Here is a 56,419-nt window from a genome sequence, read left to right on the forward strand (position 1 = left end):
GGCGCATCGCGCAACGCGCTGTATGCACGCGCGCTCGTGCTGAAGGACGGCTGACGGGCGAGCGCGGGCGGCACCCGCCGCCCGGCCCGCGAAAATGCAAAAGGGCTGCCCGAAGGCAGCCCTTTTGCATGGGCGGACGAGCCGCCGCGTTACTTCGACGACAGCGACGCGAACATTTCGTCGCGGGCCTCGCGCGCTTCCTGCGGCGACAGCCCTTCGATCTTCACGCGGCCCGTGCCGGCATGTACGAGGCCGATCATCTTGGCGGCCGCATACGACAGATCGAGCACGCGGCCGCGCTTGTACGGCCCGCGATCGTTGACCTTCACGACGACCCACTTGCCGGTCGATGCGTTCGTCACCCTGATGTACGAGGACAGCGGCAGCGTGCGGTGCGCGGCAGTCAGCGCGTTCATGTTGAAGCGCTCACCGTTCGCGGTGCGGCGGCCGTGGAAATCCCGGCCATACCACGACGCCCGACCCGTCTGGCGGAAGTCGGACACGTCCTTGCCGTCGATCGGCTCGGCGTCCGCCAGCGACGACTTCTTCGCGTCCTTGCTGTCGGCAGCCGGCATCGATGCCAGCGCGGAATCGAAATTCAGTTGCTTGTCGTCGTCCGCCTTGGCGGCCGCGGCCGTCTTGTTGACCGCGTTCTTCTGGTTGGCGCTGCCGGTGGTCTGGCTGGGTGGCACCGCACAGCCCGTCAGCGCAAAAAATAATGCGATGGTCCCGAATCGAGTCGGAAAACGAAAATTCATCGACGTGTCGCCTTCTGGTTCGGGCCGCACGCTACAACGCTGCTCAACAACGCAGATACGCGGCCCGGACGGCAAATGCGTGCACGCCCCGCTCGGATGCGAGCAGGCGGCTAGCATGGGCGCGGCTTTCGTCTCTGCCGCAACCGTCCTGATTAGTTTTCACGTCTGGCGCAACCTGTCCCCGGCAGCCTGACCAGACCCCACATGCCGCCATCGAACATGGCTTCACGTTCGCGCGCGTCGAAACGACCGACTCACAGGAACGGCGGCACAGGCCTCATCCGGCGGCGCGGCAGCAGGGCCGCTGGCGGGCGCGCAGCACCCGGCCGGACAAGACGTGAGCACCGAATATTCGGTGCTGGATACACCGCCGGACTCCCCGGCGGCTGATGCTTGACGGTGCTTCCGACGTCCCTTTTTAACGGGGCCGAAACACCAGCGAATTGCGTGAAACTCACGCTCAATGGGGCGCATTATACATAAACCAAAAGGTCGCCCCGAAAAGCACCCCCTTCGGACCATTGATTCTCACTATGGCCGTAACAATCGACATGCTCCGGGAATGCCCGTAGCCGTGCGCTGGGGCGTGCGTCGCTCGACCGACAAGCGGCCCGCGCGACCGGTACAATCGCTCCTTTTAGCCGCCGGTGCCTCCATGAAAGTCACGCTCATTCCGGTCACGCCGTTCCAGCAGAACTGCTCGCTGCTCGTCTGCGAAAAGACCGGCCGTGCCGCCGTCGTCGATCCGGGCGGCGATCTCGAACGGATCGAACAGGAGATCGCGCGGCAGAACGTGCAGGTCGAGAAGGTGCTGCTTACGCACGGCCACGTCGATCACTGCGCGGGGGCGAAGGCGCTTGCGACGCACTACGGCGTGCCGATCGTGGGGCCGCAGGAAGACGAGCGCTTCTGGATCGAGCAACTGCCGATGCAGAGCCAGCGCTTCGGCTTCCCGGCCGCCGAAGCCTTCGAGCCGGACCACTGGCTGAACGACGGCGACACCGTGCAGTTCGGCGACGAGACGCTCGAGGTCTATCACTGCCCGGGCCACACGCCCGGCCACGTCGTGTTCTTCAGCCGCGCGCATCGCGTCGCGATCGTCGGCGACGTGCTGTTCGCCGGCTCGATCGGCCGCACCGATTTCCCGCGCGGCAACCATGCGGACCTCGTGCGCTCGATCAAAGAGAAGCTGTGGCCGCTCGGCGACGACGTCACGTTCGTGCCGGGCCACGGCCCGGTGTCGACGTTCGGCGACGAGCGTCGCACGAATCCGTTCGTGTCCGACAAGGTGTTCGGATGAACCAGACCGCCATCCCCGAAATCTACGTCAGCACCGACGTCGAGGCCGACGGCCCGATTCCCGGCCCGCACTCGATGCTGAGCTTCGCGTCGGCCGCCTATACCGAAGACAAGCAGTTGATCGCGACGTTCTCGGCGAACCTCGAGACGCTGCCTGGCGCCCAGGCCCATCCGGTGCAGGAAGCGTGGTGGAAGACGGAACCGCAGGCGTGGGCCGCGTGCCGGCGCGACCTGCAGGCGCCCGAGGCCGCGCTCGTCGCGTACGTCGAGTGGGTCGAGGCGCTGCCCGGCAAGCCGGTGTTCGTCGCGATGCCGGCCGGCTTCGATTTCACGTTCATGTTCTGGTACATGATGCGCTTCGCCGGACGCTGCCCGTTCTCGTGGTCGGCGCTCGACATCAAGACGCTCGCGTTCGCGATGACGGGCCTGCCGTACCGCAAGGCGATCAAGCCGCGCTTTCCGAAGCACTGGTTCGACGACCATCCGCACACGCACGTCGCGCTCGACGACGCGATCGAGCAAGGCGCGCTGTTCTGCAACATGCTCGCCGACCTGCGCCGTCAGCAGGCAGCGCTCGCGGGCCTCGCGGTGGCCGACACCGACCGGTCGGAACAGGCAGGGGCGGGACAAAACCCAACGGATCCGCGCGCAAATTAGCGAATCTCGCTCACCGGCACGCTGCCAGATTGCCTTTCCTTCCCCGGCCCTCTAACATTCAGCGTGTTGTAGCTGCCGCATGGAGGCGCAGGTGACGCTCGATTCCTTTTCGCAAAAAATCCTTCGCCTGTTGCAGCTCGACGCGCGCCGCTCCGTGCAGGAAATCTCCGACCAGGTCGGCCTGTCGAGCACGCCGTGCTGGCGCCGCATCAAGGACATGGAACAGTCCGGCGTGATCCAGCGCTACACCGCGCTGCTCGATCGCGAGAAGCTCGGCCTGCACGTGTGCGCGCTCGCGCACGTGCACCTGACCCGCCACAACGAAGGCGGCGTCGAGCAGTTCGAACGCGAGATCGCGACCTGCCCGGAAGTCACCGAGTGTTACAGCACGACCGGGGAAGCCGACTACATCCTCAAGATCGTCGCGCCCGACATCAAGGCGTACGACGTGTTCCTGCACGAACGGATCTTCAAGATCCCGGCCGTGTCGCAGGTGCGCACGAGCGTCGTGCTGCGCGAAATCAAGTTCGACACGCAACTGCCGCTGTAACGCACGCCCCGCGTTCGACGGCGCCGCTCACGCCTGCGCAGGCAGCCCGCGCGTGAAGCCGATCCGGCGCGCACCGAACTGGCGCTTCAGCGTGTCGACATCGAGCCGGCCGGCCAGCGCCGCGTCGGTCTCGCCTGCGCCGGCGTCCAGCGTCACGTCGATCTCGAGCCCCGTGCTCAGGTAGTGCAGGTTGATCGCGGCCGGATGCAGCCCGCGCTGCGCGAGCGCGGCCTCGAGCCGCGCCGTGATCTCGTCGCGCGGCGGCAGCGCGAGCGCCGGACGGCGCGCCGCATCGTTCTCCGGATCGACATGGATCAGCGCGTCGAGCACGCGCGGATCGCTCAGCACGCGCGCACGCGCGGTTTCCGCGATGTAGTGCCCTTCGGACACGGAGATCATCGGATCGACGAGGATATGCGCGTCGACGAGCGCCGCATCGCCCATCTTGCGCGTGCGCAGGTCGTGCACGTCGCGCACGCCCGGCGTCGCCGCGAGCAGCGCGCGGATCTCGGCCGACGCGGTGGTGTCGAGTGCGCGATCCGACAGGTCCTGCAGGGCGTCATAGCCGAACGTCCAGCCCATCCGGGCGACCATGAAGCCGACGATCGCGGCGGCGATCGGGTCGAGCAGCCGCACGCCGGCGAGGCTGCCGACGATGCCGATCGCGACGACGAGCGACGACGCGGCGTCCGAGCGCGCATGCCATGCGTTCGCGACGAGCATCGCCGAGCGCACGCGCCGCGCCTCGCGCAGCATGTAGCGGAACAGCGCCTCTTTCGACACGAGCACGGTCAGCGCGACGATCAGCGCGGAAAAATGGACGGCCGGGATGTTCTCGAGGTTCACGAGACGGTTGCCGGCGCGCCAGAGCATGCCGATGCCGACCGCGATCAGGATCGCGCCGAGGAACAGCGACGCGACGGTCTCGTAACGGCTGTGTCCGTAATTGTGATCGGCATCCGGCGATGCACCACTATGCCGATTCGCAACCAGTACGACAAAATCCGAGATCAAATCGGAAATCGAATGGATGCCGTCGGCAATCAATGCCTGCGAATGCGCGACCACACCCACGACGATCTGAAACGTCGCGAGCACGACATTCAGCACGATACTGACGAAGGTGCTCTTGCGTGCGACCGCATGCTTATCCGCGCTTTGCGCGTCGCCAGAAAACGTGGACATGAAATACGAGATATCGGTTGGGATACGGAATTCTATCAAACGAACCCCGCGAGGCATTCCGATAACCTCAAATTTTCCATTTAAATCAATCGCTTATGCGAACGGGTCGCATTTTCATTCACGCGCCGTTTCTGACATTTTCATGACAACGCGCATAGGCATCGACGCCGGAATACGAAAAAGCCGCGCTCCTCGACGGATACGCGGCTCTTTTTGAAGCGACGACTTAAACAATCGTTTAAATCGCGAACTGTTCGCGGTTCTTGCCGGCGATCCAGCGCGGCGGCTTGCCGCGGCCCGACCACGTCGCGCCCGTTTCCGGATCGCGGTACTTGGCTGCCACGCCTGCGCGCGGGCGACCGACCTTGCCGGCTTTCGCGCGGCTGAGGCCGAGGTCGGCGAGCGAAAAGCCGTAGTCGGCAATTTTCTGCTTCACGTCATTCAGCACTTCGGCGTATTCGCGCGACTTCGCTTCTTCGATTTGCTTCTCCAGCTTCTCCCGCTGAGCCAGCAGGTCCTTGTAAGAAGACATAGTTTCCCTTTCTATATGACCAATGGCACCGGTCTGCAGCCGGCTCACCATTCATTGAGTATTGGTGCCTCGGATTTTCGAAGGCAGAGATTAGCACAAAAAAGATTTGATAGAAGCGCGATTCATGAAAATCCTGAGACCAATTGTAATTCACGCATGTCATTCCGACCGGCCACGGCCTTATCTCAAATTTTCATGCGCTTGCATAGAGATTAGGACATTACCGATCCGGTAATAGGCCTATCAGTCTACGCAATTACCCTGCATGCGGAAAAATCAAAGCTTTCATCAGGTGACAAGTTGGCATAAATCGTATGGCGCGATTCGCTAAACGGACAAAACGGCATCCGCGGCGTCACGTCACATCGCGCGCGCAGGCCATCAATCGCTCGCGCAACGCGCCGGCGTCGCCCGGCAGCGGGTCGAACGGCGTGCGCACGCGGCGGCCGTCGCAGCGCCAGTCGGCGCCGTGGCGGTCGACACCGAGCAGGTCGAGCCCGTCGCGGCGCGCGTCGCTCGAGTCGTACGCGTCCCACAACGCCCGTTCGTCGTCGAACCCGAGCGGCGGCAGCGTATCGAGCCCGGCGCCCTCCACCCAGCCCATTCGGCCGAACCCGCCGATATAGCGCAGCCGCTCGATGTCGAGCGCCCAGAAAGTGAAATCGCCGAGCGCGAGATAGCGCGCCGCGTCGGGTTCGTAGCGCGTGTAGCGCGCGACGACGTGCGGATCGTCGCCGAGCGGCACGAAGCGGCCGAGCAGCGTCGCGCGCTCGGCGTTCAGCACGTCGCCGTCGGGCGCGTCGACGACGAGGAAGCCCGCGCGCGGATCGGCCGCGAGGTTGCGCGTGTGTTCGGCGAGGCCGCTCACGAGAATCACGGGCCGATGATTCGCATCGGGTGCAAACGGCACGACCGTCGGATAAGGAAAACCTTGCGGCTCGCGCGCGTGGGTCGCGAGCGTGCCGAGCGCGCAGCGATGCAGCAGGTGCAGGGCAAGGGCGGGATCGATGTTCACGGTGACTCCTGCGGTCGGAAGGCCTGGGCGGCGGCAAGGATGGCGAAGGCGCCCGGCACGGGCAAGCTTCGGGCACGCCGCCTGCGCTTCGATGTTACCTGTGGCGGCGTCCCGCCGGGCATCGGCCGGATGGCGGACGCGACCCGCGCGAACGGCGTCGCGGCGATCGCGATCGGCCGGACGGCCAGCGCGCCGGCAAGTCCGTAAGCGGTTCGATAGAATCGGACGAATCCGACGGGCGCGACGCGCCCGCGCATCGTCCATTCAAGAGCGTTCCGTGTCCGAATCCTCCTCCCGATCCTCGTCCAACTTCACCGCACCGCCCGACGCGCACCGCGTGCTGGCTTTGCCGGTTCGCCAGCGCGCACGCACGGCCACGATGGCGCTGTTCTTCGTCGCCGGCATGATGTACGCGTCGTGGGGCGTGCATGTGCCGACCGTGCGCGACAAGTTCGCGTTGAGCCCCGGGCTGCTGTCGATCGCGCTGTTCGCGGTCGCGGGCGGCTCGATCGCCGCGATGCTGACGATCGCGCGCTGGATCGCGCGCGTCGGCTCGCGCACCGCATGCCTCGCGGGCGGGCTCGTGATGTCCGCGTGCGCGGCGCTGATCCTCGTCGTGCCCGACTACTGGATGCTGCTCGTCGTGCTCGCGCTGTTCGGCTTCTCGATGGCCACGCTCGACGTCGCGATGAACGCCGAGGCGAGCGCGGTCGAGATCGCGCTCGGCAAGCCGATCATGTCGTCGCTGCACGGGATGTTCAGCATCGGCGGGATGTCGGGGGCGGCGATCGGCGGCGCGCTGCTGTCCGCCGGCATGGCACCGGCCGTGCATCTCGCGCTCGCAGCCGCCATCAACGCGGCGGTGCTGCTGGCCGCGAGCCCGGCCGTGCTGCCGCACGTCCCGCATCACGAACACGCGCACGGCGGCGGCAACCGCTGGCGCTCGCCCGCGCTGTGGATGCTCGGCGGCATCGCGCTGATCGCGCTGATCGCCGAAGGCGCGATGTACGACTGGGCGACGGTCTACATGCGCGACGTCGTCGCGGCGAGCCCCGCGCTCGCGAGCGCCGCGTATGCGGCATTCTCCGGCGGGATGGCGATCGCGCGTTTCGCGGGCGACGCCGTGCGCGCGCGGTTCGGCGCGCCGCAGCTCGTGTTTGCGAGCGCGTCGCTCGCGTGCGCCGGGATGGTCGGTGCGCTGCTGTTGCCGAATCCGATCGCCGTGCTGACAGGCTTCACGCTGATGGGCCTCGGCCTCGCGAACATGATGCCCGTGCTGTTCGCCGCCGCCGCGCGCGTGAAAGGCATCCATGCGGCCGAAGGTCTCGCGCACGTGGCCGGGCTCGCGTATTTCGGGCTGCTGTTCGGTCCGGTCGTGATCGGCGCGGTCGCGCAAACCGCGAACCTGACGGTCGGCCTGTCGGTCGTCGCGCTGTGCGCGGCGCTCGTCGCGGCCGTCGCGCCGAAGGTGCTTGCGCACCTGAAGATCTGACCCGCGGCGCCCCCCGCCTGCCGCGGGCCACCAAAAAGAAAGCGCGCCCGCGTTGCCGCAGGCGCGCTTTCACCCCTTCTGTCGGCCGCTTGTCGGCTTACATCTTCACTTCGTCGAGCAGCGTCTTCTTGCCGCTCTTGTAGTTGTACAGCGAGATCACGCCGTGCTGCAGGTCGCCCTTCGAATCAAAGGTCGTCTTGCCGATCACGCCCGTGTAGTTCGTCGCCGGCATTGCCGCGAGGATCTTCGCCGGATCCGTCGAGTTCGAGCGCTTCATCGCGTCGACGATGATGTACACGGCGTCATACGTGAACGGTGCGTAGATCTGGATCGGCTGGCCGAAGCGCTTCTCGTACTTCGCCTTGAACGCGGCACCGCCCGGCATCTTCTCGAGCGAAGCACCCGCTTCCGAGCACACGACGTTGTCGGTCGCGTCGCCGGCCAGGTCGGCCAGCTTCTCCGTGCACACGCCGTCGCCCGCGAAGATCTTCGCGCGCAGGCCGAGCTGCTTCGCCTGCTTCGCGAACGGGCCGCCGGTGGCGTCCATGCCGCCGTACATGATCGCGTCGGGATTCTCGCCCTTGATCTTGGTCAGAATCGCGCGGAAGTCGACCGCCTTGTCGTTGGTCGCGTCGTGCGACATCACCTTCAGGCCGAGCGCCTTCGCCTTCTTCTCGAACTCGTTCGCGAGACCCTGGCCGTAGGCAGTCGAATCGTCGACCACCGCAACGCTCTTGATGCCCTTCGAGTGCGCGTAGTTCGCGAGTGCCGGGCCCTGCTGCGCATCGGTCGCCACCACGCGATACGTGGTCTTGAAGCCTTGCTGCGTGTAAGCCGGGTTGGTCGCCGACGGCGAGATCTGCACGATGCCCGCATCGCTGTAGATCTTCGAGGCCGGGATCGACGTGCCCGAGTTCAGGTGGCCGACCACCGCGACGACCTTGTCGTCGACGAGCTTCTGCGCAACCTGCGTGGCCTGGCGCGGGTCGGCCGCGTCATCCTGCGCATCGAGTTGCAGCGTGATTTTCTGGCCGCCGATCGTGAGACCCTTGGCGTTGATCTCCTCGACTGCGAGACGTGCACCGTTTTCGTTGTCCTTGCCCAGGTGTGCAATGCCGCCCGTCAACGGCGCGACGTGGCCGATCTTGACGACTTGATCGGCGGCTGCGTTGCCCGCAGCTGCAGCACACAGCATCGCAGCTGCGGTGATCGGCAACAGCTTTTGCATCTTGATATTCATGTAAGTCTCCAGTTTCGGTCCCAATAAACGCCATCGCCCGGTGCCCCGCTGCCATCCCTGTGTTTGCAATCACTGGACGATTCGCCGGTTGCATCGTTCATGCACTTGGCCTCAAGCACGTGGAAACAGCCGCTTTTAGCAGCCGCCCGCCCGTACTTGCGCGCAAGTGTAGGTGATCAAATTAATTTGTGGGACTTTTTTGGGGTAGTGGTAACACTACCGATATGGCCGCTTTGGAATGACTACTCGAATATCGCTGCAAGCCCCGCCAGATAAGGGTTTCCGCTAATTCCGGACAACCTCGCCGAAAGGTTGATTTAAAGCATTCCCGCGTCATTTCGATTCGGTATTTTGTGCGCGGCATCGTTGAATGAAACGCGCGTGACAACACGCGCGTTTCTGGCGCGAGACGCGCGCCGGCATGAATCCATCATGCGGCTGTCGAGCCGTTCATGCGGTTATCGCGCGCCATTCGGCGTCGAGCGCGTCGACGAGTTGCGACGTCGTCAGCCCGGCGTCGCGCCGCCGCGCGAGCGGCGCGCCCTGCCCGGCCCACAGCGACAGATAGTCGCCGTCGTTCGCGCGCGCGGCGGCCTGGCGCAGCGGCTGCGTCAGCGCGTTCTGCACCGGATACGGCGCGGCATCGGCCACGCGTTCGCCGAGCCGCGCCATCAGCATGTTGCGCAGTCCGCGCGCATGGCGCCCGGTGATCGCGCGCGTGACCTGCGTCGACGTGTCGGCGCTCGCGAGCAGCCGCGCCTTCCAGTCCGCCGCGATCGCGCTTTCCGCACAGGCGAGGAATGCGGTGCCGAGTTGCGCGCCCTGCGCGCCGAGCGCGAGCGCGGCGGCGATCCCGCGGCCGTCCATGATGCCGCCCGCGGCGAGCACCGGCAGGCCGGTTGCATCGACGAGCTGCGGCACCAGCGCGAGCGTGCCGATCAGCGCATCGTCGGCCGAGCCGATGAAGGTGCCGCGATGGCCGCCTGCTTCGGCGCCCTGCGCGGACAGCGCGTCGGCGCCGGCCGCCTGCCACGCGCGCCCTTCGGCGACGTGTGTGGCGGTGCCGATCACGTAGGTGCCGGCCGCCTTCAACCGCGCGACGTCGGCCGCGTCGAGCACGCCGAACGTGAAGCTCGCGACCGGCACGCGCAGCGCGACGAGCGCATCGAGCTGCGCGCGGAAGTCGGGCGCGTAGCGCGCGGGCGCGGTGCCGGGCGGCAGCCCGAGCGTCGCGTTCAGCGGATCGATCGCGGCGAGCGCGCGCGCGACGGTCGCCGCGTCGGGCGCGGTCTCGGGCAACACGAACAGGTTCACGGCGAACGGCCGCGCGGTCGCTGCACGAATCGCGGCGACTTCGGTCGCGAGACGGTCCGGCTCGAACGCGCCTGCGCCGAGGCTGCCGAGCGCGCCGGCATTGGACGCGGCCGCAACCATCCCGGCCGTGGTCGCGCCGACCATCGGCGCCTGCACGAGCGGCAGGCGCAGGCCGAAGCGTTCGGAAAACGGGGTGGAAAATGCACGGGCGGACATGGCAGATCCTTCGATGACGATGTGCGAAAGCGCTTTGTAAAGGCCGACACGTCGACTCTATCGAAGCGGTGCACCGCCGAAAAATGAATAATCGAGATCGAAACGATCGCTGCGCGAGAAGCAGGTGCGGGACGCGGGCTCGACAAGCGCACACCCGGCAGGCGCGCCGCTTGCGCGCACTGCAGTGTCACAGGATTGGTGGCACACTAGGCCGCCCCTTTTCACCCGCGGTGCGCGTGTCGCGCGCCCGTTCGCCAGGAGTTCAAACGTGACTGCCCAATGGATCGACATCCCGACCGGTAACGACAGCTTCGGCGGCTATCTCGCGCTGCCCAAGCGCGGCAAGGGCCCTGCCGTCATCATCATCCAGGAGATCTTCGGCGTGAACTCGCACATCCGCGCAGTCGCCGATCAGTACGCGGCCGACGGCTTCGTCGCGCTCGCACCGGACGTGTTCTGGCGCACGCAGCCGCGCGTCGAGCTGACCTACGAAGGCGCCGATCGCGACAAAGGCATCGAACTGATGAAGAAGACCGACGTCGGCCTCGCGGTCGCGGACATCGGCGCGGCGGCCGACGCGCTGCGCGCCCGCCCGGAAGTCGCCGGCAAGATCGCCGCGATCGGCTACTGCTTCGGCGGCCAGCTCGCGTACCGCGCGGCCGCGGCCGGCAACGTCGATGCGGCGGTCGCCTATTACGGCGGCGGCATCCAGAATGCGCTCGACCTCGCCGGCAAGGTCACGCAGCCGATTCTGTTCCACTACGCGGAGAACGACCACGGCATCCCGCTCGACGCCGTCGAGCAGGTGAAGGCCGCGTTCGCGGGCCGCCACAACGCGTCGTTCCACCTGTACCCGGGCGCGGAGCACGGCTTCAACTGCACGGACCGCGCGTCTTACAACCAGCGCGCGTCGGCCCTCGCGCACGGCCGCACGCTGACGTTCCTCGCCGAGCACCTGTAAAGGCAGCCGGTGGCGGGCCCGGTGCGCCGGGCCCGCGTTATCCTCCTTTCATCGCCACAGGTCACAACGGGGGTGACAGCGATGCACTCGGACTATCTCGCGCATGACGCGATCGGCCTCGCCGCACTCGTGCGCGAGCGCAAGACGAGCCCGCGCGAACTGCTCGACGCCGCGATCGGCCAGGCCGAAGCGGTGAACGGCGCGGTCAACGCGATCGTGCTGCAGGACTACGACGCCGCACGCAAGCGCGCGGCGTCGGCCGTCGACACCGGCACCGACGCGCCGTTCGCCGGCGTCCCGTATCTGGTCAAGGATCTCGGCGCGGCGGTCGCCGGGCTGCCGCTGTCGATGGGCAGCCGCCACTACCGTTACTTCGTGCCCGCCGACGATTCGCCGCTGATCGCGCGCAGCCGCGCGGCGGGGCTCAACGTGTTCGGCAAGACCAACACGTCGGAAATCGGCCAGATGCCGTACACCGAGCCCGAACTGTTCGGCGCGTGCCGCAATCCGTGGAACCTCGATCACACGCCCGGCGGCTCGAGCGGCGGCGCGGCCGCGGCCGTCGCGGCCGGCATCGTGCCGCTTGCGCATGCGTCGGACGGCGGCGGCTCGATCCGGATCCCGGCGTCGTGCTGCGGGCTGTTCGGCTTCAAGCCGAGCCGCAACCCCGTGCTGGTCGACCTGCCGTCGAACGGCGAGCTGGTCGTCCAGCACGCGGTTTCGCGCAGCGTGCGCGACAGCGCGCTGCTGCTCGACGTGACGACCGGCCAGACGCTGCCGCCCGGCGCACCGGGCACCTTTCTGGGCGAGCTGGACACGCCGCCCGGCCCGCTGCGCATCGGCCTCGTCGTCGACCCGATGCTCGCGCCGGCGCTCGCGGACGACACGCGCGCGGCGCTCGACGACGCGGCCGCGCTCGTCGAATCGCTCGGCCACCACGTCGAACCGGCGACGCTGCACATCGACTATGCGCGCGCGGCCGAAACCTTTCTCACGCTGTGGGCGACGATCGCCGAGGAGATGGTGCTCGGCGCGCGCGCGCTGACCGGGCGCGCGCCGAAACGCGCCGAGTTCGAACCGGCGACGTGGGCGATGGCCGTGGTCGGCCGGCGCGTCGCCCGCGCGCGCCTGCCGGACGTGCTCGAATGGCAGCGCCAGCTGACCGTGCAGGTCGCGGGCCTCGTGTCGCGCTACGACGCGATTCTGTGCGCGACCCTCGCGGGGCCGCCGGTCAAGATCGGCGAGCTGCAGCCGACGCCGTTCGAAGCCGCGCAGATGAAGCTGCTCGGCGCGCTGCCGGTGAAGCCGCTGCTGCGGGAAATGCTCGCGAAGGCCTCGGAGAAGGCATTCGCGTGGGCCGGCTGCACCGAGCTGTTCAACCTGACGGGCCAGCCGGCGATGTCGGTGCCGCTCTACTGGAACGCACGCGGGCTGCCGCTCGGCGTGCAGTTCGTCGCGCGCCACGCCGACGATGCATTGCTGCTGAAACTCGCGCGCCAGCTCGAACAGGCGCGGCCGTGGTTCGATCGGCGCCCGCCGCTGATGCAGGCGCAACGCTGACGCATGCGCCATCGGCCGCCGCGATAAAAAAGCCCCGCCGGTTTTGCCGGCGGGGCTTTTCGCATGCAACCGCGTGATGACGCTTACATGGAGAGCCGTTCGCAGATAGTGCGCGTCGCGGACGCCGCGTTCAGCGTATAGAAGTGCAGCCCCGGCACGCCCGCATCGATCAGGCGCTGGCACAGGCTCGTGACGACGTCCGCGCCGAACGCACGGATCGCGTCGCGATCGTCGCCGAAGCTCTCGAGCCGGCGCGCGACCCAGCGCGGCACTTCCGCGCCGCACATCTCCGAGAAGCGCATCAGCTGCGAGAAGTTCGTGATCGGCATGATGCCCGGCACGATCGGCACGTCCACACCCAGCTTGCGCACATCGTCGACGAAGCGGAAATACGCGTCGGCGTTGAAGAAGTACTGCGTGATCGCGGAATTCGCGCCGGCCTTCACCTTGCGCGCGAAGTTCTCGAGATCGGCCTTCGGCGAGCGCGATTGCGGGTGGTACTCCGGGTAGCCGGCGACTTCGATGTGGAACCAGTCGCCATGCTCGGCGCGGATGAAGCTGACGAGCTCGGACGCGTAGCGCAGCTCGCCCACCTCGCCCATCCCCGACGGCAGGTCGCCGCGCAGCGCGACGATGTGCCGGATGCCGTGCGAGCGGTACTGGTCGAGGATCGCACGCAGGTTGTCGCGCGACGAACCGATGCACGACAGGTGAGGCGCGGCTTCGAGGCCGTCCTTCTGCATGTCGAGCACGGTATCGAGCGTGCCCTGCTGGGTCGAGCCGCCGGCGCCGAACGTACAGGAGACGAATTTCGGCTTCAGCGGCAGCAGCTGCGCACGCGTGGCGCGCAGCTTCTCGACGCCTTCCGCCGTTTTCGGCGGGAAGAATTCAAACGAGAGTTCGATCGGTTTCATGATTCGATAAAGTCAGCCGATGTCGCGCTGCCCGAAGATCAGCGCGGACAGCAGCCACGACACGATGCTGTACAGGATCGAGCCGAAGAACGCGGACCAGAATCCCGACACCTCGAAGCCCTTCAGCAGCGACGACGCGAACCAGAAGCACAGCGCGTTCACGACGAGGATGAACACCCCGAGCGTGACGATCGTGACGGGCAGCGTCAGCAGGATCAGCACCGGCCTGATCACCGTGTTGATCAGGCCGAGCACGACCGCGATGATCAGCGCGGTGCCGAAGCTCTTGATGTGGATCGACGGCACGAGGTACGTGATGATCAGCAGCGCGAGGGCGTTGATGACCCAGGTGAGGATGACACTCATGGAGGGCTCCGGTTCGGTTGTCGATCTGGTCGGTCAGTGGCCGCCGCCGGCCGCCGCGCGTGCCCGGGGGCGCAGCGCGGCGGGCCGGCGATCCGGCGCCGTGCCGCCGCCGCGCCGCGTGCCCCGCAGCGGGGCGCGCACGGCACGGCCGCGGCCTCGGCGCATCAGTAGCGGTAGTGGTTCGGCTTGAACGGGCCGTCCTTCTGCACGCCGATGTACGACGCCTGCTCGTCCGACAGCACGGACAGGTTCGCGCCGATGCGCGCGAGGTGCAGGCGCGCGACCTTTTCATCGAGATGCTTCGGCAGCACGTACACCTTGTTCTCGTACTCGCCGCCGCGCACGAACAGCTCGATCTGCGCGAGCGTCTGGTTCGCGAACGAGTTCGACATCACGAACGACGGGTGGCCGGTCGCGCAGCCGAGGTTCACGAGGCGGCCTTCAGCCAGCAGGATCACGCGCTTGCCGTCCGGGAAGATGATGTGGTCGACCTGCGGCTTGATGTTTTCCCACTGGTACTGGCGGGTCGACGCGACGTCGATTTCCGAGTCGAAGTGACCGATGTTGCAGACGATCGCGTTGTGGCGCATCGCCTTCATGTGATCGTGGTTGATCACGTGGTAGTTGCCGGTCGCCGTCACGAAGATGTCGGCCTTGTCGGCCGCGTATTCCATCGTCACGACGCGGTAGCCTTCCATCGCCGCCTGCAGCGCGCAGATCGGATCGATTTCGGTGACCCACACGGTCGCGCCCAGGCCGCGCAGCGATTGGGCGCAGCCCTTGCCCACGTCGCCGTAGCCCGCGACGACCGCGACCTTGCCCGCGATCATCACGTCGGTCGCGCGCTTGATGCCGTCGACGAGCGACTCGCGGCAGCCGTACAGGTTGTCGAACTTCGACTTCGTGACCGAATCGTTCACGTTGAACGCCGGGAACGGCAGGCGGCCGTCCTTTTCCATCTGGTACAGGCGGTGCACGCCGGTCGTGGTTTCTTCGGTCACGCCCTTGATGTGCGCGAGGCGCGTCGAGTACCAGGTCGGGTCGGCGTCGAGGTGCGTCGCGATCGACTTGTACAGCGCGACTTCTTCCTCGTTGGTCGGCTTCGCGATCACCGAACGGTCCTTCTCGGCCTTCGAGCCGAGGATCAGCAGCAGCGTTGCGTCGCCGCCGTCGTCCAGGATCATGTTCGCGAATTCGCCGTTCGGCCATTCGAAGATGCGGTGCGAGAACTCCCAGTATTCGTCGAGCGACTCGCCCTTGAACGCGAACACCGGCGTGCCGGCTTCGACGATCGCGGCGGCGGCGTGGTCCTGCGTCGAGAAGATGTTGCACGACGCCCAGCGGACATCGGCGCCGAGCGCCTTCAGCGTCTCGATCAGCACGCCGGTCTGGATCGTCATGTGCAGCGAACCCGCGATGCGCGCGCCCTTCAGCGGCTGCTGCGCCTTGTATTCGTCGCGGATCTGCACGAGGCCCGGCATTTCGGTCTCGGCGATGTTCAGTTCCTTGCGGCCCCAGCCGGCAAGTGCCATGTCGGCGACGATGTAATCCTTGGAAGCTTGCGAATCGATAATGGCGTTCATCACGCCCTCCTTTCTAAAAAAGTTCTAGAAATTGGTGACGTGAGCGCCGTTCAGGAAGCGGGGCCGGCGCGAATCTCGCCGCACGGCTGCTTGGTGAAGCTCTCCGAGCCTGGCGAACGCAGAAGGTCCGTCGCAACGCTCCTCGGAAAACGGGAGGGATTGTAGCAAATCGGCGCGGGAAATGCGCGCCGCGCGCCGCGTCGGGGCGCGTGGGCACAATGAAAGGGTCAGTTCTCCGCCCCGACCCACGCCTGTTCGCGCAGCCGCGCGCGCAGGCGCGCGACGGCCTGGCTGTGCAGCTGGCACACGCGCGATTCGCTCACTTCGAGCACCGCGCCGATCTCGCGCAGATTCAGCCCGCGCTCGTAGTACAGCGACATCAGCAGCTTCTCGCGCTCGGGCAGCCGCTCGATCGCGTCGACGAGCGCCTCGCGCAGGTGTTCGTCGAGCAGCGCCGACAGCGGATCGGCGTGATCGACGCGATAGCGGTCGAGGAACGGCTCGTCGTCGGCCGCGCGGTCGAAATCCTCGTAGTAGATGAGCTGGCTGCCGTGCAGGTCCTGCAGCATCCCCTGGTACTCGTCGAGCGGCATCTTCAGGTGCTGCGCGATCTCGGTCTCGCTCGCCGAGCGGCCGAGCTGCTGCTCGACCTGGTGCACCGCGTGCTCGACCTCGCGCGACGTCTTGCGCAGGCTGCGCGGCAGCCAGTCGTTGCTGCGCAGCTCGTCGAGCATCGCGCCGCGGATGCGCTGGGTCGCGTAGGTCTCGAACTGCGCGCCCTGGTCTTCCTTGTAGCGGCCGGCCGCGTCCATCAGGCCGATCATGCCGGCCTGGATCAGGTCGTCGAGGTCGACGCTCGCCGGCATCTTCGCGACGAGCTGCAGGCCCAGGCGCCGCACGAGCGGCGCGTATTGCGCGAGCACGTCGGCCTGGGTCATCTTTCCTTGAGCGTTGTACATCATGGCTCTCTCCTTCCGGTCTCACGCGGCGTGGGCCGCACCCGCCTCGTACGACGGCTTGCCGCCCGCATGCACGGCGCGCCCCGCGCCCGAGCCCGGGCGCATCGGCCAGTACAGCAGGTCGGCGGCAATCTGCCGGTAATCGCGCGCGGCGGCCGACGACGGGAACGCGTCGACCACGGTATGCATCAGGTCGCGTGCATGCTCGACGAGCGGATCGGCGCTCACGCAGCCGGCATCGGCGATCGACACCGTCAGGTAGCGGCTCGCGACGCCTGCGAGATTGTCGAATGCGGTCCTGGCGTCGGTGTGGCTGCCGACGTGGTTGGTCAGCAAGCGGAACTGCGCGACCGCATGCGCGAAATGCAGGCGCTTCATGCATGCATACGCCTCGGTGATCGCCTGCGCGGCGACCCGCGTGACGATCAGCACGTCGTGCGCCTCGCGCGCGAGTGCGGAGAGCGTGCCGTCCGCGCCGAGCTGTGCGTCGACCAGCACGATGTCCGCCTGGCCGTCGATGAAGTCGCTCAGTTGCGCGTCGCTGTAGCCGTCGCGCGCGAGCCGCGCGGCCGCGCACAGGCCGAACCCGGCGGCAACACGCGTGCGTTCGCCGTCGCGCAGCCATGCGCCCGCGAGCGTCGCCACGCCCGAATGGACGTTGGCACGCTCGTCGACGACGAGCACGTCCTTGCCGAGCGCGGTCAGCGCGGCCGCGACGTTCACGACGGTGGACGTGCAGCCGACGCCCGCCGGGCCGCCCGTCACCGCGACGATGCGCGACGCGCGCCCGGCCAGCAGGCGTCGCAGCCCTTCGGCCTGGTCGATGATCCGTTTATCCAAATCGCACCTCGTGCAGCTCGGCGGTGGAACGTGCGGCCAGTGCGGACAGCAGCGTCGGCATGTCTTCGTCCTGGGGCACGAAGGGCGAGCCGTCGCGCGGTACGCAGAACGCGCTCTTCAGCAGGAATTTGGTCGACGCGACGTACAGGTTCTCCGGCACCTTCTGGCCGGTCGACACGTAGTGGACGGGCAGCTTGTAGCGGATCACCGTGTCGAGCACGCCGCCGAGGTGGGTCGCCTCGTCGAGCTTGGTGAGGATGCAGCCGGCGAGGTCCGGATGCTCGCCCGCGCTGCGGTACGCCTGCACGACTTCGTTGAGCGTGTCGCCGTGGCTCGTCGCGTTGAGCAGCAGCAGGCGCTGCACCGGCGCGTTCGCGCCGTGCAGCATCGCGATCTGGTCGGACAGCGCGCGGTCGCGCTGGCTCATGCCGATCGTGTCGATCAGCACGATGTGCTTGTTGCGCAACTCGGACAGCGCGAGCTCGAGGTCGCCCGCATCCTTCACCGCGTGCACCGGCACGCCGAGAATCTTGCCGAAGATGCGCAGCTGCTCGTGGCCGCCGATCCGGTAGCTGTCGGTGGTCAGCAGCGCGACCTTGCTCGCGCCGAAGCGCATCACGCAGCGCGCGGCAAGCTTCGCGGTGGTGGTCGTCTTGCCGACCCCGGTCGGCCCCATCAGCGCGAACACGCCGCCGCGCTCCATCAGCGCGTCCTCGCTCTCGAGCACCGGCAGGTTCGCCGCGAGCACCGACTGCGCCCATTCGGCGGCCTGGTCGAAGGTTTGCGTGCTGTCGCCGGACGGCAGGTTGTCGACCAGCATGCGCACCAGTTGCGCGGAGAAGCCGGCCGAGAACAGGTGCTTGGTCAGCGCGCCGTGCACCGGGCTGCGGCGCTGGCGGTCGTGCCACATCAGGCTGTCGAACTGCTCCTGCATCATCCCGCGCATCGCGCCGAGCTCGTGCATCACCGTGTCGTTGACGATGCTCTCGATGCGCGCCTTCAGCGCGTCGGCCACCGCAGCGGCCGCCTCGGCGGACAGGCCCGCGCGCTCGGCCGGCTTCGCGGCACTGGTTTCGCTCGCGCGGGTGGCGGCGGCGGCGGCGGCGGACGGCATCCGGCGTTCGGCGTCGCGCACGATGTCGCGCGCCCAGCCGGCCGGCGTCGCGGACGCGGCGTCCTGCTGCGTGCGGACCGGCGCCTGCGGTGCGGCCTGCGCCGCCTGCGCGCGGGCGATCAGCGCTTCGCGCTGCTGCGTCAGGCGCTTCGCATGCTCGACGAGCCACGGTGCGGGTTCGGACGATGCGGCCGGCGTGCCTGCCGCCGCTGCGCCGGCAGCGGGCGCCGCCGACGACGGCGATGCGGGCTCCGTTGCGTGCGCGTCGGCATCGAAGGCGGCCGGTTCTGCAGCCGGTTCCATCGCTTCGGCGCTCGCGCCGAACACCGACGAGAACACGTCCGGCAGCCCGCCGTCGCCTGCCGCATACGGATTGGCGGCCGGGCGCGCGCGTGCGGCGCCGGGGCGCGGCACGATGCCCGGCACAGCGGCGGCCGGCACGGATTCCGGTGCGCGCGGCGCAAGCGTGCGTGCCCGCGCGACGGCCTGCGGCGTGACCGCGGCGAGATCCGAGTCGGCGAGTGCGACGATTTCGACGCTGCCGTCATCGAGCGTGCGGTTCGACAGCACGACGGCGTCGGCGCCCAGTGCCTCTCGCACGAGGCGAAGCGCGTCGCGGCTGGTCGCGCCGGTGAATTTGCGAATGTTCAAGCGGAACCCCCGATGACGTTAACGACTTTGATCGTGCGCGTGTCCGGCACTTCGGCATACGACAGCACTTTCAGTTGCGGCAGGCTGCGGCGCAGGAAGCGCGCGAGCATCGCGCGCAGCGCGTGCTGCACCAGCAGCACGGGCGGCAGCCCGAGATTCTGTTGACGCAGCATCGCCTGTTGCGTGCCGGTCAGAAGGTTGTGCGCGAGGCCGGGCTCGAGGCCCGGGTTCGCGCCAGTGGCGAGCGCCTGCGACAGCACGCGCTCGAGATTCGAATCGATGCCCATCACCTGCATCTCGCCCGAGCCCGGATACCACTGCTGGGTGATCGCGCGGCCGAGCGACAGCCGCACCGCGGCGGTGATCTCATACGCGTCGCCGCGGCCGGCGTGTTCGGACACGGCCTCGAGGATCGTGCGCATGTCGCGGATCGGCACGCCTTCCTCGAGCAGGTTCTGCAGCACTTTCTGCAGCGTCGTCAGCGAGATCGTCTTCGGCACGAGGTCCTCGACGAGCGACGGCGCGTCCTTGCCGGTGCGCTCGACGAGCGCCTGCACTTCCTGGCGGCCGAGCAGCTCGGCCGCGTGCTGGACGACCAGATGATTCAGGTGCGTCGCGACGACCGTGCTCGCGTCGACCACCGTGTAGCCGTACACCTGCGCCTGTTCGCGCATCGCGACGTCGATCCACACGGCCGGCAGCCCGAACGCCGGATCCTGCGTCGCGGCGCCCGGCAGCGCGGCCGTCACCTGGCCCGGGTTGATCGCGAGCCACTGGCCCGGGAACACTTCGCCCGTGCCAATCTCGACGCCCTTCAGCGCGATCCGGTACGCGTTCGGCCGCAGTTCGAGGTTGTCGCGGATATGGATCACCGGAGGCAGGAAGCCGATTTCCTGCGCGAATTTCTTGCGGATGCTCTTGATGCGCTTGAGCAGCTCGCCGTCGCTGTTCTTGTCGACGAGCGGAATCAGCCGGTAGCCGACTTCCAGGCCGAGCGGGTCGATCAGCTGCACGTCGTCCCAGGTCGCCTCGTGGCTGTCGGACGGCAGCACGGCGGGCGGTGCGATGTCGGTCACGTCGCCGGCCGCCTTGCGGGCCGCCGCGCGCCTGGTCTGCGTGCGGGCCAGCCAGATCGCGCCGCCGCCGAGCGCGAGGAACGCGAAGTGCGGCATCCCGGGAATCAGCCCCATCAGCACGATGATCGCACCGGTGATGGTCAGCACGCGCGGGTTCGTGAACAGCTGGCCGGTGATCTGCGTGCCGATGTCCTCGTCGGTCGCGACGCGCGACACGATCACGCCGGCCGCCGTCGAGATCACGAGCGACGGGATCTGCGCGACGAGGCCGTCGCCGATCGTCAGCAGCGTGTAGTTGGTGCCGGCCGCGACGAACGTCATGTCGTGCTGGACCATCCCGACGATCAGCCCGCCGATCACGTTGATCGCCATGATGATCAGGCCGGCGATCGCGTCGCCGCGCACGAACTTCGACGCGCCGTCCATCGACCCGTAGAACTCGGCTTCCTGCGACACGGCCTGGCGGCGCTTGCGCGCCTGCTCCTCGTTGATGAGGCCCGCGTTCAGGTCGGCGTCGATCGCCATCTGCTTGCCGGGCATCGCGTCGAGCGTGAAGCGCGCGGACACTTCGGCGATCCGCCCCGCGCCCTTCGTGATCACCATGAAGTTGATGATCATCAGGATCACGAACACGACGATGCCGACCGCGAAGTTGCCGCCGACGAGGAAGTGGCCGAACGCCTCGATCACCTGGCCGGCCGCGTCGGGGCCGGTGTGGCCCTCGAGCAGCACGACGCGCGTCGACGCGACGTTCAGCGACAGGCGCAACAGCGTCGAGAACAGCAGCACGCTCGGGAACGCCGCGAAGTCGAGCGGCTTCATCGTGTACATGCTGACGAGCAGCACCATCACCGACAGCGCGATGTTGAACGTGAACAGCAGATCCAGCAGCAGCGGCGGCAGCGGCAGGATCATCATCCCCAGGATCATGCAGATGAGGATCGGGCCCGCGAGCGCGCGCAGGTTGGTGCCCGCGAACGGGTTCGGGCGTTTGGCGAACAGGCCGGTGGTCGGGGTGCTCATACTGCGTTCCCTTGCTTGCCGAGCGTGTCTTCGGCTTCTTCACGCGCGTCGCCGGCCGATACCGACGCCCCCTTGTCGAGTTCCGCCGGCACGTCGAGCTCGACCGGCGCGGCCGGGAACGCGCCGCCTTCCGAGCGGAAGCGCCGCAGCTGGTAGACCCACGCGAGCACCTCGGCGACGGCCGAGTACAGCGAGCCGGGAATCTCGCGTTCGAGTTCGACGTTGTGATACAGCGCACGCGCGAGCGGCGGCGCCTCGAGCAGCGGCACGTTGTGTTCGGCCGCGAGCTCGCGGATGCGCGCGGCGACGAGGTTCACGCCCTTCGCGACGACCTTCGGCGCGCGCATCTCGCCGTCCGTGTACTGCAAGGCGACGGCGAAGTGCGTCGGGTTCGTGACGACCACGTCGGCCTTCGGCACGGCGGCCATCATCCGGCGCCGCGCGATCGCGCGCTGCTGCTGGCGGATGCGGCCCTTCACGTGCGGATCGCCTTCGTTCTCGCGATGCTCGCGCTTCACTTCTTCCTTCGTCATGCGCAACTTCTTGTTGTACTGCCAGAGTTGGTAAGGCACGTCGAGCGCGGCGACCACCAGCATCCCGGCGACCGTCGTGCCGCAGCACACGGCGACCAGGTGCATCGCATCGGCGAGCGCCGAGCCGAGCGGCTGGGTCGCGAGACCGAGCAGCTCGTCCTTGCTGCGCCAGATCGCGATCCCGCCGATCCCGCCGACGACGAGCGTCTTCGCGAGCGACATCCCGAGCTGGATCGGCCCCTGGATCGAGAAGATCCGGCCGAGACCCGAGATCGGGTTCAGGCGGTCGAACTTCAGCTCGAAGGTCTTCTGCGAGATCAGCCAGCCGCCGAGCGCCATCGGCGCGAGCAGCGCGGCCAGGCCGGTGAGCGCGAGGATCGGCAGCAGCGCGGCGAAACCTTCCAGGCTCGCGCTGCCGGCCGCCGACAGCATCCGGTGCGTATCGAACGCGGTGGCGCGATCGAACGTGAACGCGCCACGCAGCATCGTCTTCAGGTGAGCGCCCGACGGACCCGCGAGCAGCCACGCACCGTAGAACCCGGCCGCGAGCAGCGCGAACGAAGCCAGCTCGCGCGAACGCGCGACCTGCCCCTCCTCGCGCGCCTTCTCGCGGCGCCTGGGAGTGGCGGCTTCGGTTCTGTCGAGATCGCTCTCGTCTGCCACGGGGCCTCCAGTCGGGTACGGCGGGATGCCGCTTTCCAGTGACACCGATTATTCATGCGCACGTCAAACGCCGATCGGTCGAGCAAAGCCGGGAAAGGGGGGTATTTCGGGGAATCGGGGAAGGCGGTACGGCGGGGGGCGGCAGGCAGGGGAGGCTGTGAACAACGCGTCCGCGGGCAGGTGGGGAGAAGCAGATGACGGGGGAAGCGGGGAATCGAAGCAGCCGTGAAGCGATCATCGGATCGCCCCGACGCGCCGGCCGCGCGTCGGGGCGGGCGGCGCTCAGATTGCCGGAGTCTGATCCAAGCCGTAGCGGTTCGGGCCGTCGGTACCGCGCGCGCACATCCACACGAGCAGCAGGATTCCGCCGACGATTGGAATGAACGCGATCGGCAGGAACCAGCCGGAGCAGCCCTTATCGTGCAGGCGGCGAACAGTGACCGCGAGGCCCGGCGGCACCCGCGCGAGCGACACGACCAGTGCGACGATCGCCAGCAGCAGGAAAATCGCGCCGGGCGTCGCGCGCATACATCGCAAGCCGCGCATCCCGGCCGGCCTCTGCGCTAGCCGGCCGCCGCCTGCTGCAGCGCATCGAGATCCAGCTTCTTCATCTTCATCACCTGCGCCATCACGCGCTCGGCGCGTGCCGGGTCGCCCGCCATCAGTTCGGGCATCTGCACGGGCACCACCTGCCACGACACGCCGAAGCGGTCGCGCAGCCAGCCGCACTGCTGCGCGCGCTCGTCGCCGCCTTCGGCGAGCGCCGCCCAGTAGCGGTCGATCTCGCGCTGGTCGCGGCAGTTGACGACGAACGACACGGCCGGCGTGAGCGGAAACGCCGGGCCGCCGTTCAGCGCGAGAAACGCCTGCCCGTCCAGTTCGAACGACACCGTCATCACCGTGCCCTCGGCCCGCCCGGACGCCTGCGCGCCCGACTTGCCGTAGCGGGCGACGTGCAGGATGCGCGCGTCGTCGAACACCGACACGTAGAAGCTGGCGGCCGCCTCGGCGTCCTGGTCGAACCACAGAAACGGCGTGATGCGTTGGATTCGCTGGCTCATGGCGCTGTCTCCTCGATGTCGTGCCGGCACCGGTGCCGGCCTTATATCGTAGGCGCTGTATCGGCACGGTGCGGCCGCCCGGAACGTAGTCTGCCCGCCGCCCGGCCGAAGGCGAAAAAAGGGGGCGATCGCTCGCCCCCTCTTGCTGCCGCCGTTCGTGCGCGGTCAGAACGCGACGTAAGGCTGCGCGCCGCCGCTCGCGGTCTTGTCCATCCCGAAGTAGATCGTCTTGCCGTAGAAATGCGGCAGACCGAGATCGAGCCAGCCGGCCGTGCCGAACGGGCCGGCGATGTCGTTGAACGCGAACGTCGACGCGTTCGCGAACAGCGTGTCGGCGTTCGCGACGGGCATCGACACGCCGCCCGACGTACCGTTCTGACCGGTCAGCGTCGCCGTGTAGGTGGTCGTCGACGACGGGCAGTAGAACTGCGTGTTGGTCGAGCAGATCTTCTGCGACGAATCGTTGAAGAAGTACGCGTTCGAGCCCGTATCGAAGAACGCGGTCACGCTGCCGCCGAGGAAGGTCGCGCTCACGTCGCCCGTCGTCGTCGACGTCAGCACCGTCGACGCCCCGAGCGCGTTGTTGCTCTGCGTACCGATCCCGAACGTCAGCAGGCCCGTCGCGCTGCCCTGCCCGCTGCTCGAGATGTTCGGCATCTGCACGATCACGCCGTTGTTGTCGGTCGCGAAGCGATGGACCGGGTTGGCCACCTGCTGCGAGATCGGCACCAGCGTGACTGCACAGCTCGAATTGCCGTTCGGGCACGCGTAGTAGTTGTTGTTCGTCGCCGACGTCGACGTCGCGCAGGTCGTGCCGCAATCGAACGGCGCCGGCCCGATGCCGAGGATGCCGTTCGCGCCGAGGTCGCTCGCCGTGTTGGCCGACATGCCGCCGTTCGTGCACGAGCTCGGCACGTTGGACGTGCCGAGGTCACCGATGATCTGAACCGGCAGCGAACTCGCCTGCTCGGTGCCGATCGACAGGTCGACGGTACGCACCGTGCCCCACGTGTAGCTCGACACGAACTTCCCGCATTCGGCGACCGGCGCGCCGCCGCTCGTCACCTTCGGCAGGTTGTTCAGCACGCCCGACACGGCGCTGCCGACCAGCCGCAGCCCGTACGACGCGGTGTCGACGAGCACGTTGCTGACCACCTGGCAGTTCGACGTGCCCGGCGCGCAGATCTTCACGTTGACGGTCGGGATGTTGATCACGCGCGCGACGCCGGTGCCGACCGTGATCACGGCCGTGTTCGCGGTATTGCCGTCCGATACGCTGGAGCCGCCGCCATTGCCGCCGCCGCTACCACCACCGCCGCCGTCGCCGCCGCCGCCACATGCCGTTACGAGCATGGCCGTGGCAGCCGCCAGGCTCAGCAGGCCGAGCCAGTGCTTGAAGGTACGAGGAATTCTCAAGATCGCTCTCCCGCTGTCACTGGATGTCGGGGCCGGACAGGCCGGCCGGCAGCGCCGCCGGCAGCCACGCCTGGCCCGCGAAGGCGCCCATGTGGCCGCCCGTACGGATCACCAGACCGCTCGTATCGACGGACACGGGCGCGCGCCAGCCGCGCGCCGCGTGCGCGGCCTGGACGCCGGCGGTGTACTGCGGGAAATAGCTGCCGAGCAGCGACGCCAGGTCCGGCATGCTCGGCCCGCGCCAGGCGAGACCGAACACGGTGCCCGCGGCGCTCGTGTATTCGTGGATGACGGTGCCCGATCCGAGTGTGATCTCGCGGACGGTGTAGGCGGCCGTGCTCGCCTGCGCACCGTCGGCCGAGCGCATCGCGCGCTGCATCGCGCGCACGGTGGCGGCGTGATCGTCCGCCGGTGGCGACATCGGCGCGCCGCCCAGTTCGGCGTGTGCGTGGACGGTCCACAGCACACCCATTGCCGCCATCGCGCGCGCGGCGGCCCAGCCCAAGCGTTTCAGCTTCACGTTCCCCCCCAAGGGACTGGCTTCGTTGCCCGCCGCCGCTGTCAGGCTCGGCCTCGCAGGTCAACAAATGAAAGTCTCAAGAATGACGCTTCGTTGCTGCTGACGCGTAGTATGCCTGCGGAGTGTGTCCGAGTGTCAAATCGTCGCGGCATGACGTGCGGCGACGCCCGCTCACGGCGGGTGGGGGAAACCGGCGACGACCATACGCACCGGGCCGCTCCGCGGCACGGAGCGGCCCGGTGCGATGTGTCGGGGTCAGAAGCCGAGACTCGCGAGCAGGTCGTCGACCTGCGCCTGGTCCTGCACGACGTCGGACTTGCCTTCCGGCGCGACCTGCGGACCGTTCAGCAGCGACTCCGGGCTGCCGGTCGTGCTGACCTGCTCGGCCGCGAGCGCGGCGGCGGTCGCCGCGAACTGCTCGCGCCGCTCGGGCGCGATGTTCTCGACGAGCACGGTGAGCAGCTGCTGCTCGATCAGGTAGACCATGTCCATGATCTTCTTGATCACCTGCCCGGTCAGATCCTGGAAATCCTGCGCGAGCATGATCTCGAGCAGCTGCGCGCCGGTCGCGGACGTCGCTTCGGGCAGCGTATGCAGGAACGTGCGCGTGTCGTCCATCAGTTCGCGCACTTCCGCGTGCTCGATCGGCGCCGCGTACCACTGCGCCCAGCGCGCATCGAGCGCCTCGGCCTCGTTCTGGATGCGCTCCTGCACGGGCTTGGCGATCTCGATCGCGTTCAGCACGCGCTCGGCCGCCTGCTCGGTCATCGTCGCGACGTAGCGCAGCCGGTCGCGTGCATCGGGCACGGCCTCCGCCGCGCGCTCGACGTGCTTGTCGAGCCCGAGCTCGCGCATCGAATCGCGCAGCGTGCGCGTGACGTGGCCGATGCGCGCGAGGATCCGGTCGCTCGCGTAATCGGCGCCTTCGGCGTGGCCGTCGGCATTGATCGCCGCGCCGGCGAGCGCCGCATGGATCGGCTCGTTCACGTCAGCTCCCGGCCTTGACCATCTTGTCGATGATCTTGTTCAGCTTCTCGTCGAGCGTCGCGGCCGTGAACGGCTTCACGACGTAGCCGCTCGCACCCGCCTGCGCGGCCGCGATGATGTTCTCCTTCTTCGACTCGGCCGTGACCATCAGCACCGGCAGGTGCGTGAGCGTCGCGTCCGCGCGGATTTCCTTCAGCATCGCGAGGCCGTCGAGGTTCGGCATGTTCCAGTCGGAGATCACGAAGTCGAAGCTGCCGCCGCGCAGCCGCGCGAGGCCTGCCGCGCCGTCCTCGGCTTCGTCGACGTTCGTGTAGCCCAGTTCCTTGAGCAGGTTGCGGACGATCCGGCGCATCGTCGGGAAATCGTCCACCACCAGGATTTTCATGCTCTTGTCCATCGTCGTTCCTTTGCAGATTCGTTACCGTCGGCGCGCGCAGCATCGCACGTGCCCCATGACATTTCATTCAGACGCGCTGCACGCGGTCGCCCATCGTCGCCAGTCGCGCCATCACGCGCCGGCTCATCTCGGAAAGCGGCGCGATCTCGTCCGCGCCGCCGAGCGCGATCGCCTCGCGCGGCATCCCGAACACGACGCAGCTCGCCTCGTCCTGCGCGAACGTGTGGGCGCCCGCGCGCTTCATGTCCAGCAGGCCGGCCGCGCCGTCGCGGCCCATCCCCGTGAGGATCACGCCGATCGCATTCTTGCCCGCGTGCTGCGCCGCCGAGCGGAACAGCACGTCGACCGACGGCCGGTGACGGTTCACCGGCGGCTCGTCGGAGAGCTGCGCGATGTAGTTCGCGCCGCTCCTCGCGAGCAGCAGGTGCGCATGGCCCGGCGCGATGTACGCATGGCCCGGCAGCACGCGCTCGCCGTGCTCGGCTTCCTTCACCGCGATCCGGCACAAGCCGTTCAGCCGCTGCGCGAAGGACTTCGTGAAGCCGGGCGGCATGTGCTGCGCGATCAGCACCGCCGGCGCATCCGGCGGCAGCGGCGTCAGCACCTCGCGGATCGCCTCGGTGCCGCCCGTCGACGCGCCGATGATGATCAGCTTCTCGGTACTGACGAGCGGGTTGTTGATCATCGGCGCGGCCGGCTGGCCGCTCGCCGTGCGCGCGACGGCCTGCGGCTGCGGCGCCTGGCGCACGCGGGCGCGCGACGCGGCACGGATCTTGTCCGCGAGCTTTTCCGCGTACTCGAGCATGCCGTCGCGAATCCCGACGCGCGGCTTCGTCACGAAATCCACCGCGCCGAGCTCGAGCGCGCGCAGCGTGATCTCGGAGCCGCGCTCGGTGAGCGACGACACCATCACGACCGGCATCGGCCGCAGGCGCATCAGCTTCTCGAGAAAGTCGAGCCCGTCCATGCGCGGCATTTCGACGTCCAGCGTCAGGACGTCCGGGTTGTGCTGCTTGATGAGCTCGCGCGCGACGAGCGGATCGGGCGCGGTCGCGCACACCATCATGTCGGGCTGGCTGTTGATGATCTCCGTCATCAGGCTGCGGATCAGCGCCGAGTCGTCGACGCACAACACTTTGATCTTCTGCACTGCGGTCATGCCTCCTGCTTTCTCGAAAGGTTGGCCGCATACGGGCTGCCGGCGTTCGGGCTGCCGGTCTTCGTGTTCGTCGCCTGCGCGGCGCCGGCACCGCGGGCGCCGAACAGCTCGATGCGCGGGCGCGCCGGCGGCGGCGGCGCGGCCGGCCGTTTCGCCGCGAACAGCTCGACGTGCGCGCGCGGCCGGACGGCGCGCACGCGGTCGGCCTCGCGCGCCAGCGCGGCTTCGCGCTCGGTCACGCCCGGCACCTGCAGCCGCAGCTTCTTCACCATCGCGCGCCCGGTGCGCGGCATGAACGCGACCTTGCGCGGGTGCACGCCCTGCAGATCCTCCGCGGCGATGCGGATGCGTTCGAGCGCGAGATAGCGGCGCACGAAATCCGCATTGCGATCGCCGATGTTGATCGTCGTCATCCCGGCCAGCACGGCCGCGCCGCCGAACACCTTCGCCTCGATGCGCTCGCGGCGCCCGCCGGCCTTGATCAGTTCGTTGATCAGCACTTCCATCGCGTACGCGCCGTAGCGCATCGACTCCGACGCGGCCGCGCCGGCATCGGCGCCGTCGTCGGGCAGCATGAAGTGATTCATCCCGCCGATACCCGCGAACGGGTCGTGCAGGCACGCGGCGACGCACGAGCCGAGCACGGTCATCAGCACCATGTCCTCGGACGTCGTGTAGAACTCGTTCGGCAGCAGCTTCACGCCGGGGCGTTCGAAGTGGGTGTCGAAGTAGCGATTGGTCGCAATCGGCAGGGCGCTCATCCGCGGTCTCCGTAAGCGGGCGCGGCACGCGCATGGGTGCGCGGCGCCACGGCCGCGGCGGGCGCCGCGCCGCGCGGGCGCGAGAGCGCCGCGGCATCGCGCGTCAGTTCGTACACCGTCTGCCCGCGCAGCCGGAACGCCTGCGTGACGTACGTGAAATTCTCCGAATGCCCGGCGAACAGCAGCCCGCCCGGCTTCACGAGCGGCTCGAAGCGCGACAGCACCTGCCCCTGCGTCGGCTTGTCGAAATAGATCATCACGTTGCGGCAGAAGATCGCGTCGAACGGCTTCGCGATCCCGTAGTCGGCATCGGTCAGGTTCAGCTGCTCGAAGCGGATCATCGCGCGCAGTTCCGGGCGCACCTTCACGCGGCCGGCCTGCGCGCCGGTGCCCTTCAGGAAGAAGCGCTTGAGCCGCTCCGGGCTCAGGTGCTTGACCTGGTCGACCGTATAGATGCCGGCCTCGGCCTTCGCGAGCACCTGCGTGTCGAGATCGGTCGCGAGGATCGATGCGCCGCGCGCGGCCGATTCGCCGAGCGCCTCGATCAGCGTGATCGCGATCGAGTAAGGCTCCTCGCCGGTCGACGCCGCCGAGCACCACACCGACACGGGCGCCGCGCGCCCCTTCACGAAGTCGGCGAGGATCGGGAAATGGTGCGACTCGCGGAAGAACGCGGTCAGGTTCGTCGTCAGCGCGTTGGTGAACGCCTCCCACTCGAGCGGATCGTTCTCCTGCTCGAGCAGGTCGAGATAGTCGCGGAACGTGTCGAGGCCGCGTGCGCGCAGCCGGCGGGCCAGCCGGCTGTACGCCATGTCGCGCTTGTGCTCGGACAGCGAGATACCCGCGCGTTGATGGATCAGCGCGCGGATGCGTGCGAAATCCGCGCCGGTGAACGCGAAGTCGCGCCCCGGCTCGCCCGCGCGAAGCGAGCTATCCGGTGCATCGGGTCGAAACGGTGCGCGCGCGGACGGCATGGCTTAGAAGGTCTCCCAATCGTCGTCGGAGGTACCGGCCGCAGCCAGCGCCGGCTTCTCGCCGTTCAGCGCCGGACGTACCAGTGCGGGCTTCTCGGCCGGCTTGTGCGCCGGTGCGGCCGCCTTCGCGAGACGCGGGCCGTAGCCGCCCGCAGCCGGCGCTTCCTTCGCTGCGCGTGCAGTGGAATCCGCCGCGCGCTTCGCTTCGTGGCTCGTGGCCGGTGCCGCGGCATGCGGCGCAGGCGTTGCACGACGGGCCGGCTTGGCGGCGCCCTGCGGTGCCGGCAGTGCGGCCGGCGCGGCTTCGAAACGGCTCTCCGACGGCAACGCCGGCGCGGCGGCCGGTGCGTGCGCGGCCGGGCGCACGGCGCTGCGCGCCGGCGCGAGCGCGATGCCGCCCGCGACGCGCCACGCCGACACGATCGACTTCATCTGGCGCGTCTGCTCCTCGAGCGACGCGGCCGCCGCCGCGGCCTGCTCGACGAGCGCCGCGTTCTGCTGCGTGACCGAATCCATCTGGCCGACCGCGCGATTGACCTGCTCGATGCCGGTCGACTGCTCGTCCGACGCGGCGCTGATCTCGCCCATGATGTCGGTCACGCGGCGCACGGCCTGCACGATCTCGTCCATCGTCGAGCCGGCCCGCGAGACGAGCGCCGACCCGCTTTCGACCTTCTCGGCCGAATCGCCGATCAGCTGCTTGATCTCCTTCGCGGCGCTCGCGCTGCGCTGGGCCAGCGAGCGCACTTCACCCGCGACCACCGCGAAGCCGCGGCCCTGCTCGCCCGCACGCGCGGCTTCGACCGCCGCGTTCAGCGCGAGGATGTTGGTCTGGAATGCAATGCCTTCGATCGTGCCGATGATGTCGACGACCTTGCCCGAGCTCGCCGCGATGTCCTGCATCGTCGACACGACCTGGCCGACCACCTCGCCGCCCTGCGTCGCGATGTCGGACGCGTTCACCGCAAGCTGGCTCGCCTGCCGCGCGTTCTCCGCGTTCTGCCGCACGGTACCGGTCAGCTGCTCCATGCTCGATGCGGTTTCCTGCAGCGATGCGGCCTGCTCCTCGGTGCGCTGCGACAGGTCGGTGTTGCCGGTCGAGATCTCATGCGCGCCGACGTCGATCGACTCGGTGCCGCGATGCACGGCCTGCACCATCGTCGTCACGGCGTCCTGCATTCGCTTGATGCCGCCGAACAGGCGGCCGATCTCGTTGGTGCTGAACACGTTCACCGGCTGCGTGAGGTCGCCGCCGGCGATGCGCTCGAAGTGCGCGATCGCGTCCTCGAGCGGCTTCACGATCAGCCCGCGCAGCGCGAAGCGAATCGCGATCACGACGACGAACGCGATCGCGATGCCGGCCGCGATCAGGCCGATCATCATCGAGATCTGCGACTGCGTCGCGGCCTGGCGTTCTTCCGCGCGCTTCTGCAGCGATGCGATCACGGCCGATGCCGCCTGGTCGTACGCGACGAACATCGGGCTGATCCTGGTATCGGCGACCGCGTGGTACGCCGCCATGTCGCCCGCGCGCGCGGCCGCGAACTCGGGCTCGACGCCTTCCTTCACGATCGTCGCGTAGCGCGCGGCGAGTTCGTCGACGAGCGCCTGCTCGACGCCGCGCTTCGGCGTCGACTGGAACGCCTGCCAGTTCTGGTTCGACTTCGCGTACAGCTCCTGCGCGCGGTCGAGCACCTTGCTCGCCTCGGCCGTGTTGCCAGCCTCGGTCAGCGAGCGGAAGCGGTCGAGCGACACGCGCGCACGCAGCAGGTACGACGACGTGTCGTCGAGCATGTGGATCGCAGGCAGATCGACGTGCGCGATCTCGTCGAGCGAACGGCTCGCGTGATTCAGCGCGACCAGGCCGAGCCCGCCGACGGCTGCGGCCAGCGCCACGAGGATGAGTCCGACCGCCGTGAGCGTCGTGCGGATCGACCAGTTATGCAACATTGCGGATTCTCCCGAAGTTCCTGCGCGCGCGGCGCGCTTATGCGCCGAGCGACTCGATCAGCGCCATTTCCCGGCTCGACATCAGCTTCTCGATGTCCATCAGGATCAGCATCCGGCCGTCGACCGTGCCGAGGCCCGTCAGGTACTCGGTCGTCAGCGTCGCGCCGAATTCCGGCGCCGGCATGATCTGGTCCGTCTGCAGCGTCAGCACGTCCGACACGCCGTCGACCACCATCCCGACCACGCGGTTCGACACGTTCAGGATGATCACGACGGTCTGGTGGTCGTACTCGACGCGGCCGAGATGGAACTTGATCCGCATGTCGACGATCGGCACGATGATCCCGCGCAGATTGATCACGCCCTTGATGAAGTCCGGCGCATTCGCGATGCGCGTGACGCTGTCGTAGCCGCGGATTTCCTGCACCTTCAGGATGTCGATCCCGTATTCCTCGTCGCCGAGCGTGAAGACGAGGAATTCCTGGCCCGTCGCATCGCCATGCTCGGCGTCGCGGCGGCTATGAGCCGCGTTCGCCGCGGCCGGATTGATCATTTGGACTTCAGCAGACACGTTTGCCCCCAATCGGTTGAATGGCGAGAGTCAGAAGATCGCGAGCTCGGCGCCCACTCGGGCGCCGTGCATCGCACGGGTTTCGCGGTTCAGCGCCGCGACGTCGACGATCAGCGCGACGCTGCCGTCGCCGAGGATGGTCGCCGCCGAGATGCCGTGCACCTTGCGGTAGTTGGTTTCGAGGTTCTTCACGACCACCTGCTGCTGGCCGACCAGCTCGTCGATCAGCATCGCGAAGCGGCGCCCCTCGGTTTCCATGATCGTGACGATCCCCTGGGTCGGATCGGTGCGCGCGTCCTCGACCGAGAACACCTCGTGCAGCGCGACGAGCGGCAGGTATTCGCCGCGCACGCGCACCACGCGCTCGCCGTTGCCGACCGTATAGATGTCGTCGTTCGACGGCTGCAGCGACTCCATCACGAAGTTCAGCGGCAGGATGAAGATCTCGCTGCCGACCTTCACCGACATCCCGTCGAGGATCGCGAGCGTGAGCGGCAGCACGATCCGCGTGGTCGTGCCGCGGCCGGCCTGCGACGAGATCTCGACGTGGCCGCCCATCGACTGGATGTTGCGCTTCACGACGTCCATCCCGACGCCGCGGCCCGACACGTCGGTCACCGTCTCGGCGGTCGAGAAGCCCGGCGCGAAGATCAGCTGCCAGACTTCGTCGTCGCTGATGCTGTCGGACACCTGCATGCCCTGCTTCGCCGCCTTCGCGAGGATCCGCTCGCGGTTCAGGCCCGCGCCGTCGTCGCTGACCTCGATCACGATGTTGCCGCCGTGATGCGCGGCCGACAGCACGAGCTGGCCGACCCCGTCCTTGCCGGCGGCGACGCGCTTGTCGACGGTTTCGATCCCGTGATCGAGGCTGTTGCGCACGAGGTGCGTGAGCGGGTCGATGATCCGCTCGATCAGGCTCTTGTCCAGCTCGGTCGCCTGGCCGAACGTGACGAGCTCGACCTGCTTGCCGAGCTTGCCGGCCAGGTCGCGCACGAGCCGCGGGAAGCGGCTGAACACGTAGTCCATCGGCATCATGCGGATCGACATCACCGCTTCCTGCAGGTCGCGCGCGTTGCGCTCGAGCTGCGCCATCCCGTTGAACAGCCGGTCATGCAGCGCCGGATCGAACGCGCTCGCCGTTTCCGCGAGCATCGCCTGCGTGATCACGAGCTCGCCGACCAGGTTGATCAGCTGGTCGACCTTCTCGACGCCGACGCGAATCGAGCTGCCCTCGGCACCCGCCGCGGCGGCAGCCGGGCGCGCGCGCTTGTCGTCGTGGTGCGCGCCAGCCTGGGCGGCCTGCCCCTCGGGTTCGGCGTGCGGTTGCGGCGCAGGTTGCACGGCGGCGCTCGGCTGCGGCTGCGGCTGCGGTTGAGCTTGCGGTGCCGCGGCGGCCGGTGCGGCACCGGCGGCTTGCGCGAACACCTCGACCCGCGCGGCCGGTTCCGGCGCGGCGGCCGGTCCGGCTGCGGCCGGCGCGGCGGCAGGCGCCGCCGGTGCAGCCGGCGCCGTGCCGCGCGCGATGCGGATCTGGCTGTCGTCGATCACGAAGCAGCACACGGCGACGATGTCGTCGGACGGCACGTCCGATTCGAGCCACAGCGTCAGGTCCGCACCCGCTTCCTCGCGGCCGACGATCCGGCCGAGATTGCCGAGCTCCTCGGTGAGCAGCGCCTGATCCTTCGCGTCGACGCCGACGAGCGTGATCTTCAGGTGCGGGCCGTCCGCGCCGGCGTCGGCCGGATTGGCCACCGGATGCGCGGCCGCGACGGCCTGTTCGACCACGTGATCAGGCGCGCGATCGCTGCTGGCGGGCGGTGTCGGTGCAGTCGCCGGTGCAGTCGTCACGGCAGGAGCAGCCGGCACGGCTGGCGCAACGTCCGCGGGCGCACCGCCGCTCTCGGCCTTCAGGCGTTCGAGCTTCGCGCAGATCGCCGCGGCAGCCGCCGCGTCCGGTTCCGCGCTCGCGCGATAGTCGACCAGCTGGTCGGACAGCACGTCCTTGGTCTCGAGGAACGCGTCGACCATTTCCTTGGTCAGCGTCAGCTCATGATTGCGTGCGCGGTCGAGCAGCGACTCGAGGATGTGGGTCGTCTCGGTCAGCGCGGAAAAGCCGAACGTCGCCGCGCCGCCCTTGATCGAATGCGCGGCGCGGAAGATCGCGGCCAGGTCCTCGGGGTCGGGCGAGCCGACGTCGAGGTTCAGCAGCAGCTGCTCCATCTGCGCGAGCAACTCGTCCGCTTCGTCGAAAAAGGTCTGGTAGAACTGCGTGATGTCGAGAGTCATGCCCGGTCACCGGTTGGATTCGTCGCGTTCATGTCAGGGGGCTGTCTGCTCGGACAGCGTCGCGACCAGGTCGACCAGCACGGCCGGGTCGATCGGCTTCTCGATCCAGCCGGTCGCGCCCGCGTCGCGCGCGGCGTCCTTGAACGCATCGCTGCCTTCGGTCGTCAGCACGAGGATCGGCGTGTCCGTGTATGCGCCCAGCTTGCGCAGCGCGGCGATCACCTCGAGCCCGTTCTTGCGCGGCATGTTCTGGTCGGTCAGCACCAGGTCGTACGGCACCGTGGCCGCCATGTCGAAGCCGGCTTCGCCGTCCGGCGCCACCGTCACGTCGTAGCCGGCCTGCGCAAGCGTCGCCTGCAGCAGCGCACGCATGGTCGCGGAGTCGTCGATGGCGAGAATGGTTCGGATCATGTCAGCCTCCGCAGGGCCGCCCCAAGGCGGCTGACCGCCCCCTCGAGGGGCAGCGAACAAAGTGAGCGTGGGGGTTGTTGCATGCGTGTCTCGGCATCTGGGAAACGTCAGGGTTTCGGCGCCACGGCGGCGGCGCTCGCGAGCGCCGGTCGCGCGGCCGGCGACGGGCCGCCGAGCTGCTGGGCCAGCAGCTTCGAGCCCGCCGCGTCGGCCGACAGCGTCGTGGTCGTCTGGTCGTCGCGCATCAGCGCGTCTTCGGATTTGCGGTTCAACACGATCACGCTGATCCGACGGTTTTCCGGATCGAGCGGATCGGCCTTGTTCAGGTTCTGCGTCGATGCGAGGCCGAGCACGCGCAGCACCTTCGCCTCGTCCATGCCGCCCGCGATCAGCTCGCGGCGCGACGCGTTCGCGCGGTCGGCCGACAACTCCCAGTTGCTGTAGCCGCCTTCGCCGCCCGCGTACGGCACCGCGTCGGTGTGGCCCTGGACGATGATCCGGTTCGGCACGTCGTTCAGCGTCTTGCCGATCTCGCGCAGGATGTCGCGCATGTACGGCTCGACCTGGTCGCTCGACATCGCGAACATCGGCCGCTTCTGCGTATCGACGATCTCGATGCGCAGCCCCATCAGCGTCGAATCGATGCGGATCTGCTGCTTGAACTGGCGCAGCGTCGGATTCGCCTCGATCGCCGCCATCAGCTTGATCTGCAGGTCGTGCAGGCGCACCTGCTCGAGCCGCTCGAGCGCGCCCTGCGCCTGCGCGCGCGCCTGCTCGTCGGTCGGCTTCGCGATGCGCTCCGCGAGCGACGTCGTGCCGTCCGCGCGGCGCAGCGTGCCCGCGTCGAGGCTCGACAGGTCGCGCCCCCCGCCGTTGATGATGCTGGAGTCCTGCGAGCTGCGATCGCCGCTGCCGAACAGCGCGGTCTTCAGCGGCGTATTGAAATAGTCGGCGATGCCCTTCAGCTGCACCGTCGTGACCGAGCCCAGCAGCCACATCAGCAGGAAGAACGCCATCATCGCGGTCATGAAATCCGCATACGCGAGCTTCCATGCGCCGCCGTGGTGGCCCTTCTTCTGCGGCGCCACCCGCTTCACGACGATCGCGCGATCCGTGTTCTTGCTCATCGGGCGCTCCGCGTCACTTCGCTTTCACGCGGCGCACGTGCTCTTCGAGCTCGGCAAACGACGGACGCTCGGTCGAGAACAGCACCTTGCGGCCGAACTCGACAGCGATCGCCGGCGCATAGCCGTTCAGGCTCGCGAGGATCGTCACCTTGATGCACTGGAACATCTTGGTCGATTCGGCGACGCGCTGCTCCGCGAGGCTCGCGAGCGGCCCGATCAGCCCGTACGACAGCAGGATCCCGAGGAACGTGCCGACCAGCGCCTGCGCGATCATCGCGCCGAGCACCGCGGGCGGCTTGTCGGCCGACGCCATCGTGTGCACGACACCCATCACGGCCGCGACGATCCCGAACGCCGGCATCGCGTCGCCGACGCGCATCAGCGCGTGCGCGGGCGCTTCGCCTTCCGTGTGATGCGTCTCGATCTCCTCGTCCATCAGGCTCTCGATCTCGAACGCGTTCATGTTGCCGCCCACCATCAGGCGCAGGTAGTCCGTCAGGAATTCGACGATGTGGCGATCGGCGAGGATCTTCGGGTATTGCGTGAAGATCGGGCTCTTGTCCGGATCGTCGATGTCGGCCTCGAGCGTCAGCGTGCCTTCCTTGCGCGCCTTCGCGAGCACGACGTACAAGAGCGCCATCAGCTCCATATAGACATCCTTCGTGTACTTCGAGCTCTTGAAGAGCGTCGGGAGCACGCGCAGCGTCGCCTTGATGGTCTTCATGCCGTTGCCGAGAAGGAACGCGCCGACGCCCGCGCCCACGATCATCAGGATCTCGAGCGGCTGGACCAGTGCGCCCAGATGCCCGCCTGCCAGCGCATAACCGCCGAAGACGGACAACAGCGTCACGAGTGTTCCCACGATAATCAGCACTGCCTGTCCCTCACGAAAGACCGGCGGGGAGACCGCCGTTAAACAGGTTTACGGCAGTCGTCAGGAAAACTTTGGCGGTCGTGGGACGGCGGCGCGGCGGTGTTTACCAGCAATCCCGGCCGGTTCGCGCGGCGCGCGGGAGCCGGCCGGCGCCGCCCGAGCCGCGCCCGGCGGGGTTCAGGCGGCCGCGGCGGCCAGCTCCGCGCGTGCGGCGGCGGCCTTGCGGGTCTTGCCCGCGCGCGACGGCGGCTGGCAGAGGCCACAGACGAAACCTTGATGCGGATCATGCGCATGCGCGACGAAGTGGCCGCCGCAGCGCGTGCACGGGGTCGTCTGCAGCATCCCCGAGTCGAAGAAGCGCACGAGCGTCCACGCGCGCGTGAGGCTCAGCGCAGCCTCGTCGCCGGAGAGGTTTACGTGCTCCAGATACAGCCGGTACGCCTTCACGATCGACTGGATCGGCTCGCAGCGGCCGTGATCCTGCATGAACCGGTAGATGTTGTAGAACAGCGACGAGTGGATGTTCGGCTGCCACGTCATGAACCAGTCGGTCGAGAACGGCAACATCCCCTTGGGCGGCGACACCCCCTTCAGCTCCTTGTACAGCTTGATCAGACGGTCCCGCGACAGGCTCGTCTCCGCCTCCAGCAGCTGCAGCCGGGCACCCAGTTCGATCAGTTCGATGGCGAGGGTGATTTCCTTCACCTCGATCACGACGCTTTTGCTTGCCATGGTGAATAACCGTCCGCTTGACGTTGTTCGGATGCGTGGCCAATACGTCGCCCGCCGGCGCGCCACGCCGGGACGAACGCAAGGCGGAAAAGGATCAGCGGACGCTTTCGACCGGCTGGCCGGCCATCAGGATGGCCGAGTGCGCGTGCGTGACGACGTCGCTGCGCCCCTTGTCGGCGAGCGAGGACAGCAACGCGTGATCGTCGAAGCGGAAACGGCACAACAACTGATTCGATGCGGCGAGCTTCACGGTCTGGGCGAGCGTGAGGTTCGCGAGCACGTCGGCCAGTTCCTGGGACACGCCCATGCGGAACATGCCCATCGCCTTGTCTTCCCGCAGCAGGCGCTGCGCGAGGAGGAGGTACGACAGGTTGACCTCTTTGATCTCACTGAGCATTTCGCTGGTGGCGCTCATGATTCCCCCGTTAAGAGCTTTTGCTTTGGCCTTTCATTATGAAAACGTTTGCTCGAACAGGTCGATTCTTGGCGTCCGCCGGCACGTTTATCAGTCTTACAGGGCGAATTTTGGCCAAACGGCATTTGCGCCGGTATCAGCGAAGTGACGTATGCCATGCAGGATTTGTCTGTAAACCGTGTAGGAATTTTTCCGACAAGGCGAATTGAAAGGGGACAAAAGACGGGGGCAAATGGGGCGCGAATTCGTCAGCGATGCGGTGCTGCAGGGGTCGAATCCGGCTGGAGGCCGTCCGGCAAGGCTGCCGGCGCGTGAGTCGGTAAAAATTATAGTGGTTTTTCACCATAGCGCAACAATAGTTGCGGCCATCTCGATCCATGTTTATGCGCCCTTTTTATCGGGGTTTTCGCGTATTTCATCGTGTAACAAGCCTTAAGTGTTTGAAAAAACACTCGAACCCCTGAAGGCGATATCGATAATGGACTCCAATGGGCGGCGGCGGGAGCCGTGCCGGCCCGCCCCCGAAGCTTGCCGCCCGGCGTCCCGCGCATCGCGCCACGGACCCGGCCACGTACCGCAGAAAGCGTACGTCGGCGAGTTCCGCAACCTTGTATCGGACCAGCATGCGCACTCGAGCGCCTACGCTGGTCGACACCGGAGAACGCCCATGCGTATTGCCCAGATCGCGCCGCTTTACGAAGCCGTCCCGCCGAAACTCTACGGCGGCACCGAGCGTGTCGTGTCCTACCTCACCGAGGCGCTCGTCGAACTCGGCCACGACGTGACGCTGTTCGCCAGCGGCGACTCCGTCACGTCCGCCCGTCTCGAGGCGGCATGGCCGCGCGCACTGCGGCTCGACCCGTCGATTCGCGACTCGATGGCGCCCCATATGCGCCTGATCGAGCAGGTCGCCCGTGTCGCGCACGAATTCGACGTGCTGCACTTTCACCTCGACTACCTGCCGTTCCCGCTGATGTCGCGCCTCGATACGCCTTACGTGACGACGCTGCACGGCCGCCTCGACCTGCCGGAGCTGCAGCCGGTGTTCGACGCGTTCCCGGACGCGCCGGTCGTCTCGATCTCGAATTCGCAGCGCAAGCCGCTGCCGCAGGCCGCCTGGGCCGGCACCGTATATCACGGGCTGCCCGACACGCTGCTCACGCCGCAACCGGACGTGAAGCCCGAATACCTCGCGTTCCTCGGCCGGATCTGCCCCGAAAAGCGGGTCGACACCGCGATCCGGATCGCCGCGCAAAGCGGGCTGCCGCTGAAGATCGCCGCGAAGGTCGACAAGGCCGACGCCGACTATTTCAAGGAAGTGATCGAGCCGCTGCTCGGCGAAGCGCATGTCGAATTCATCGGCGAGATCAACGAGGCACAAAAGCCGGCGTTCCTGTCCGGCGCGAAGGCGCTGCTGTTCCCGATCGACTGGCCGGAGCCGTTCGGCTTGGTGATGATCGAGGCGATGGCCTGCGGCACGCCGGTCGTCGCCTTCAACCGCGGCTCGGTGCCGGAGGTGATCGAGGACGGCGTGACCGGCTTCATCGTCGAGGACGTGCAGGGCGCGGTCGGCGCGCTGCACCGGATCGACAGCCTGTCGCGCGACGCGATCCGCGCACGCTTCGATACGCGCTTCAGCTCGAAAGCGATGGCGCGACGCTACGTCGAAACTTACGAATCGCTTTGCACGACGGCAAAACAGCCGACCCTGCGTCAAGTCGCGGGCGCCTGACGCCGAAATTCGTCAGGAAATATTCCCGAAAATTCGCGTCGAAATCGGCGCGAAAAAGCCAAAGAGCCGCATCGTCGATGCGGCTCTTTCTTTTTGCGCGGTCATTCGATCAGGAAACGATCGCGGTTTTTCCCGACGATCCAATTCGGCGGCTTGCCGCGCCCGCTCCAGGTTGCACCCGACTTCGGGTCGCGGTATTTCGCGGGTAGCGGCGCCTTTTTCGGCGGACGGCCGCGCCGCGCTCGCTCCGCGAAGCCCAGGTCCTGGGCCGTCAGCCCATATTCGGCAATCATTCGCTGGACGTCGGCGATCACCGCCGCCACTTCCTGGCGACGCACGTCATCCGCCTGAGCCTGCAGATCGGCGATCTGCGCCTTGAGTTTCGCGTATTGAGACATTTTTCGACTCCCTTTTTTCCATGATGCGGCTCCGGCGAGTCCGGCCGGAACACCAGCATCCGTTACGTCATCCCCACTGCCGCCCTGCTCTTCGAAATTAATGCTGCCATCTTTAACCGATTCGGCTATATCGAGAATGCGGACTTATTCTAATAAAGGGCATTCGCCAGCCATTCAAATTTAACAATCGTTGACCCTCCCCAAGCCGATTCATTTCCTATAATCCAGACCAATTCCCGGCGTCGAATAAATCGCCCGGTCGTCCGATTGTCGTCACCTCACTTGAACGAGGTTCTTACATGAATCTTTCTCAGCGTCTGGCTGCAGAGGCATTCGGGACGTTCTGGCTCGTGCTTGGCGGGTGCGGCAGCGCTGTGCTGGCCGCCGCCTTTCCGGGCCTCGGCATCGGCTTTGCCGGCGTCGCACTTGCATTCGGCCTGACCGTGCTGACGATGGCATTCGCGATCGGCCATATTTCGGGGTGCCATTTGAATCCGGCGGTGAGCGTGGGCCTGACGGTCGCCGGCCGCTTCCCGGCACGCGATCTCGCGCCGTACATCGTTGCGCAGGTGGTCGGTGCGACGATCGGTGCATTCGTGCTGTACCTGATCGCGACCGGCAAGCCGGGCTTCGACGTCGTCGGCAGCGGCTTTGCGACGAACGGCTTTGGCGAGCGCTCGCCCGGCCACTACGCGCTTGGCGCGGCGTTCATCTGCGAAGTCGTGATGACGGGTTTCTTCCTGTTCGTGATTCTCGGCGCCACCGACAAGCGCGCGCCGGCCGGCTTCGCGCCGATCGCGATCGGCCTGTGCCTGACGTTGATTCACCTGGTCTCGATCCCGGTCACCAATACGTCGGTGAATCCGGCCCGCTCGACCGGCCCCGCGCTGTTCGTGGGCGGCGACGCGATCGGCCAGCTGTGGCTGTTCTGGGTCGCACCGATCATCGGCGCGGCAATCGCGGGGGTCGTCTACCCGCTGATCGCGGGGCGCGACGATGCCGTCGGCCTGCTGCCCGCATCCGCTCGCACAAGCGAATAAAACACTACGGGGTCACGCGAGCAGAACAGCGAGCCTCACGCTGTCAAACAATATCGAGGCAGGTAATTTGAACGGGCGCCGCTGGCGCCCGTTTTTCATGTCCGCTCAGGAAGCGGCGACGCCATCGAGGGTGTCCTCGAGTGCGAACAGCGTGCGCAGGTGGCGGGCGACGCCCGCGTCGAAGTTGTTGCCGATCCGCGGGATGTGCGGCAGGTGCGCGATCAGATCGGGGTTCGCGTTGTTCATCATAAACGCGTGACCGGCCGTTTCGAGCAGGTCGATGTCGTTCATGTTGTCGCCGAACGCGATGCAGTGGCCGGCGTCGACGCCGAGCCGGGCGAGCACCGCACGCAGCGCGCGGCCCTTCGACACGTTGGCGGTCATCACTTCGAGACAATCGGGCAGCGAGTACGTGACGTACAGCGCATCACCAAACTGCACGCGCATCTGCTCGGCGACCACCGCCAGATCGGCCGGCTCGCCGATGTACAGCACCTTCGCGATATCCGCGCCGTCGTGCGCGGCCATGTCGATCACGTCGTACCGGAAACCCGAATCCTGGTGGAATTCGAGCAGGTGCGGCGCGTCGCGGTCGATCAGCCAGCCCTGGTCGGTGAACAGGTTGACGATCACGCGGCCGTGCGCGCCGGTCACGCCCGGCTGCACGAGGCCGCGGACGATCGCGGGATCGATGTCCTGCGCGTGGATCGCCGTATCGTCCGGCGCGTGCACGCGCGCACCGTTCGACGTGATCAGGTACGGCCGGATGCCCAGCACGTCGCGGATGCCGGCGACGTCCGCGTAGTGACGGCCCGTCGCGATCACGAACTGCAGGCCGTCGCGGTCGAGCCGGCGGACGGTCTCGATCGTGTACGGATCCAGCTGGTGGTCACTGTTCAGCAGGGTGCCGTCGAGATCGGTGGCGATGACTTTGTACATGGGGACGGGGGAATGGCGCGCAGGATGCTGCGGAACCCGTATTTTAACGTCGTGCTCAGGGGCGCGCCGGGCGGTTGGGCGCGTGGGCCTTCGGTCCGCTGATTCGACTTGGCCAGCCTGTTCGAGCCGCTTCATCTGCACCGCCCGTTCAGTTCGCTCAATGCGCGCGACCTGCTTGACACGGTCGGCCTGCTCGGCCCACTCGCCGCGCTCTGCCCGCCTTCAAACCACTCACCCCGCTTCAGCCGCCCTCAGCGCCTGCAGCGCGAGCCGCAACGCGCCATGCGCGGAGTCGTCGAGCGGCGCGCGCAGCCGGGCCGCGTGACGCGCCGGCACGGCCGGCGCAAGCGCGTCGGCCAGCCCGCCGCACAGCGCGACCGGCAGCGCCTGCTGCGGATCAAGCGCGTCGATCATCTTGCCGATCTCGTCGCCGGCCTGCGCGATCAGCGCGGCCGCATAGGGATGGGTGCGGTGCGCGAGCACGATCGGCGCAAGGCGCGCATAGATTGTCTGGTTCGCATCGCATGACCACTGGACGAGTGCATCCCGATCATGCGCCCCCGTTTCTGCGAGCAGCGCGTCGGCGAATGCGTCGCGCGGCACGCGGCCGTCGAGCGCCTGCTGGGCGTATGCAAGCGCGCGCACGCCGAGCCACGCGCCGCTCGCCTCGTCGCCGGACGGAAAGCCGAAGCCGCCCGCGATGCGGCAGTCGCCCGCCGCATCGAGCGCCGCCGCGATGCTGCCCGTGCCGAGCGCGACGATGAGCCCCGGCGCGCCGCCATGCGCGCCGACGACGGTCGTATAGGCGTCGCTCTCGATCGCGATGGCGTCGAGCGGCGCCAGTGCACGGAACGCGGCGAGCCACGCGGCATTGTTGACGCCCGCGAGCCCGCAGCCGAGCGCGCACTGCGACCAGTTGAACGCGAGCCCCGCCCGCGTGAACGCGTCGCCACAGGCCGCGCCGATCGATGCCCACGCGCGCTCGATGCCGAGGCCGAGCCCCGACGGGCCGCCGCGCCCTTGCGCGAGCTCGCGCCCGTGCCGGTCGGCCAGGACCGCGCGGGTGCCGGTGCCGCCGCCGTCGATGCCGATCGCGAAAAGTAATGCCGTCATGCGTTGATCCTGCTGATTCGAACAGGCGCCAAGCTTAACCGGATCGGCGCCGCGCGCCCATCTGCCGTTCGGCCAGCTATGCCGTCAATGGGCCTTCCGCTATGCTGGCACGATCGAATCGACACTGGAACGAGGCGGACGATGTCGCAGCGGTGCAACTGGGTAAAGACGGAAGCGGATGCTCGCTATCACGATACCGAGTGGGGCGTGCCGTCGCATGACGATCGCCACCTGTTCGAAATGCTGATTCTGGAAGGCGCGCAGGCGGGGCTGTCGTGGTCGACCATCCTGAACAAGCGCGCCGGCTATCGTGAGGCGTTCGCCGACTTCGATGTCGACGCGGTCGCGCGCTTCACGCCGAAGCGCATCGAGAAGCTGCTCGAGAATCCCGGCATCGTGCGCAATCGCGCGAAGGTGGAGTCCGCGGTGACCAACGCACGGGCCGTGCAGCGCATTCGCGACGATCACGGGTCACTCGCGCACTTCCTGTGGTCATTCGTTGACCACACGCCGGTGCAGAACGCATGGCAGTCGTATCGCGACGCGCCCGCGTCGACTGCCCAGTCGGACGCGCTCAGCAAGGCGCTGAAGGCGTACGGCTGCAAGTTCGTCGGCTCGACGATCTGTTATGCGCTGATGCAGGCAACCGGGATGGTCAACGACCACGAGGCCGGCTGCCCGTGTCACGCGCAATGCGCGGCGCTCGGCGGTAAACAGCAGCCGGCACGGCGCCGCAAGGCCGGTTGACGGCGCCCAAACTGGCCGGTTTACCGCGTCCGCGAGTCAACGCGCCGCCGGGGATGATCTGCGCACGGCGAATGCGAGCGCGAAGATCGATTTCCGGGTGAAGGTTTCGACGGCCTCACCCATCGGCCGCCGGTGGAACCGCCACATGGCCGTGCCGCCGTCCGGCAGCCGATCGGCCATTTTTCCGTCAGGATCCTCAACATTTTCCAACCCCGAAAAGCAAAACGGCGGAGCGGCTTCTTTCGAAGCACGCTCCGCCGTTTTGCGGCGAACCGTAGACGCTCTTAGTGGAGCTTCTTCGGCAGCATCTGGCTGCGCAGGCGCTTGTGCAGGCGCTTGACGGCTGCTGCCTTCTTGCGCTTGCGGACTGCGGTCGGCTTTTCGTAGGACTGGCGTTCGCGCAGTTCAGCGATCAGGCCATTTTTTTCGATAGCACGGCGAAAGCGGCGAATCGCCACTTCGAACGGCTCGTTTTCTTTCAGAAGAATCGTCGTCATGTCGTTCCTAAATTGCTTAAACGGTCAAAAACGTAGCGGCCAAGCGCCACGCACCGGCCATCCGAGCGTCCCCACAAACAGGCGAAACGAGCGGAAATACGGCCTCGGAGGCCGGAAAAGAGAGGCGGAAAGCACCGCGAGTACGCTTCACAAGCCGCGTGCAGCGCCGCGTTTGACTGCCAGCAAGAATGCCGAGACGGCACAGGCTTGACAGAAAATCTCAATTCAGCCCGCCATCATAGCAGGGAATCACAGACAAAACCACCCTTTTGTCGATTGCGTATGCACAGGCGAACGACTGCGTGGCTGGGCCAGCCTCCGCACCCCCCAATCCGGCATCGAGCCGGGCCCGTCCGAAATGACAAAGAAGGACAAGAAATCGGGCCGAATCTCCATGCACCCCTCAAGTTTTGTTTCGGGCCGCCGAAATCCTGCTCTGAGGCGGCCAGCAATGAACGAGTGCTTCCGCCGACGCCAAAACGGCTTTCCAGGGCTTTCGGCTCAAACAGGAGAATTTCCATGCTCGGAATCAACAGCAACATCAACTCGCTGGTCGCGCAGCAGAACCTCAACGGCTCGCAGAACGCCCTGTCGCAGGCAATCACCCGCCTGTCGTCGGGCAAGCGCATCAACAGCGCGGCCGACGATGCGGCCGGTCTGGCGATCTCGACCCGCATGCAAACGCAGATCAACGGCCTGAATCAGGGCGTATCGAACGCGAACGACGGCGTGTCGATGATCCAGACCGCATCGAGCGGCCTGTCGCAGATCACGTCGAGCCTGCAACGTATTCGCCAGCTCGCGGTGCAAGCGTCGAGCGGCTCGCTGTCGCAGACGGACCAACAAGCGTTGCAAGAAGAAGTCACGCAACAGATCTCCGAAGTTAACCGTATCGCCTCGCAGACGAACTACAACGGTAAGAACCTGCTTGACGGTTCGGCCGGCAACATCAGCTTCCAGGTCGGCGCGAACGTCGGCCAGACGATCGGCCTGAACATGTCGCAGAGCCTGTCGTCGGCGTCGCTTGGCGGCGGCCTCGTACAAAAGGGCTCGGTGGTCGGCACGCTGTCGGGCCTGAGCCTGAATGCGGACGGCTCTGCACACACTGGCTCGGGATCCAGTCCGGCCGCACTCACGACCATCAACGTTCTCGCAGATGGCAACGGCGGCTTCACGTTTACGGACCAGAACAACCAGGCGCTGACGAACTCGGCAGTCACCAATCTGTTCGGTGGTCAGGCAGCGAATACGGGTTCGGGTACGGCGCTGACGCTCAAGGCACAAGGTGCGCTGACCAACGGTGCAAGCGCTGCACAAACGAGCGCGATCGCGGCAATCCAGTCAGCAAACGCACAAGTAACGCCTGGCGGCTTCGCGGTTGCGGGTACGAAGCTCTCCCAAATCGACCTGACGACTGCCCTCAAGACCGACCTGTCTGCCGAAGACGGTGTAAATGGCACGATCAAGTCGATCGAAATCGATGCTGATGGTGTGGGCGGTTACTCGTTCAAGGCTCTCGACAGCAGCGGCAAGGACATCACGTCGAGCGTCGCAACCAACACGGCCTCGGGTAGCGCAGCGCTGGCATCGCTCTTCTCAACGACCGCCGGCTCCGGCACGAGCCCGGGTTCGATCGGGCTGTCCTCCAGCTTCTCGAGCGTCATTTCGGGGGATGCAGCTGCTCAGACTTCGGCAACGTCGGCTATCAGCACCGCGAAATCGGCCAACTACGTCGCACCGACGTACAAGGCGGGCGGATACCCCGCTGCTGGCACGTCGATTGGCAATATCAATCTGGCTAGCGGCCAGTACCTCGATGGTGATGATCTCTCGACTGCGGAAACGGGAACCGCTCCGACTAATGCAATTCAGTCGATCGCGGTTCTCGCGGATGGCAAAGGCGGATACACATTCCAAGCGTACTCTGGCACGAACGGCAGTGGAACGGCCGTCGACACAAGCAATTCGTCCACCTCGCTCGCAAGTCTCTTCACCGTCACGCCGGGTACGAATGGTGCCGGCGCCACGCTGGGGATCGCATCTACCGGGGCACTGAATGGCGACGCGACCGCATCGGGGAATGCGGCCACCATCACCACGACTAATTCGACGACACATACCGGCACGCTGCTCGGCAGCGTTTCAGTCAACCTGAATGCAGCGGGCGATGCAGTCAATACGGGTGGCGGGAATCCGACCTATACCTCCGTCAACGCATACTCCGATGGCAACGGCGGTTACGTGTTCGCTGCGGTCAAGTCTGACGGCACCGTTGAAACCAACTCCGCAATCAACAATGAAGCGGCGAAGCTGTTCTCGGTTGGCAGCGCAACGAATACGGGTGCGGAGGCCCTCTCCGGCGCAGGCGTCCTGCAAAACAACCCGAACGTGACGGCTGCGACCGACTCGATCAACACGGCCAACGTCAACAACAAGCCGGCGCAAGTGTCGGACATCAACATCAGCACGACGTCCGGCGCGAACCTCGCGATGGAAACGATCGACAACGCGCTCGCTACCGTGAACAACATCCAGGCAAACCTGGGCGCGGCACAAAACCGCTTCACGGCCATCGCGACGACGCAGCAGGCACAGTCGACCGACCTGGCGAACGCCCAATCGCAAATCGAGGACGCGAATTTCGCACAGGAAACCGCGAACCTGAGCAAGGCGCAAGTGCTGCAGCAAGCCGGCATCTCGGTGCTCGCGCAAGCGAACTCGCTGCCGCAGCAGGTCCTGAAGCTCCTGCAGTAATATCGCTTCCTGCCGTCACGCCCGGGGCCTCACGCAAAGCATCGCGCGGCGCCCCGGGCGCTTTGGCCTGCGCGAATCGACAACCGGCTGAATCGCGACAGACCAAAGCCATCACGCAACACGCATCCGATCACCACACACGCATCGCTCGTCCGGGGCACGGAGCCATCAAATGTCCACCGTCAACACCAGCACGTCCAGCGCCAGCGCGAACAGCGCGCTGCAGCAGGCCGCGCAATCGATCATCAGCGGCTCGACCGGCAACACGACGATGGACGTCAACTCCCTCGTGACGGCGCTCGTGAACGCGAAGACGGCCGGCCAGGCCGCCGCCATCACCGCGAAACAAACGACAGACAACACTCAGATTTCCGCCTACGGCACGGTGTCGTCCGCGTTGTCGGCACTTCAGGCCAGCCTGACGACGCTCAGCAACGGCACCATGCTGAACAAGTTCAGCGCAACGGCCAGCGGCGACGGGCTGACCACGACGGCCGGCACCGGCGCCGTCGCCGGCACCTATTCGGTCGGCGTGCGTCAGATCGCAAGTGCGCAAGTGCTGACGTCGCAAGGCTTCAAGCCAGCCGCGCAAACGCTCGGCACCGGCTCGATGACGCTGACGATCGGCGGCAAGTCGAGCACGATCACGCTAGACAATTCGAACAATACGGTCGACGGCATCGCCGCGGCGATCAATGCGGCGAGCGACAACCCCGGCATCTCGGCGACCGTCGTCAATGGCGTCGACGGCGCTCACCTCGTACTCCGGTCGACCGCAAGCGGCGCGGCGAACGTGATCAGCACGACCGTGTCGGGCACGGTATCGTCAGCACTGGCCGTCTCGTCGAATGCGGGCGGCACGCCGAGCATCGACAGCGACGGCAACGTCGTGAATGCCGGCAGCACGACCCCGACGTCCAACAACGGCTGGACCCAGTCCACGCCCGCTCAGGACGCGTACGTAACGATCGACGGAACGGCCGTGACGAGCGCCAGCAATACGCTGTCGTCTGCACTGACCGGCGTCACGCTGAACCTGACAGCGGCCGCAATCAGCACCACCCCTCAGGTCGTGACGGTCGCCTCCGACACGACGTCGCAATCGACCGCGATCAACAACTTCGTCAACCTGTACAACACGCTCGTGACGACGTTCGGCACGTTGACGTCCTACAGCGCGACCGCCACAACGCAAGGACCACTGCTGGGCGATTCGACACTGAACATGATCCAGAACGGACTCGCCTCCGTCGTAGCAGGCGGCGTGAAAGGCGGAAGCACCACGCAGTCGCTGGCATCGATCGGCATCACACTGCAGGCCGACGGCACGCTGTCGGTCGACAGCACGGCACTCAACAACGCACTGCAGAACAACAGCGGTGCAGTGTCGACGCTATTCAACTCGACCAATGGTGTCGCGGCGAAGATGAACACGCTGATCACCGGCTACCTCGCGACCGGCGGCCCGATCCAGACGCGCACGTCGGCGCTCAACGCCGATCTGACCAGCCTGACGACACAGCAAAACACACTGTCGAACTATCAGACGCAGCTCACCAATCAGTATCAAGCGCAATTCACTGCGCTGAATACGCTGATGGCACAAATGAACAACAACTCGCAGTATCTGACGCAGCTCTTCGGTGGCACGAACAGCCAGGGCGCGATGTCCGCGAACAAGGGCTGAGCAGCGCGCGAAGGAGATCATCATGGACAACCGCACCACCGCGACCGACAACGAATGGGCTGCGATCGATCGCGTCTGGGACCTGACCCAGGCGATCGAAGCGGCCGGCAAGCGCCAGGACTGGATCGAAGCCGCGCGACTCGCCGACGAGCGCTCGCCGCTTCTGATGTCGCTTCCCGCGCCGCAATCGGACGCCGCTCGCGACATCCTGCGCGCCATTCACACGGTCGATCAGGCCATCGTCGCGACCGCGCAAACCGCGCAGACGGAATTGCAGCAGGCATATCAGCAAGCGATGAATTCGGTGCAGAACGTCAGTGAATATCAGCGAATCGCGCAATTTTGAACGCGGTCGCGTCATTGGATAACAATTATTCGTGTCCTTGATGACACGCTCGTTCGACTCAGCCCGCATTCCGCGGGCTTTTTTTTATTGTCCAACGCTGGTCAGCGGAGATCCGCCCCCTCTGCTCTAGATGATTCGGCTCACGACTCACTGTCGTGCATCTTCGATGCGTGCGACGCAACCTGCTGAACAAGTCCCCGCCTTCCTCTCCATCGTCAAAGCTCCCGTCCGCTGCCACGCGGTATGGCACCAGCCTCAACGACTCAACTACTCGACGAACACCCGCCGCAGCTACTCGAACTGCACGAACTGGAGCTGCATGAACTCGACGACGAACAACTCGACCCGAAGTCGCTCGAGTTGCTGCCGGACGATGTCCCCATCGATCCCCCCGCGCGCGCCGCCGTCATCAGCGGCGGCGGCTCCATCAACGCGCTCGCATGCATCGCCCACACGGTGCCGGCCAGCGCGCCCGCGCCGAACAGTGCGGTGGCCCACAACAGATCGTCCGGCGTACTGCGTTCGTCCCGGTGATCATTCCGGTGCGCGGCGAGCGTCGCCTGCCCGCCGACCGACAGGCCACCGCGCCCGAAACCGGTCATGCGCGCCGCGATAATGCGGTACGCGATCGCGAACACCGCCATGCCGATGCCGAGCAGCAGCACCGGCCGCCCGCGACTCAGCCCGACCGCGAGTTTCGCCATGCCCGTGCCCAGCACGGCCAGCACGATCGCGCGCGCGGCCAGCCGCGCCGTGCGCATCTCGCCGGGCGCCCAGAGCCAGCCGCGCCGGCACATCGCATTCGCATATCCCGACGCTCGATGCGCAAGAAGCCGGCAGAACGCGCCGTAACTCACCTCCCCGCCCGGCTGCCCGGCCAGCCATGCGCACTCTTCCGCGTAGTCGCCTGCACGCGCCGGATCGCGGATCTGGACGCGCGCGCCCAACCGTCCGGCCATCCTCAGGTCGATCGCACCCGCCTGGATCAGCGACAGCGTCATGACCTGCACGACCCGCGGCTCCTCGCCCGTGATGTACGCGACCTCCTCGGCCGTCAGGTCCGGCATCGCTTCGCGGGTGAATACGCTCCTGCGCCGGCAACGGTATTCGATCTGCTGCAAACAGACGATCACCAGCAGCGCGACGACGCAGGCCGGTATATAGAAGGCGAGAAACTGCGGCCCCGTGTAGTTCAGCACGTTGAAGTCCTGTGCCGACGCGCAGGTCGCGGCGACGCTTGCGACAGCCGCGGGCCACAGCAGCTTCGGCAGATTCGGCAGCCGGCTGCGCCAGCTTCTGCGCGCTGCGGGAGCCGCCGCGGCTTCCGGCCCGGGCTCGCCCGGCGCACGTGCGACCGGCCTGTCATCCGCCCGCGATGCCCGGTGGCCGGCACGCGACCGCACGGGCTGCGGCCAGATCGACACGGGCGGCTCGCAGCCGAACAGCCGGCGATAGCTGTCGAGCGTGTCGCGATAGCGCTGGTCGTACACGACGGCCTCGTCCGGCGCGCCGGTGCCGGGCATGTGATGCAGCCTTGCCTGCAGCACGTCGGCACAGAACACGTCCCAGTACTCGACCGTGTACTGCAGGTGGAAATGCCAGGCGGCATCGACCGCGACCGACGGCGTGACCGGGTGCCCGGCCGCCTGCGCAAGGAACGCGAAACGCTTGTATTCGTCGATCACGGCCAGCGCGTGCGCATGCGTCCAGCCTTCCGCTTCGGCGAGGCGGCGGCTGTATGGCAGCGCGGCGTGCGGGTCGTCGGGGGAATAGGCAAGCAGGCGCGTAAGCAGCGCCTGCTGCGCGTCGGTCAGCGCGCGGGCATTGCCTGCGGCCGGGAGAGACGGGTTGGCTGCCATCGTGAGAATCGGCGCGATGCGCGGACGGCCGCCGCGATCGACGCTTGGAGTTGTCGTTGCGGGGGATTCTCGCATAACGACGTGGCAGCGAAGCGGCGCGGTAAACGGCCGACTGCGCAACGCGACGCTTCAGCGAATTCAGAAAACGGATCGGGAAATTCGGTGCCTGGAATCAGGCCATTTGGCGCGCCCGGCTGGGATCGAACCAGCAACCCCTGCCTTCGGAGGGCAGTACTCTATCCATTGAGCTACGGGCGCGTATGACAGTGAACCGACCCCAACAAACCGGCCGCCCACCATTGGCAAGACGGCAAGGATACCCGGTTTCCCCTGACGCGTCCACCTTGCCCGCCGAAACCCCGTCAGGCCACGATTCGTGCGGGTAAACACGCGCCATCGCACCGCTCGCCGTGATGTAAACGTTCCGTCTATAATCGTCCGTGCTTCATTGGACTGCCATTTTGCCGTTGCACCGCGCTCACAATTCCTATTCATGGAGACGAGGCAAGCATGAGCGAAGCACCCCACGAATCTCCCGTCAAAACCCCCGGGCAGCTGATTGCCGTCATCATCGCGTCGTTCGCGATCCCGATCGCCCTGATCGTCCTGTTTGCCACCTATGCCAACCACGCGTTCCGTTCGGGCGCGGGCACGGACGCGCTCTCCGACGAACAGGTCGCCGCGCGCATCGCACCGCTCGCCAAGGTCGACGTGAAGGACGCCAACGCGCCCCGCACGTACAAGACCGGCGAGGAAGTCTACAAGGCCGTGTGCGTGACCTGTCACGGCACGGGTGCCGCGGGCGCGCCGAAGTTCGGCAACAAGGACGACTGGGCGCCGCGCATCTCGCAGGGCTTCGACACGCTGCTGAAGACGGCGCTGTCGGGCAAGGGCGCGATGCCGCCGCGCGGCGGCACGAGCCCCGACGATGTCAGCGACTACGAGATCGCCCGCGCAATCGTCTACATGGCGAACAACGACGGCGCGAACTTCCCCGAACCGGCGGCGCCGGCCGCCAACGCGCAGCAGGCCGCAAGCGGTGCGGCAGGCGCGTCGGGCGCGGCCGATGCCGCGAGCGCGCAGATCGCCGCCGCGCAGGCCGCGATCGCCGCGATCCCGAAGGCCGGCGAAAAACCCGCGGCCGCGCCGACGAGCGCCGACGCCGCATCGGCCGGCAAGGCGCTGTACACGCAAGTCTGCCAGGCCTGCCACGCAGCCGGCGTGCTCGGCGCGCCGAAGTTCGGCAGCAAGGAAGACTGGGCGCCGCGCCTGAAGGACTCGATGGACACGGTCTACAACTACGCGCTGCACGGCAAGGGCGCGATGCCGCCGAAGGGCGGGTCGAACGCGTCGGATGCCGACGTGAAGGCCGCCGTCGACTACATGGTCAACGCGGCGAAGTAACGCAAACAGCTATCGGCCACACCGCCGTCGGCCCGTAAAAAACCCCCGCGCTGCGCATGCCTCGCGGGGGTTTCGTTTTGCCGAATCGTGTCGAACCTCGCAACGACGGCCGCCTGCCGGATCGCCATCATCACCGGGCCGCCGAAGCGTCGTCCGACTCGACGACCGCCCGGCAGCACCGCCACACGTCACTTCTGCAGCAACGCCTTCAGGCTCGCGAGCCGGTCCTTCGGCGTCATCGGCGCTTCCTCCGGCGTCGGCGGCGGCGCTTCGTCGAGGCCCATCTCGGGGATGAAGCGCGACGCCTCGCACACGACCGTCTCTCTCGCCCGCTTGCGCTTCTTGCACCAGTTCAGGTGCAGGCTGCGCTGCGCGCGCGTGATCGCGACGTACATCAGCCGGCGCTCCTCCTCGATCCGCTCGCTGTCGATCGGGCCGTCGTCCTCGGAACCGCCGCGGTGCGGCATGATGCCCTCCTCGACGCCGACCAGGAACACGTGCGGATACTCGAGCCCCTTCGACGCATGGACGGTCGACAGCCGCACGGCATCCGGATCCTCATCCTTGCCTTCGAGCATCGACATCAGCGCGACGGTCTGGATCAGGCCGAGCAGGTTCTTGCCGGTGTCCGCCAGCCCGTCCGCGTTGTGGAAGCCTTCCGCCTCGCCGTCGACAGCCTCCGTCTCGGGCTTGGTGCCCTTGCGCTTCAGCCATTCGAGGAATTCGAGCACGTTCTGCCACTTCGACTGCGCCTGCCGCTCGTCGAACGCGTCGTACAGGTAGGCCTCGTAGTGGATCGCTTCCATCATGTCGTCGAGCACGACGGTCGCGGGCTCCTTGTCCGCGCGATCGGTCAGGCGCTGGATGAAGTCGCAGAACATGCGCAGCGGCTCGACCTGGCGCGCGGACAGCCGCGCCTCGATGCCGCCCATGTACACGGCCTCGAACAGCGACACCTTCGCCTGGCCCGCGAACGAGCCGAGCGCTTCCAGCGTCGTGTTGCCGATCCCGCGGCGCGGCGTCGTGACCGCGCGGATGAACGCGGGATCGTCGTCGGCGTTCGCGATCAGGCGCAGGTACGCGCACAGGTCCTTGATCTCGGCCTTGTCGAAGAACGACTGGCCGCCCGACAGCACGTACGGGATCCGCTCGCGCCGCAGCACCTGCTCGAAGATCCGCGCCTGGAAGTTGCCGCGATACAGGATCGCGTAGTCGCGGAACTGCGCGCGCCGCTCGAACTTGTGCGCGGACAGCCGGAACACGACCGATTCGGCTTCGTGCTCCTCGTCGTTGCACGGCGTGACGGTGATCGAATCGCCCATCCCGTGCTCGGACCACAGCTTCTTCTCGAACAGCTTCGGGTTGTTCGCGATCACGTTGTTCGCGGCGGTCAGGATCCGCACCGTCGACCGGTAGTTCTGCTCGAGCTTGATCAAGTGCAGGTTCGGGAAATCCTTGCCGAGCTGCGCGAGGTTCTCGAGCGTCGCGCCGCGCCAGCCGTAGATCGCCTGGTCGTCGTCGCCGACCGCCGTGAACGCGGCGCGCTTGCCTGCGAGCAGCTTCACCAGTTCGTACTGGCACGCGTTGGTGTCCTGGTATTCGTCGATCAGCAGGTAGCGCAGCTTGTTCTGCCAGCGGTCGCGCACCTGCTCGTTCTTTTCGAACAGCTCGGCCGGCAGGCGGATCAGGTCGTCGAAGTCGACCGCCTGGTACGCATGCAGCGTCGCGACGTAGTTGCGGTAGACCAGCGCCGCCTGGTGCTCGTCCTCGTTGGCCGCGATCGTCATCGCCTCCTCGGGCATGATCAGGCCGTTCTTCCACAACGAAATGGTGCTCTGGATCTTGCGGATCAGGCCCTTGTCGGTGGTGCCGATCTGCTCCTGGATCATCCCGAAGCAGTCGTCCGAATCCATGATCGAGAACTGCGGCTTCAGGCCGACGTGCTCGGCTTCCTGGCGCAGGATCTGCACGCCGAGCGAGTGGAACGTGCACACGGTGAGCTGGTTGACGGGCACCTTGCGGCCTTCCTTGCCGGGCGTGGTGAGCGTCTTGCCCTCCAGCAGCTTCGACACGCGCTCGCGCATTTCGGCGGCGGCCTTGTTCGTGAACGTGACGGCCGCGATATGGCGCGGCTCGAAGCCTTTCGCTTCGATCAGGTGCGCGATCTTCTGCGTGATCACGCGGGTCTTGCCGCTGCCCGCGCCGGCGAGCACGAGGCAGGGACCGTCGAGGTAGCGCACCGCTTCGTTCTGAGCGGGGTTGAGGCCTGCGGACATGATGGCGGATGATGTTGCGGTTGACGGCGGAACGCCGGGAGGATGCCGCACGCGGCAGGCCTGGGATGCAGGCGGACACACGGGCAGGACGCGCATGTTAACACGTCGGCGGCGCGCTTTTCGGGAGCCCCGCCGGGCGGGGCCGCGCGGGCAGGCCGCCGTTTCGCCCCCCTGTCCGATCGGCCAATCCGGCCCCATCCACGGCCCGATCGGCCACAATGGACCCTCGTCGGCGCGGCAGCACCGGTTCCGCGGTCGGCCGCGCGCAGTGCACGCCAGTGCCGCGCCAAACGCCGGCTGCAACCGCGCGTGCGCCGTGCCCGGCCGTGCATTTTGCCGAACGCGCCGGTGCGGGCCGCCGCGCCATGCCAAAATAGCCGGTCGTCCTCGCGCCTCCACGGCGCGCCATCCTTTCGTTTCGTACGCAGCCAGGGATTGCCATGTCGTCATTGCTCAGGATTGGTTTGATGGGTTTCGGTTTCGCCGGCGCGACGTTCCACGCGCCCGTGATCGCCACGAGCGGTCGCACCGAGGTCGCCGCGATCGCGACGGGGCAGCCCGATCGTGCGCGCGCCGCGTATCCGGGCGCGCGCATCGTCCCCGATCTCGATGCGCTGCTCGGTCTCGACGACATCGACTGCGTGGTGATCGCCACGCCGAACGACACGCACTTCACGCTCGCGCGCCAGGTGCTTGAAGCCGGCCGCCACGTCGTCGTCGACAAGCCCGTCACGCTCACCGCCGACGAAGCGCTCGCGCTCGCGCGGCTCGCGAACGCGCGCAGCCGCCTGTTCGCGCCGTTCCACAACCGCCGCTGGGACGGCGACTTCCTCACCGTGCGGCGCATCGTCGAATCCGGCGAACTCGGCCGGCTCACCTATTTCGCGTCGCACTTCGACCGCTTCCGCCCGACCCCGCGCACGCGCTGGCGCGAGGAGCCCGCACGCGGCGGCGGCCTGCTGCTCGACCTCGGCCCGCACCTGATCGACCAGGCGCTCGCGCTGTTCGGGCTGCCGGAAACGGTCAGCGCGACGGTCAAGACGCGCCGCGACAACGGCACGGCGCCCGATTTCGTGCACCTGCTGCTCGGCTATCCGGACAAGGACGTCGCGCTGCACGCGAGCGCACTGTCGGCGATCGAGCCCGCGCGCTTCACGCTGCACGGCACGCGCGGCAGCTACCAGAAGTTCGGGCTCGACACGCAGGAAGACCAGTTGAAGGCCGGCCTCACGCCCGACCATGTCGAGTTCGGCGGCGGCAACCCGCCCGGCGTACTGCGCACGCTCGACGGCGACGTCGAGGTCGAGCGGCCGGTACCGACGCTCGACGGCCAGTATGCGGAGTTCTACCGCGCGCTCGCCGCGTCGGTCCACGACGGCGCGCCGTTCCCGGTCACGCCGCAGGACGCCGTCGACGTGATGACGATCATCGAGCTTGCCGCGCAGAGCGAACATGAAGGCCGCCGGGTACCATTCGTGCGCCGCA

The 56,419-nt window shown here is 67.2% G+C and carries 53 protein-coding genes, 1 tRNA gene, 2 pseudogenes and 1 riboswitch (2 of these 57 cut by a window edge); of the genes and pseudogenes, 17 read left to right on the forward strand and 39 right to left on the reverse strand.

Annotated elements, in window-relative coordinates:
• On the forward strand, positions 1–54 hold the end of the coding sequence (gene rsmI / locus DIE15_RS24915; RefSeq protein ID WP_124834605.1) for a 16S rRNA (cytidine(1402)-2'-O)-methyltransferase. It extends 825 nt beyond the left edge of the window; the window shows 54 of its 879 coding nt (coding positions 826–879); its start codon lies beyond the left edge, outside the window; its stop codon occupies positions 52–54.
• Positions 55–149: 95 nt separating this feature from the next.
• Here rsmI and DIE15_RS24920 read toward each other — a convergent pair whose 3' ends face one another.
• Complete coding sequence (locus DIE15_RS24920; protein ID WP_124834606.1) at positions 150–758, reverse strand: septal ring lytic transglycosylase RlpA family protein; 609 nt, start codon at positions 756–758, stop codon at positions 150–152.
• Positions 759–1,413: 655 nt separating this feature from the next.
• Between DIE15_RS24920 and DIE15_RS24925 the strand changes: the two genes are divergently transcribed.
• The 3 genes from DIE15_RS24925 to DIE15_RS24935 all read left to right on the forward strand — a co-directional run bounded on the left by DIE15_RS24925 (position 1,414) and on the right by DIE15_RS24935 (position 3,264).
• Entirely contained in the window at positions 1,414–2,058 is a 645-nt protein-coding gene (locus DIE15_RS24925) for an MBL fold metallo-hydrolase (RefSeq protein ID WP_057930015.1), read from the forward strand.
• Positions 2,055–2,714, forward strand: a complete 660-nt coding sequence (locus tag DIE15_RS24930) for a hypothetical protein (RefSeq protein WP_057930016.1) — start codon at positions 2,055–2,057, stop codon at positions 2,712–2,714. Before DIE15_RS24925 ends, DIE15_RS24930 begins: the two co-directional genes overlap by 4 nt.
• Before the next feature lie 79 nt (positions 2,715–2,793).
• A complete protein-coding gene (locus DIE15_RS24935) occupies positions 2,794–3,264 on the forward strand; it encodes an Lrp/AsnC family transcriptional regulator (protein WP_006477376.1) in 471 nt (156 codons plus the stop codon).
• Positions 3,265–3,291: 27 nt separating this feature from the next.
• Here DIE15_RS24935 and DIE15_RS24940 read toward each other — a convergent pair whose 3' ends face one another.
• From DIE15_RS24940 to DIE15_RS24950, 3 genes are all read right to left on the reverse strand, one after another.
• A complete protein-coding gene (locus tag DIE15_RS24940) occupies positions 3,292–4,449 on the reverse strand; it encodes a cation diffusion facilitator family transporter (protein WP_124834607.1) in 1,158 nt (385 codons plus the stop codon).
• Positions 4,450–4,687: 238 nt separating this feature from the next.
• The gene (locus DIE15_RS24945) at positions 4,688–4,981 is read right to left on the reverse strand and encodes an H-NS family nucleoid-associated regulatory protein (protein ID WP_039324408.1); all 294 of its coding nucleotides are present in this window, start codon (positions 4,979–4,981) and stop codon (positions 4,688–4,690) included.
• 355 nt (positions 4,982–5,336) lie between these two features.
• Positions 5,337–5,996, reverse strand: a complete 660-nt coding sequence (locus DIE15_RS24950; RefSeq protein ID WP_124834608.1) for a HugZ family protein — start codon at positions 5,994–5,996, stop codon at positions 5,337–5,339.
• Between the two features lie 39 nt (positions 5,997–6,035).
• Here DIE15_RS24950 and DIE15_RS37140 point away from each other — a divergent pair, with 39 nt between their 5' ends.
• Positions 6,036–6,203, forward strand: coding sequence for a hypothetical protein (locus DIE15_RS37140; protein WP_175826688.1), 168 nt, complete (start codon positions 6,036–6,038; stop codon positions 6,201–6,203).
• A gap of 70 nt (positions 6,204–6,273) precedes the next feature.
• Complete coding sequence (locus tag DIE15_RS24955) at positions 6,274–7,488, forward strand: MFS transporter (RefSeq protein ID WP_124834609.1); 1,215 nt, start codon at positions 6,274–6,276, stop codon at positions 7,486–7,488.
• Positions 7,489–7,585: 97 nt separating this feature from the next.
• On the opposite strand, the gene DIE15_RS24960 is transcribed toward DIE15_RS24955, so the two are convergent.
• Both DIE15_RS24960 and DIE15_RS24965 read right to left on the reverse strand, forming a co-directional pair.
• A complete protein-coding gene (locus DIE15_RS24960; protein WP_057930021.1) occupies positions 7,586–8,728 on the reverse strand; it encodes a branched-chain amino acid ABC transporter substrate-binding protein in 1,143 nt (380 codons plus the stop codon).
• Positions 8,729–9,178: 450 nt separating this feature from the next.
• Entirely contained in the window at positions 9,179–10,258 is a 1,080-nt protein-coding gene (locus tag DIE15_RS24965) for a nitronate monooxygenase family protein (protein ID WP_124834610.1), read from the reverse strand.
• Between the two features lie 268 nt (positions 10,259–10,526).
• Between DIE15_RS24965 and DIE15_RS24970 the strand changes: the two genes are divergently transcribed.
• Together DIE15_RS24970 and DIE15_RS24975 are read left to right on the forward strand one after the other, a co-directional pair.
• Complete coding sequence (locus DIE15_RS24970) at positions 10,527–11,219, forward strand: dienelactone hydrolase family protein (RefSeq protein WP_057930023.1); 693 nt, start codon at positions 10,527–10,529, stop codon at positions 11,217–11,219.
• Positions 11,220–11,300: 81 nt separating this feature from the next.
• Positions 11,301–12,779, forward strand: coding sequence for an amidase (locus tag DIE15_RS24975; protein WP_124834611.1), 1,479 nt, complete (start codon positions 11,301–11,303; stop codon positions 12,777–12,779).
• Between the two features lie 83 nt (positions 12,780–12,862).
• On the opposite strand, the gene metF is transcribed toward DIE15_RS24975, so the two are convergent.
• The 25 genes from metF to flhD all read right to left on the reverse strand — a co-directional run bounded on the left by metF (position 12,863) and on the right by flhD (position 38,142).
• Positions 12,863–13,693 carry a methylenetetrahydrofolate reductase [NAD(P)H] gene (metF, locus tag DIE15_RS24980; protein WP_057930025.1) on the reverse strand — a complete coding sequence of 277 codons (831 nt, stop codon included), beginning with the start codon at positions 13,691–13,693 and terminating at the stop codon, positions 12,863–12,865.
• 12 nt (positions 13,694–13,705) lie between these two features.
• Positions 13,706–14,059, reverse strand: a complete 354-nt coding sequence (locus tag DIE15_RS24985) for a phage holin family protein (protein ID WP_006477367.1) — start codon at positions 14,057–14,059, stop codon at positions 13,706–13,708.
• A gap of 164 nt (positions 14,060–14,223) precedes the next feature.
• On the reverse strand, positions 14,224–15,642 hold the full coding sequence (gene ahcY / locus DIE15_RS24990; protein ID WP_057930026.1) for an adenosylhomocysteinase: 1,419 nt from the start codon (positions 15,640–15,642) through the stop codon (positions 14,224–14,226).
• A gap of 34 nt (positions 15,643–15,676) precedes the next feature.
• Positions 15,677–15,792: riboswitch (S-adenosyl-L-homocysteine riboswitch) on the reverse strand.
• A gap of 77 nt (positions 15,793–15,869) precedes the next feature.
• Positions 15,870–16,604, reverse strand: a complete 735-nt coding sequence (locus tag DIE15_RS24995; RefSeq protein WP_057930027.1) for an RNA polymerase sigma factor FliA — start codon at positions 16,602–16,604, stop codon at positions 15,870–15,872.
• Positions 16,605–16,622: 18 nt separating this feature from the next.
• The gene (locus DIE15_RS25000; RefSeq protein ID WP_124834612.1) at positions 16,623–17,441 is read right to left on the reverse strand and encodes a MinD/ParA family protein; all 819 of its coding nucleotides are present in this window, start codon (positions 17,439–17,441) and stop codon (positions 16,623–16,625) included.
• Entirely contained in the window at positions 17,434–19,206 is a 1,773-nt protein-coding gene (gene flhF / locus DIE15_RS25005; RefSeq protein ID WP_124834613.1) for a flagellar biosynthesis protein FlhF, read from the reverse strand. The genes DIE15_RS25000 and flhF overlap by 8 nt, the downstream gene beginning before the upstream one ends.
• Entirely contained in the window at positions 19,203–21,305 is a 2,103-nt protein-coding gene (gene flhA, locus DIE15_RS25010) for a flagellar biosynthesis protein FlhA (RefSeq protein WP_057930030.1), read from the reverse strand. Before flhA ends, flhF begins: the two co-directional genes overlap by 4 nt.
• The gene (gene flhB / locus DIE15_RS25015; protein WP_124834614.1) at positions 21,302–22,501 is read right to left on the reverse strand and encodes a flagellar biosynthesis protein FlhB; all 1,200 of its coding nucleotides are present in this window, start codon (positions 22,499–22,501) and stop codon (positions 21,302–21,304) included. The genes flhA and flhB overlap by 4 nt, the downstream gene beginning before the upstream one ends.
• Before the next feature lie 282 nt (positions 22,502–22,783).
• Positions 22,784–23,029 carry a DUF805 domain-containing protein gene (locus DIE15_RS25020; protein WP_244104938.1) on the reverse strand — a complete coding sequence of 82 codons (246 nt, stop codon included), beginning with the start codon at positions 23,027–23,029 and terminating at the stop codon, positions 22,784–22,786.
• A gap of 35 nt (positions 23,030–23,064) precedes the next feature.
• Complete coding sequence (locus DIE15_RS25025) at positions 23,065–23,562, reverse strand: VOC family protein (RefSeq protein WP_124834616.1); 498 nt, start codon at positions 23,560–23,562, stop codon at positions 23,065–23,067.
• A 165-nt stretch (positions 23,563–23,727) separates the two neighbouring features.
• Complete coding sequence (locus DIE15_RS25030; protein WP_057930178.1) at positions 23,728–24,978, reverse strand: DUF3443 domain-containing protein; 1,251 nt, start codon at positions 24,976–24,978, stop codon at positions 23,728–23,730.
• Positions 24,979–24,994: 16 nt separating this feature from the next.
• Positions 24,995–25,498 (reverse strand): DUF2844 domain-containing protein, encoded by a 504-nt coding sequence (locus DIE15_RS25035; protein ID WP_124834617.1) that lies wholly within the window; start codon positions 25,496–25,498, stop codon positions 24,995–24,997.
• A 255-nt stretch (positions 25,499–25,753) separates the two neighbouring features.
• A complete protein-coding gene (cheZ, locus tag DIE15_RS25040; RefSeq protein ID WP_057930176.1) occupies positions 25,754–26,485 on the reverse strand; it encodes a protein phosphatase CheZ in 732 nt (243 codons plus the stop codon).
• Between the two features lies 1 nt (position 26,486).
• The gene (gene cheY, locus DIE15_RS25045; RefSeq protein ID WP_057930175.1) at positions 26,487–26,882 is read right to left on the reverse strand and encodes a chemotaxis response regulator CheY; all 396 of its coding nucleotides are present in this window, start codon (positions 26,880–26,882) and stop codon (positions 26,487–26,489) included.
• Positions 26,883–26,949: 67 nt separating this feature from the next.
• Positions 26,950–28,041, reverse strand: coding sequence for a chemotaxis response regulator protein-glutamate methylesterase (locus tag DIE15_RS25050; RefSeq protein WP_124834618.1), 1,092 nt, complete (start codon positions 28,039–28,041; stop codon positions 26,950–26,952).
• A complete protein-coding gene (cheD, locus tag DIE15_RS25055) occupies positions 28,038–28,802 on the reverse strand; it encodes a chemoreceptor glutamine deamidase CheD (RefSeq protein WP_057930173.1) in 765 nt (254 codons plus the stop codon). The genes DIE15_RS25050 and cheD overlap by 4 nt, the downstream gene beginning before the upstream one ends.
• Positions 28,799–29,776 (reverse strand): CheR family methyltransferase, encoded by a 978-nt coding sequence (locus DIE15_RS25060; RefSeq protein ID WP_124834619.1) that lies wholly within the window; start codon positions 29,774–29,776, stop codon positions 28,799–28,801. The genes cheD and DIE15_RS25060 overlap by 4 nt, the downstream gene beginning before the upstream one ends.
• A 3-nt stretch (positions 29,777–29,779) precedes the next feature.
• Positions 29,780–31,726, reverse strand: coding sequence for a methyl-accepting chemotaxis protein (locus tag DIE15_RS25065; protein WP_057930171.1), 1,947 nt, complete (start codon positions 31,724–31,726; stop codon positions 29,780–29,782).
• A 37-nt stretch (positions 31,727–31,763) separates the two neighbouring features.
• Positions 31,764–32,279 carry a chemotaxis protein CheW gene (gene cheW / locus DIE15_RS25070; RefSeq protein WP_057930170.1) on the reverse strand — a complete coding sequence of 172 codons (516 nt, stop codon included), beginning with the start codon at positions 32,277–32,279 and terminating at the stop codon, positions 31,764–31,766.
• A gap of 48 nt (positions 32,280–32,327) precedes the next feature.
• Complete coding sequence (gene cheA / locus DIE15_RS25075; protein ID WP_124834620.1) at positions 32,328–34,583, reverse strand: chemotaxis protein CheA; 2,256 nt, start codon at positions 34,581–34,583, stop codon at positions 32,328–32,330.
• A 33-nt stretch (positions 34,584–34,616) separates the two neighbouring features.
• Entirely contained in the window at positions 34,617–34,994 is a 378-nt protein-coding gene (locus DIE15_RS25080; RefSeq protein ID WP_057930168.1) for a response regulator, read from the reverse strand.
• Positions 34,995–35,101: 107 nt separating this feature from the next.
• Complete coding sequence (motB, locus tag DIE15_RS25085; protein WP_124834621.1) at positions 35,102–36,121, reverse strand: flagellar motor protein MotB; 1,020 nt, start codon at positions 36,119–36,121, stop codon at positions 35,102–35,104.
• A gap of 13 nt (positions 36,122–36,134) precedes the next feature.
• Complete coding sequence (motA, locus tag DIE15_RS25090) at positions 36,135–36,995, reverse strand: flagellar motor stator protein MotA (protein WP_057930166.1); 861 nt, start codon at positions 36,993–36,995, stop codon at positions 36,135–36,137.
• Between the two features lie 177 nt (positions 36,996–37,172).
• Positions 37,173–37,727 carry a flagellar transcriptional regulator FlhC gene (gene flhC / locus DIE15_RS25095; RefSeq protein WP_057930165.1) on the reverse strand — a complete coding sequence of 185 codons (555 nt, stop codon included), beginning with the start codon at positions 37,725–37,727 and terminating at the stop codon, positions 37,173–37,175.
• 94 nt (positions 37,728–37,821) lie between these two features.
• Positions 37,822–38,142 carry a flagellar transcriptional regulator FlhD gene (gene flhD / locus DIE15_RS25100; protein ID WP_057930164.1) on the reverse strand — a complete coding sequence of 107 codons (321 nt, stop codon included), beginning with the start codon at positions 38,140–38,142 and terminating at the stop codon, positions 37,822–37,824.
• Between the two features lie 667 nt (positions 38,143–38,809).
• On the opposite strand from flhD, the gene DIE15_RS25110 reads away from it, so the two are divergent.
• A complete protein-coding gene (locus DIE15_RS25110) occupies positions 38,810–39,874 on the forward strand; it encodes a glycosyltransferase family 4 protein (RefSeq protein ID WP_124834622.1) in 1,065 nt (354 codons plus the stop codon).
• Between the two features lie 101 nt (positions 39,875–39,975).
• Here the strand turns inward: DIE15_RS25110 and DIE15_RS25115 are convergent, their stop codons facing one another.
• Entirely contained in the window at positions 39,976–40,272 is a 297-nt protein-coding gene (locus DIE15_RS25115; protein WP_057930162.1) for an H-NS histone family protein, read from the reverse strand.
• Positions 40,273–40,571: 299 nt separating this feature from the next.
• On the opposite strand from DIE15_RS25115, the gene aqpZ reads away from it, so the two are divergent.
• A complete protein-coding gene (aqpZ, locus tag DIE15_RS25120) occupies positions 40,572–41,312 on the forward strand; it encodes an aquaporin Z (RefSeq protein WP_124834623.1) in 741 nt (246 codons plus the stop codon).
• Positions 41,313–41,417: 105 nt separating this feature from the next.
• Here aqpZ and DIE15_RS25125 read toward each other — a convergent pair whose 3' ends face one another.
• Together DIE15_RS25125 and DIE15_RS25130 are read right to left on the reverse strand one after the other, a co-directional pair.
• Positions 41,418–42,251 (reverse strand): Cof-type HAD-IIB family hydrolase, encoded by an 834-nt coding sequence (locus tag DIE15_RS25125; RefSeq protein ID WP_124834624.1) that lies wholly within the window; start codon positions 42,249–42,251, stop codon positions 41,418–41,420.
• A gap of 231 nt (positions 42,252–42,482) precedes the next feature.
• On the reverse strand, positions 42,483–43,364 hold the full coding sequence (locus DIE15_RS25130; protein WP_057930159.1) for a BadF/BadG/BcrA/BcrD ATPase family protein: 882 nt from the start codon (positions 43,362–43,364) through the stop codon (positions 42,483–42,485).
• Between the two features lie 141 nt (positions 43,365–43,505).
• On the opposite strand from DIE15_RS25130, the gene DIE15_RS25135 reads away from it, so the two are divergent.
• Positions 43,506–44,111: a DNA-3-methyladenine glycosylase I gene (locus DIE15_RS25135; protein ID WP_124834625.1), complete on the forward strand. Its 606-nt coding sequence runs from the start codon at positions 43,506–43,508 to the stop codon at positions 44,109–44,111.
• A gap of 36 nt (positions 44,112–44,147) precedes the next feature.
• On the opposite strand, the gene DIE15_RS37145 is transcribed toward DIE15_RS25135, so the two are convergent.
• Together DIE15_RS37145 and rpsU are read right to left on the reverse strand one after the other, a co-directional pair.
• The gene (locus DIE15_RS37145; protein WP_160327502.1) at positions 44,148–44,291 is read right to left on the reverse strand and encodes a hypothetical protein; all 144 of its coding nucleotides are present in this window, start codon (positions 44,289–44,291) and stop codon (positions 44,148–44,150) included.
• A 104-nt stretch (positions 44,292–44,395) separates the two neighbouring features.
• Entirely contained in the window at positions 44,396–44,608 is a 213-nt protein-coding gene (gene rpsU / locus DIE15_RS25140; protein ID WP_006401410.1) for a 30S ribosomal protein S21, read from the reverse strand.
• 519 nt (positions 44,609–45,127) lie between these two features.
• On the opposite strand from rpsU, the pseudogene DIE15_RS38175 reads away from it, so the two are divergent.
• The 4 genes and pseudogenes from DIE15_RS38175 to DIE15_RS25155 form a co-directional block, all read left to right on the forward strand.
• Positions 45,128–46,036, forward strand: a pseudogene (locus tag DIE15_RS38175) (flagellin); the annotation flags it as partial.
• A gap of 1,002 nt (positions 46,037–47,038) precedes the next feature.
• A pseudogene (locus DIE15_RS38180) lies at positions 47,039–47,362 on the forward strand (flagellin); the annotation flags it as partial.
• A gap of 172 nt (positions 47,363–47,534) precedes the next feature.
• The gene (fliD, locus tag DIE15_RS25150; protein WP_124834627.1) at positions 47,535–49,049 is read left to right on the forward strand and encodes a flagellar filament capping protein FliD; all 1,515 of its coding nucleotides are present in this window, start codon (positions 47,535–47,537) and stop codon (positions 49,047–49,049) included.
• Positions 49,050–49,071: 22 nt separating this feature from the next.
• Positions 49,072–49,395 carry a flagellar protein FliT gene (locus tag DIE15_RS25155; RefSeq protein WP_124834628.1) on the forward strand — a complete coding sequence of 108 codons (324 nt, stop codon included), beginning with the start codon at positions 49,072–49,074 and terminating at the stop codon, positions 49,393–49,395.
• A gap of 263 nt (positions 49,396–49,658) precedes the next feature.
• Here DIE15_RS25155 and DIE15_RS25160 read toward each other — a convergent pair whose 3' ends face one another.
• Together DIE15_RS25160 and DIE15_RS25165 are read right to left on the reverse strand one after the other, a co-directional pair.
• On the reverse strand, positions 49,659–51,254 hold the full coding sequence (locus DIE15_RS25160) for a TIGR04222 domain-containing membrane protein (protein WP_124834629.1): 1,596 nt from the start codon (positions 51,252–51,254) through the stop codon (positions 49,659–49,661).
• Positions 51,255–51,436: 182 nt separating this feature from the next.
• Positions 51,437–51,512: transfer RNA gene (locus tag DIE15_RS25165), tRNA-Arg, on the reverse strand.
• 252 nt (positions 51,513–51,764) lie between these two features.
• On the opposite strand from DIE15_RS25165, the gene DIE15_RS25170 reads away from it, so the two are divergent.
• Positions 51,765–52,658: a cytochrome c5 family protein gene (locus tag DIE15_RS25170; RefSeq protein WP_057926429.1), complete on the forward strand. Its 894-nt coding sequence runs from the start codon at positions 51,765–51,767 to the stop codon at positions 52,656–52,658.
• 188 nt (positions 52,659–52,846) lie between these two features.
• Here DIE15_RS25170 and DIE15_RS25175 read toward each other — a convergent pair whose 3' ends face one another.
• Positions 52,847–54,934, reverse strand: coding sequence for a UvrD-helicase domain-containing protein (locus DIE15_RS25175; RefSeq protein ID WP_057926428.1), 2,088 nt, complete (start codon positions 54,932–54,934; stop codon positions 52,847–52,849).
• Positions 54,935–55,374: 440 nt separating this feature from the next.
• Between DIE15_RS25175 and DIE15_RS25180 the strand changes: the two genes are divergently transcribed.
• A protein-coding gene (locus DIE15_RS25180) for an oxidoreductase (RefSeq protein WP_057926427.1) crosses the window boundary here: on the forward strand, positions 55,375–56,419 show its 5' portion. 8 nt of this gene lie beyond the right edge of the window; the window shows 1,045 of its 1,053 coding nt (coding positions 1–1,045); it begins with the start codon at positions 55,375–55,377; its stop codon lies off the right edge, out of view.

The sequence above is a fragment of the Burkholderia sp. Bp9031 genome (assembly GCF_003857965.1).
GTDB classification, from domain to species: domain Bacteria; phylum Pseudomonadota; class Gammaproteobacteria; order Burkholderiales; family Burkholderiaceae; genus Burkholderia; species Burkholderia ambifaria_A.

Coding starts and splice junctions, on each gene's coding strand:
- motB (WP_124834621.1), bottom strand. CDS start 36,121: ATGAGCAAGAACACGGATCGCGCGATCGTCGTGAAGCGGGTGGCGCCG.
- DIE15_RS24965 (WP_124834610.1), bottom strand. CDS start 10,258: ATGTCCGCCCGTGCATTTTCCACCCCGTTTTCCGAACGCTTCGGCCTG.
- DIE15_RS24960 (WP_057930021.1), bottom strand. CDS start 8,728: ATGAATATCAAGATGCAAAAGCTGTTGCCGATCACCGCAGCTGCGATG.
- flhD (WP_057930164.1), bottom strand. CDS start 38,142: ATGAGCGCCACCAGCGAAATGCTCAGTGAGATCAAAGAGGTCAACCTG.
- DIE15_RS25170 (WP_057926429.1), top strand. CDS start 51,765: ATGAGCGAAGCACCCCACGAATCTCCCGTCAAAACCCCCGGGCAGCTG.
- DIE15_RS25025 (WP_124834616.1), bottom strand. CDS start 23,562: ATGAGCCAGCGAATCCAACGCATCACGCCGTTTCTGTGGTTCGACCAG.
- DIE15_RS25175 (WP_057926428.1), bottom strand. CDS start 54,934: ATGTCCGCAGGCCTCAACCCCGCTCAGAACGAAGCGGTGCGCTACCTC.
- DIE15_RS25130 (WP_057930159.1), bottom strand. CDS start 43,364: ATGACGGCATTACTTTTCGCGATCGGCATCGACGGCGGCGGCACCGGC.
- DIE15_RS24995 (WP_057930027.1), bottom strand. CDS start 16,604: ATGATGTACAACGCTCAAGGAAAGATGACCCAGGCCGACGTGCTCGCG.
- DIE15_RS25155 (WP_124834628.1), top strand. CDS start 49,072: ATGGACAACCGCACCACCGCGACCGACAACGAATGGGCTGCGATCGAT.
- rpsU (WP_006401410.1), bottom strand. CDS start 44,608: ATGACGACGATTCTTCTGAAAGAAAACGAGCCGTTCGAAGTGGCGATT.
- DIE15_RS24935 (WP_006477376.1), top strand. CDS start 2,794: ATGGAGGCGCAGGTGACGCTCGATTCCTTTTCGCAAAAAATCCTTCGC.
- DIE15_RS25065 (WP_057930171.1), bottom strand. CDS start 31,726: ATGTTGCATAACTGGTCGATCCGCACGACGCTCACGGCGGTCGGACTC.
- cheD (WP_057930173.1), bottom strand. CDS start 28,802: ATGAGCGCCCTGCCGATTGCGACCAATCGCTACTTCGACACCCACTTC.
- DIE15_RS25060 (WP_124834619.1), bottom strand. CDS start 29,776: ATGCCGTCCGCGCGCGCACCGTTTCGACCCGATGCACCGGATAGCTCG.
- flhA (WP_057930030.1), bottom strand. CDS start 21,305: ATGAGCACCCCGACCACCGGCCTGTTCGCCAAACGCCCGAACCCGTTC.
- DIE15_RS25160 (WP_124834629.1), bottom strand. CDS start 51,254: ATGGCAGCCAACCCGTCTCTCCCGGCCGCAGGCAATGCCCGCGCGCTG.
- DIE15_RS24930 (WP_057930016.1), top strand. CDS start 2,055: ATGAACCAGACCGCCATCCCCGAAATCTACGTCAGCACCGACGTCGAG.
- DIE15_RS25080 (WP_057930168.1), bottom strand. CDS start 34,994: ATGATCCGAACCATTCTCGCCATCGACGACTCCGCGACCATGCGTGCG.
- DIE15_RS25125 (WP_124834624.1), bottom strand. CDS start 42,251: ATGTACAAAGTCATCGCCACCGATCTCGACGGCACCCTGCTGAACAGT.
- ahcY (WP_057930026.1), bottom strand. CDS start 15,642: ATGAACGCCATTATCGATTCGCAAGCTTCCAAGGATTACATCGTCGCC.
- flhC (WP_057930165.1), bottom strand. CDS start 37,727: ATGGCAAGCAAAAGCGTCGTGATCGAGGTGAAGGAAATCACCCTCGCC.
- DIE15_RS25115 (WP_057930162.1), bottom strand. CDS start 40,272: ATGTCTCAATACGCGAAACTCAAGGCGCAGATCGCCGATCTGCAGGCT.
- cheW (WP_057930170.1), bottom strand. CDS start 32,279: ATGATCAATCCGGCCGCGGCGAACGCGGCTCATAGCCGCCGCGACGCC.
- DIE15_RS24925 (WP_057930015.1), top strand. CDS start 1,414: ATGAAAGTCACGCTCATTCCGGTCACGCCGTTCCAGCAGAACTGCTCG.
- DIE15_RS24920 (WP_124834606.1), bottom strand. CDS start 758: ATGAATTTTCGTTTTCCGACTCGATTCGGGACCATCGCATTATTTTTT.
- DIE15_RS25135 (WP_124834625.1), top strand. CDS start 43,506: ATGTCGCAGCGGTGCAACTGGGTAAAGACGGAAGCGGATGCTCGCTAT.
- cheY (WP_057930175.1), bottom strand. CDS start 26,882: ATGGACAAGAGCATGAAAATCCTGGTGGTGGACGATTTCCCGACGATG.
- DIE15_RS24985 (WP_006477367.1), bottom strand. CDS start 14,059: ATGAGTGTCATCCTCACCTGGGTCATCAACGCCCTCGCGCTGCTGATC.
- cheA (WP_124834620.1), bottom strand. CDS start 34,583: ATGACTCTCGACATCACGCAGTTCTACCAGACCTTTTTCGACGAAGCG.
- fliD (WP_124834627.1), top strand. CDS start 47,535: ATGTCCACCGTCAACACCAGCACGTCCAGCGCCAGCGCGAACAGCGCG.
- aqpZ (WP_124834623.1), top strand. CDS start 40,572: ATGAATCTTTCTCAGCGTCTGGCTGCAGAGGCATTCGGGACGTTCTGG.
- DIE15_RS37140 (WP_175826688.1), top strand. CDS start 6,036: ATGGCGAAGGCGCCCGGCACGGGCAAGCTTCGGGCACGCCGCCTGCGC.
- DIE15_RS24975 (WP_124834611.1), top strand. CDS start 11,301: ATGCACTCGGACTATCTCGCGCATGACGCGATCGGCCTCGCCGCACTC.
- DIE15_RS37145 (WP_160327502.1), bottom strand. CDS start 44,291: ATGGCCGATCGGCTGCCGGACGGCGGCACGGCCATGTGGCGGTTCCAC.
- metF (WP_057930025.1), bottom strand. CDS start 13,693: ATGAAACCGATCGAACTCTCGTTTGAATTCTTCCCGCCGAAAACGGCG.
- DIE15_RS25110 (WP_124834622.1), top strand. CDS start 38,810: ATGCGTATTGCCCAGATCGCGCCGCTTTACGAAGCCGTCCCGCCGAAA.
- DIE15_RS25050 (WP_124834618.1), bottom strand. CDS start 28,041: ATGACCGCAGTGCAGAAGATCAAAGTGTTGTGCGTCGACGACTCGGCG.
- DIE15_RS24940 (WP_124834607.1), bottom strand. CDS start 4,449: ATGTCCACGTTTTCTGGCGACGCGCAAAGCGCGGATAAGCATGCGGTC.
- DIE15_RS24945 (WP_039324408.1), bottom strand. CDS start 4,981: ATGTCTTCTTACAAGGACCTGCTGGCTCAGCGGGAGAAGCTGGAGAAG.
- DIE15_RS25020 (WP_244104938.1), bottom strand. CDS start 23,029: ATGCGCGCGACGCCCGGCGCGATTTTCCTGCTGCTGGCGATCGTCGCA.